56 protein-coding genes, 1 riboswitch and 3 other annotated features (2 of these 60 cut by a window edge) are annotated in these 57,671 nt (G+C 32.9%); of the genes, 17 read left to right on the top strand and 39 right to left on the bottom strand.

All coding sequences use genetic code 11. The features are described 5' to 3' along the window. Positions 1 to 652, bottom strand: partial view of a tyrosine--tRNA ligase gene (gene tyrS / locus AN960_RS16115; RefSeq protein WP_056473501.1) — the 5' portion only. The gene continues 605 nt to the left of window position 1, outside the view; only the first 652 of its 1,257 coding nucleotides appear in the window; the start codon lies at positions 650 to 652; its stop codon lies beyond the left edge, outside the window. Positions 653 to 718: 66 nt separating this feature from the next. Beyond that, positions 719 to 949: a binding site (T-box leader), on the bottom strand. A 187-nt stretch (positions 950 to 1,136) separates the two neighbouring features. On the opposite strand from tyrS, the gene AN960_RS16110 reads away from it, so the two are divergent. Next, positions 1,137 to 1,712, top strand: coding sequence for a LemA family protein (locus AN960_RS16110; protein ID WP_056473498.1), 576 nt, complete (start codon positions 1,137 to 1,139; stop codon positions 1,710 to 1,712). Beyond that, complete coding sequence (locus AN960_RS16105) at positions 1,709 to 2,386, top strand: TPM domain-containing protein (RefSeq protein ID WP_056473497.1); 678 nt, start codon at positions 1,709 to 1,711, stop codon at positions 2,384 to 2,386. The genes AN960_RS16110 and AN960_RS16105 overlap by 4 nt, the downstream gene beginning before the upstream one ends. 46 nt (positions 2,387 to 2,432) lie before the next feature. Here AN960_RS16105 and acsA read toward each other — a convergent pair whose 3' ends face one another. Continuing rightward, positions 2,433 to 4,151, bottom strand: coding sequence for an acetate--CoA ligase (gene acsA / locus AN960_RS16100; protein WP_056473495.1), 1,719 nt, complete (start codon positions 4,149 to 4,151; stop codon positions 2,433 to 2,435). Between the two features lie 180 nt (positions 4,152 to 4,331). Here acsA and AN960_RS16095 point away from each other — a divergent pair, with 180 nt between their 5' ends. From AN960_RS16095 to AN960_RS16085, 3 genes are read left to right on the top strand one after another with little or no spacing between them, the layout of a single operon-like run. Beyond that, complete coding sequence (locus AN960_RS16095; protein WP_056473493.1) at positions 4,332 to 4,964, top strand: GNAT family N-acetyltransferase; 633 nt, start codon at positions 4,332 to 4,334, stop codon at positions 4,962 to 4,964. Between the two features lie 34 nt (positions 4,965 to 4,998). Next, positions 4,999 to 5,640 carry an acetoin utilization AcuB family protein gene (locus tag AN960_RS16090; protein WP_056473491.1) on the top strand — a complete coding sequence of 214 codons (642 nt, stop codon included), beginning with the start codon at positions 4,999 to 5,001 and terminating at the stop codon, positions 5,638 to 5,640. Continuing rightward, positions 5,640 to 6,812 (top strand): acetoin utilization protein AcuC, encoded by a 1,173-nt coding sequence (locus AN960_RS16085; protein ID WP_056473489.1) that lies wholly within the window; start codon positions 5,640 to 5,642, stop codon positions 6,810 to 6,812. The genes AN960_RS16090 and AN960_RS16085 overlap by 1 nt, the downstream gene beginning before the upstream one ends. A 467-nt stretch (positions 6,813 to 7,279) precedes the next feature. Here AN960_RS16085 and ccpA read toward each other — a convergent pair whose 3' ends face one another. From ccpA to AN960_RS16065, 4 genes are all read right to left on the bottom strand, one after another. Beyond that, on the bottom strand, positions 7,280 to 8,278 hold the full coding sequence (ccpA, locus tag AN960_RS16080; protein WP_056473487.1) for a catabolite control protein A: 999 nt from the start codon (positions 8,276 to 8,278) through the stop codon (positions 7,280 to 7,282). A 258-nt stretch (positions 8,279 to 8,536) separates the two neighbouring features. Further along, on the bottom strand, positions 8,537 to 9,607 hold the full coding sequence (locus AN960_RS16075; RefSeq protein WP_056473486.1) for a bifunctional 3-deoxy-7-phosphoheptulonate synthase/chorismate mutase: 1,071 nt from the start codon (positions 9,605 to 9,607) through the stop codon (positions 8,537 to 8,539). A gap of 184 nt (positions 9,608 to 9,791) precedes the next feature. Next, a complete protein-coding gene (locus AN960_RS16070; RefSeq protein ID WP_056473484.1) occupies positions 9,792 to 10,625 on the bottom strand; it encodes an alpha/beta fold hydrolase in 834 nt (277 codons plus the stop codon). A 24-nt stretch (positions 10,626 to 10,649) separates the two neighbouring features. Then, positions 10,650 to 11,609: an acetamidase/formamidase family protein gene (locus AN960_RS16065; RefSeq protein WP_056473482.1), complete on the bottom strand. Its 960-nt coding sequence runs from the start codon at positions 11,607 to 11,609 to the stop codon at positions 10,650 to 10,652. 232 nt (positions 11,610 to 11,841) lie between these two features. Here AN960_RS16065 and AN960_RS16060 point away from each other — a divergent pair, with 232 nt between their 5' ends. Then, positions 11,842 to 12,231: a rhodanese-like domain-containing protein gene (locus tag AN960_RS16060; RefSeq protein ID WP_056473481.1), complete on the top strand. Its 390-nt coding sequence runs from the start codon at positions 11,842 to 11,844 to the stop codon at positions 12,229 to 12,231. 27 nt (positions 12,232 to 12,258) lie between these two features. Here AN960_RS16060 and ytxJ read toward each other — a convergent pair whose 3' ends face one another. Both ytxJ and AN960_RS16050 read right to left on the bottom strand, forming a co-directional pair. After that, complete coding sequence (gene ytxJ / locus AN960_RS16055) at positions 12,259 to 12,588, bottom strand: bacillithiol system redox-active protein YtxJ (RefSeq protein WP_056473479.1); 330 nt, start codon at positions 12,586 to 12,588, stop codon at positions 12,259 to 12,261. Further along, positions 12,554 to 13,051, bottom strand: coding sequence for a DUF948 domain-containing protein (locus AN960_RS16050; RefSeq protein WP_056473476.1), 498 nt, complete (start codon positions 13,049 to 13,051; stop codon positions 12,554 to 12,556). Before AN960_RS16050 ends, ytxJ begins: the two co-directional genes overlap by 35 nt. 199 nt (positions 13,052 to 13,250) lie before the next feature. Here AN960_RS16050 and AN960_RS16045 point away from each other — a divergent pair, with 199 nt between their 5' ends. Continuing rightward, complete coding sequence (locus tag AN960_RS16045; protein WP_056473474.1) at positions 13,251 to 14,366, top strand: aminopeptidase; 1,116 nt, start codon at positions 13,251 to 13,253, stop codon at positions 14,364 to 14,366. A gap of 204 nt (positions 14,367 to 14,570) precedes the next feature. Here the strand turns inward: AN960_RS16045 and AN960_RS16040 are convergent, their stop codons facing one another. Continuing rightward, positions 14,571 to 15,779, bottom strand: a complete 1,209-nt coding sequence (locus AN960_RS16040; RefSeq protein ID WP_056473472.1) for a dicarboxylate/amino acid:cation symporter — start codon at positions 15,777 to 15,779, stop codon at positions 14,571 to 14,573. 215 nt (positions 15,780 to 15,994) lie between these two features. Further along, positions 15,995 to 16,255 (bottom strand): DUF1292 domain-containing protein, encoded by a 261-nt coding sequence (locus AN960_RS16035; RefSeq protein WP_056473469.1) that lies wholly within the window; start codon positions 16,253 to 16,255, stop codon positions 15,995 to 15,997. A gap of 322 nt (positions 16,256 to 16,577) precedes the next feature. On the opposite strand from AN960_RS16035, the gene AN960_RS16030 reads away from it, so the two are divergent. After that, on the top strand, positions 16,578 to 16,877 hold the full coding sequence (locus AN960_RS16030) for a hypothetical protein (RefSeq protein WP_056473468.1): 300 nt from the start codon (positions 16,578 to 16,580) through the stop codon (positions 16,875 to 16,877). A gap of 64 nt (positions 16,878 to 16,941) precedes the next feature. Here the strand turns inward: AN960_RS16030 and AN960_RS16025 are convergent, their stop codons facing one another. The 6 genes from AN960_RS16025 to AN960_RS16005 form a co-directional block, all read right to left on the bottom strand. Then, positions 16,942 to 18,267 carry a Na+/H+ antiporter NhaC family protein gene (locus tag AN960_RS16025; RefSeq protein WP_082459539.1) on the bottom strand — a complete coding sequence of 442 codons (1,326 nt, stop codon included), beginning with the start codon at positions 18,265 to 18,267 and terminating at the stop codon, positions 16,942 to 16,944. Between the two features lie 180 nt (positions 18,268 to 18,447). Further along, the gene (locus AN960_RS25115) at positions 18,448 to 18,576 is read right to left on the bottom strand and encodes a hypothetical protein (protein WP_286131731.1); all 129 of its coding nucleotides are present in this window, start codon (positions 18,574 to 18,576) and stop codon (positions 18,448 to 18,450) included. Positions 18,577 to 18,666: 90 nt separating this feature from the next. Further along, a complete protein-coding gene (locus AN960_RS25110) occupies positions 18,667 to 18,870 on the bottom strand; it encodes a 2'-5' RNA ligase family protein (RefSeq protein ID WP_286131730.1) in 204 nt (67 codons plus the stop codon). A 174-nt stretch (positions 18,871 to 19,044) separates the two neighbouring features. Next, positions 19,045 to 19,719: a GNAT family N-acetyltransferase gene (locus tag AN960_RS16015; RefSeq protein WP_056473465.1), complete on the bottom strand. Its 675-nt coding sequence runs from the start codon at positions 19,717 to 19,719 to the stop codon at positions 19,045 to 19,047. 49 nt (positions 19,720 to 19,768) lie between these two features. After that, positions 19,769 to 20,743, bottom strand: coding sequence for an HD domain-containing protein (locus AN960_RS16010; RefSeq protein ID WP_056473464.1), 975 nt, complete (start codon positions 20,741 to 20,743; stop codon positions 19,769 to 19,771). 19 nt (positions 20,744 to 20,762) lie between these two features. After that, positions 20,763 to 21,653 (bottom strand): PhzF family phenazine biosynthesis protein, encoded by an 891-nt coding sequence (locus AN960_RS16005; protein ID WP_056473462.1) that lies wholly within the window; start codon positions 21,651 to 21,653, stop codon positions 20,763 to 20,765. A gap of 214 nt (positions 21,654 to 21,867) precedes the next feature. Between AN960_RS16005 and AN960_RS16000 the strand changes: the two genes are divergently transcribed. Both AN960_RS16000 and AN960_RS15995 read left to right on the top strand, forming a co-directional pair. Then, positions 21,868 to 22,341, top strand: coding sequence for a hypothetical protein (locus AN960_RS16000; RefSeq protein ID WP_056473460.1), 474 nt, complete (start codon positions 21,868 to 21,870; stop codon positions 22,339 to 22,341). Positions 22,342 to 22,530: 189 nt separating this feature from the next. After that, positions 22,531 to 23,004: a pentapeptide repeat-containing protein gene (locus tag AN960_RS15995; RefSeq protein WP_056473458.1), complete on the top strand. Its 474-nt coding sequence runs from the start codon at positions 22,531 to 22,533 to the stop codon at positions 23,002 to 23,004. 512 nt (positions 23,005 to 23,516) lie between these two features. Here the strand turns inward: AN960_RS15995 and AN960_RS15990 are convergent. The 8 genes from AN960_RS15990 to AN960_RS15950 form a co-directional block, all read right to left on the bottom strand. Next, complete coding sequence (locus tag AN960_RS15990) at positions 23,517 to 24,353, bottom strand: DUF2935 domain-containing protein (protein ID WP_056473456.1); 837 nt, start codon at positions 24,351 to 24,353, stop codon at positions 23,517 to 23,519. 154 nt (positions 24,354 to 24,507) lie between these two features. Then, the gene (locus tag AN960_RS15985; RefSeq protein ID WP_056473455.1) at positions 24,508 to 25,071 is read right to left on the bottom strand and encodes an FAD-dependent oxidoreductase; all 564 of its coding nucleotides are present in this window, start codon (positions 25,069 to 25,071) and stop codon (positions 24,508 to 24,510) included. Positions 25,072 to 25,168: 97 nt separating this feature from the next. Next, positions 25,169 to 25,543, bottom strand: a complete 375-nt coding sequence (locus tag AN960_RS15980) for a DoxX family protein (RefSeq protein WP_056473454.1) — start codon at positions 25,541 to 25,543, stop codon at positions 25,169 to 25,171. Between the two features lie 257 nt (positions 25,544 to 25,800). Beyond that, positions 25,801 to 26,238, bottom strand: a complete 438-nt coding sequence (locus AN960_RS15975; protein ID WP_056473451.1) for an RrF2 family transcriptional regulator — start codon at positions 26,236 to 26,238, stop codon at positions 25,801 to 25,803. Positions 26,239 to 26,410: 172 nt separating this feature from the next. Next, a complete protein-coding gene (locus AN960_RS15970; protein ID WP_056473450.1) occupies positions 26,411 to 27,187 on the bottom strand; it encodes an arylamine N-acetyltransferase family protein in 777 nt (258 codons plus the stop codon). Between the two features lie 114 nt (positions 27,188 to 27,301). Continuing rightward, positions 27,302 to 27,718 (bottom strand): GNAT family N-acetyltransferase, encoded by a 417-nt coding sequence (locus AN960_RS15965; protein ID WP_056473448.1) that lies wholly within the window; start codon positions 27,716 to 27,718, stop codon positions 27,302 to 27,304. A gap of 408 nt (positions 27,719 to 28,126) precedes the next feature. After that, positions 28,127 to 28,999 carry an AraC family transcriptional regulator gene (locus AN960_RS15955; protein WP_056473444.1) on the bottom strand — a complete coding sequence of 291 codons (873 nt, stop codon included), beginning with the start codon at positions 28,997 to 28,999 and terminating at the stop codon, positions 28,127 to 28,129. A 137-nt stretch (positions 29,000 to 29,136) separates the two neighbouring features. Then, positions 29,137 to 30,348 (bottom strand): multidrug efflux MFS transporter, encoded by a 1,212-nt coding sequence (locus AN960_RS15950; RefSeq protein WP_056473442.1) that lies wholly within the window; start codon positions 30,346 to 30,348, stop codon positions 29,137 to 29,139. Positions 30,349 to 30,670: 322 nt separating this feature from the next. On the opposite strand from AN960_RS15950, the gene AN960_RS15945 reads away from it, so the two are divergent. After that, positions 30,671 to 31,246 carry a TetR/AcrR family transcriptional regulator gene (locus AN960_RS15945; RefSeq protein WP_056473440.1) on the top strand — a complete coding sequence of 192 codons (576 nt, stop codon included), beginning with the start codon at positions 30,671 to 30,673 and terminating at the stop codon, positions 31,244 to 31,246. 117 nt (positions 31,247 to 31,363) lie between these two features. Further along, complete coding sequence (locus tag AN960_RS15940; RefSeq protein ID WP_056473438.1) at positions 31,364 to 32,104, top strand: MBL fold metallo-hydrolase; 741 nt, start codon at positions 31,364 to 31,366, stop codon at positions 32,102 to 32,104. Between the two features lie 49 nt (positions 32,105 to 32,153). Here AN960_RS15940 and AN960_RS15935 read toward each other — a convergent pair whose 3' ends face one another. Continuing rightward, entirely contained in the window at positions 32,154 to 33,482 is a 1,329-nt protein-coding gene (locus AN960_RS15935; protein ID WP_056473437.1) for an amino acid permease, read from the bottom strand. A 59-nt stretch (positions 33,483 to 33,541) separates the two neighbouring features. Then, positions 33,542 to 33,768 (bottom strand) — a binding site (T-box leader). 43 nt (positions 33,769 to 33,811) lie between these two features. Further along, positions 33,812 to 34,042, bottom strand: a binding site (T-box leader). Positions 34,043 to 34,231: 189 nt separating this feature from the next. On the opposite strand from AN960_RS15935, the gene AN960_RS15930 reads away from it, so the two are divergent. After that, positions 34,232 to 34,717, top strand: coding sequence for a GNAT family N-acetyltransferase (locus AN960_RS15930; RefSeq protein WP_056473433.1), 486 nt, complete (start codon positions 34,232 to 34,234; stop codon positions 34,715 to 34,717). Positions 34,718 to 34,767: 50 nt separating this feature from the next. On the opposite strand, the gene AN960_RS15925 is transcribed toward AN960_RS15930, so the two are convergent. After that, the gene (locus AN960_RS15925; RefSeq protein ID WP_056473432.1) at positions 34,768 to 35,718 is read right to left on the bottom strand and encodes a helix-turn-helix transcriptional regulator; all 951 of its coding nucleotides are present in this window, start codon (positions 35,716 to 35,718) and stop codon (positions 34,768 to 34,770) included. Between the two features lie 90 nt (positions 35,719 to 35,808). Between AN960_RS15925 and AN960_RS15920 the strand changes: the two genes are divergently transcribed. Continuing rightward, positions 35,809 to 36,210 carry an ester cyclase gene (locus tag AN960_RS15920; RefSeq protein WP_056473430.1) on the top strand — a complete coding sequence of 134 codons (402 nt, stop codon included), beginning with the start codon at positions 35,809 to 35,811 and terminating at the stop codon, positions 36,208 to 36,210. A 78-nt stretch (positions 36,211 to 36,288) separates the two neighbouring features. On the opposite strand, the gene AN960_RS15915 is transcribed toward AN960_RS15920, so the two are convergent. The 3 genes from AN960_RS15915 to AN960_RS15905 all read right to left on the bottom strand — a co-directional run bounded on the left by AN960_RS15915 (position 36,289) and on the right by AN960_RS15905 (position 39,168). Beyond that, a complete protein-coding gene (locus tag AN960_RS15915; protein ID WP_056473428.1) occupies positions 36,289 to 36,810 on the bottom strand; it encodes a GNAT family N-acetyltransferase in 522 nt (173 codons plus the stop codon). A 258-nt stretch (positions 36,811 to 37,068) separates the two neighbouring features. After that, positions 37,069 to 37,770, bottom strand: a complete 702-nt coding sequence (locus tag AN960_RS15910; protein WP_056473426.1) for a hypothetical protein — start codon at positions 37,768 to 37,770, stop codon at positions 37,069 to 37,071. Positions 37,771 to 37,890: 120 nt separating this feature from the next. Further along, positions 37,891 to 39,168 carry an MDR family MFS transporter gene (locus tag AN960_RS15905; RefSeq protein WP_056473424.1) on the bottom strand — a complete coding sequence of 426 codons (1,278 nt, stop codon included), beginning with the start codon at positions 39,166 to 39,168 and terminating at the stop codon, positions 37,891 to 37,893. A 492-nt stretch (positions 39,169 to 39,660) separates the two neighbouring features. On the opposite strand from AN960_RS15905, the gene AN960_RS15900 reads away from it, so the two are divergent. Continuing rightward, positions 39,661 to 40,239, top strand: coding sequence for a DUF2087 domain-containing protein (locus AN960_RS15900; protein ID WP_056473423.1), 579 nt, complete (start codon positions 39,661 to 39,663; stop codon positions 40,237 to 40,239). A 53-nt stretch (positions 40,240 to 40,292) separates the two neighbouring features. Here the strand turns inward: AN960_RS15900 and AN960_RS15895 are convergent, their stop codons facing one another. The 4 genes from AN960_RS15895 to AN960_RS15880 all read right to left on the bottom strand — a co-directional run bounded on the left by AN960_RS15895 (position 40,293) and on the right by AN960_RS15880 (position 44,628). Beyond that, on the bottom strand, positions 40,293 to 41,135 hold the full coding sequence (locus AN960_RS15895) for a 5'-methylthioadenosine/S-adenosylhomocysteine nucleosidase (protein WP_056473537.1): 843 nt from the start codon (positions 41,133 to 41,135) through the stop codon (positions 40,293 to 40,295). Positions 41,136 to 41,328: 193 nt separating this feature from the next. Further along, positions 41,329 to 41,432, bottom strand: a riboswitch (purine riboswitch). A gap of 178 nt (positions 41,433 to 41,610) precedes the next feature. Next, complete coding sequence (locus tag AN960_RS15890) at positions 41,611 to 42,573, bottom strand: NAD(P)H-dependent glycerol-3-phosphate dehydrogenase (RefSeq protein WP_056473421.1); 963 nt, start codon at positions 42,571 to 42,573, stop codon at positions 41,611 to 41,613. A 422-nt stretch (positions 42,574 to 42,995) separates the two neighbouring features. Further along, positions 42,996 to 43,979: a ketoacyl-ACP synthase III gene (locus tag AN960_RS15885; RefSeq protein WP_172795424.1), complete on the bottom strand. Its 984-nt coding sequence runs from the start codon at positions 43,977 to 43,979 to the stop codon at positions 42,996 to 42,998. Positions 43,980 to 44,172: 193 nt separating this feature from the next. Further along, a complete protein-coding gene (locus AN960_RS15880) occupies positions 44,173 to 44,628 on the bottom strand; it encodes a GNAT family N-acetyltransferase (RefSeq protein ID WP_056473420.1) in 456 nt (151 codons plus the stop codon). Between the two features lie 177 nt (positions 44,629 to 44,805). Between AN960_RS15880 and AN960_RS15875 the strand changes: the two genes are divergently transcribed. Continuing rightward, on the top strand, positions 44,806 to 45,924 hold the full coding sequence (locus AN960_RS15875) for a GerAB/ArcD/ProY family transporter (protein WP_056473418.1): 1,119 nt from the start codon (positions 44,806 to 44,808) through the stop codon (positions 45,922 to 45,924). Between the two features lie 79 nt (positions 45,925 to 46,003). Here AN960_RS15875 and AN960_RS15870 read toward each other — a convergent pair whose 3' ends face one another. From AN960_RS15870 to AN960_RS15845, 6 genes are all read right to left on the bottom strand, one after another. Then, the gene (locus AN960_RS15870; protein ID WP_056473416.1) at positions 46,004 to 49,546 is read right to left on the bottom strand and encodes a S8 family serine peptidase; all 3,543 of its coding nucleotides are present in this window, start codon (positions 49,544 to 49,546) and stop codon (positions 46,004 to 46,006) included. A gap of 552 nt (positions 49,547 to 50,098) precedes the next feature. Further along, positions 50,099 to 50,818, bottom strand: a complete 720-nt coding sequence (locus AN960_RS15865; protein WP_056473415.1) for a nucleotidyltransferase domain-containing protein — start codon at positions 50,816 to 50,818, stop codon at positions 50,099 to 50,101. Positions 50,819 to 50,898: 80 nt separating this feature from the next. Beyond that, positions 50,899 to 51,390, bottom strand: a complete 492-nt coding sequence (locus AN960_RS15860) for a quercetin 2,3-dioxygenase (protein WP_056473414.1) — start codon at positions 51,388 to 51,390, stop codon at positions 50,899 to 50,901. Between the two features lie 224 nt (positions 51,391 to 51,614). Continuing rightward, complete coding sequence (gene clpP / locus AN960_RS15855; protein WP_056473411.1) at positions 51,615 to 52,199, bottom strand: ATP-dependent Clp endopeptidase proteolytic subunit ClpP; 585 nt, start codon at positions 52,197 to 52,199, stop codon at positions 51,615 to 51,617. Between the two features lie 31 nt (positions 52,200 to 52,230). Then, positions 52,231 to 52,950 (bottom strand): sigma-70 family RNA polymerase sigma factor, encoded by a 720-nt coding sequence (locus AN960_RS15850; RefSeq protein ID WP_056473409.1) that lies wholly within the window; start codon positions 52,948 to 52,950, stop codon positions 52,231 to 52,233. Between the two features lie 293 nt (positions 52,951 to 53,243). After that, positions 53,244 to 53,849: a DUF6944 family repetitive protein gene (locus AN960_RS15845; protein ID WP_056473407.1), complete on the bottom strand. Its 606-nt coding sequence runs from the start codon at positions 53,847 to 53,849 to the stop codon at positions 53,244 to 53,246. A gap of 550 nt (positions 53,850 to 54,399) precedes the next feature. Between AN960_RS15845 and AN960_RS15835 the strand changes: the two genes are divergently transcribed. Beyond that, positions 54,400 to 57,671, top strand: the 5' portion of a protein-coding gene (locus AN960_RS15835) for a S8 family serine peptidase (protein ID WP_056473404.1). The gene runs 238 nt beyond the window's last position; only the first 3,272 of its 3,510 coding nucleotides appear in the window; the start codon lies at positions 54,400 to 54,402; its stop codon lies beyond the right edge, outside the window.

Genomic DNA, 57,671 nt, shown 5'->3' with positions numbered 1-57,671 from the left:
GTCCAAAAGCTTTTGAATCTTCTTCTGTCTTACGGATTAATTCCATACCAGCTGTAATATTACCCCATTGGTCACTACCACCAATTTGTAATTTACAGTTATGGTCTTGGTATAATTTTAAGAAATCATATGATTGTAAAATCATATAACTAAATTCAGTAAATGAAATACCTGCTTCTAATCGAGATGCAACTGAATCTTTAGCAAGCATGTAGTTTAATCCGAAGTTTTTACCGATGTCACGTAAGAATGTAATAACATCTAATTCGCCTGTCCAATCAAAGTTATTAACTACTTTAGCAGCATTTTCACCTTCGAAGTTTAAAAATGGTAATAATTGTGTACGAATTCGTTCACTGAACATTTTTACTGTTTCTGTAGTATTTAACGTACGTTCTGCCTTCTTACCACTTGGATCACCGATCATTCCAGTTGCTCCACCTACTAAACCAATTGGTTTATGTCCTGCAACTTGAAATCTCTTTAACATTAACACTGGTAATAAGTGACCAATGTGTAAGCTATCACCAGTTGGGTCAAAACCACAATATAATGAAACAGATTCTTCGCTTAATAATTTTTGTAGACCTTCTTCATCTGTCATTTGATTAATTAATCCACGAAATTCTAAATCTTGTAAGATGTTTTCCATTTTTAGCCCACCCCTTTTATGTTCTATACGTCGTTTAAACAAAATAAAAAGTCCCTACTGATAAACAGTAGGGACGAATAATTATAATCGCGGTACCACCCTAGTTGTAGCTAATAAAACAGCTACCTCTCATACAATTAACGGTTGTTAACCGTTCTAATCCTAATTTGCATTAAACAAATTTCGAAAAAGAATGCTCCAGGGTGTAATTCATGTCAATGTCTGTGCTAATTCTCACCAACCATTAGCTCTCTGATCCAATACCATTCACACTACTAAGCCTTTCAACGCTCACTATTAAAATGTTATGAAACATTTATATCACAAATAAAACGTTTAAGTCAAATAGATAATTAAATTTTTATTAATTTTATTTAAATTGTCATTCAATATTTGAATAAAAATGCTTTCTATCAAATAATATAGTTAAATATTAATACTAACATCTTTAAAAATACATATTTTGGAAATAAAGTGTTTTTTCTTGAAGAATAAAGGAATATGGATTGCTTTAATTATTGTAGTCGTTCTAATCTTTATGGGTGTCGGAAGCTATAATAGCTTTGTGACTCAGGAAGAAAATGTAACAAATAAAATGTCACAAGTTGATTACCAACTAAAACGTCGTTCAGATTTGATACCAAACTTAGTAAATACAGTAAAAGGATATGCTACACAAGAGAAAGATGTGATTGCTTCAGTAACAGATGCACGCGCAAAATTAGCTGGTGCTCAAACGACTGCTGATAAAAGTAAAGCTGATGCAGAATTGTCTGGAGCATTAAGTCGTCTATTAGTAGTAGTAGAAAACTATCCTGATTTAAAATCAAATCAAAATTTCCAAGCATTAATGGATAGCCTAGAAGGAACTGAAAATCGACTAGCTATTGCTCGTAAAGATTACAATGATGCAGTAACTGTTTACAACCAAAAAATCAAAAAATTCCCTGGTGTACTAGTAGCTGGACCTTTTGGATTCGAGAAGAAGGATTACTTTGAGGTATCTGAAAAAGATAAAGCCACACCTGAGGTTGACTTTAGTGGCGCAGGTAATAAATGAGAAAATTTCTCTCATCAATATTCCTAATAGGATTTCTTTTTTCATTTGCTACAGGAGCAAATGCTGAAATTAAAGTACCTTCTCAAGTAGGAGACATTTATGTACAAGATTATGCAAATGTTCTTAACAGAGAAGATACGCAAACTCTAATTCAATTAGGGAAAAAATTGGAAGACACTACCTCTGCTCAACTTGCGGTATTAACAATCCCAAGTCTCGAAGGAAATGATATTAAAGAATATGCTAATACAGCATTTCGAAAATATGGTTTAGGTAATAAAGAGAAAAATAATGGTGTTCTTTTGTTATATGCTAAAAAAGACAGACAAATAAGAATCGAAGTAGGATATGGTTTAGAAGGAGTTGTAACAGATATTAGATCTGGTAAAATTCTAGACCAGAGTGCTATACCCTATTTGAAAAAAGGTGAAGAATCCCTTGCATTAACAAACACATATAAATCACTATATAATGTTATTTTAAATGGATCTGAACAAACTGGTCATTCTAAAACAAGTCATTTATGGGACACTTTAAAAGTATTCATCATCATTGATATGATGTTCTTTAATGGTGTACTTACTTATTTCATTTTGAATTTATTACCTGCATTATTAAACTCTTCGGGCGGCGGGGGAAGCTCCGACGGTGGTGGCTCCGATCGTAAATTTTAAAACAGCAAAAAACCATTGGATATTTTTCCAATGGTTTTCTTTTTTATTAATCTTCCATCGTTGATAAATCACCAGTTGGAAGGTCTAACTCCCATGCTTTTAATACTCTTCGCATAATTTTTCCGCTTCGAGTTTTTGGTAATTTATCACGGAATTCGATTTGTCTAGGTGCTGCATGAGCTGCTAGTCCTAGTTTTACAAAGTTACGGATTTCTTCCTTCAATTCATCTGAAGCAACATACCCATCTCTTAGCGCAACAAACGCTTTAATAATCTCACCTCTTACAGGATCTGGTATTCCAATTACACCAGCTTCTGCAATCGCAGGATGCTCGACAAGTTTACTCTCTACTTCAAATGGACCTACTCTCTCGCCTGAAGTCATAATTACATCATCTACTCGACCTTGGAACCAGAAATATCCATCCTCATCCATATATGCTGAATCACCTGAAACATACCACTCATCATTTAAGAAATATGATTGGAATTTTGCTTCATTATTCCAAATTGTGTTCATCATCGATGGCCAACCCTTTTTAATCGCTAGATTTCCCATCGTATATGGAGCAACTTCATTTCCGTTATTATCAACAATAGCTGCCTCGATTCCTGGGAATGGTTTACCCATTGAACCAGGGCGAATTGGCATACATGGATAGTTACAAATTAATGAAGCTCCAGTTTCGGTCATCCACCAATTATCATGGATTCGTAAATTAAATACTTTTGCTCCCCAACGAACTACCTCTGGATTTAAAGGCTCACCAACACTTAAAATATGTCGAAGTGAACTTAAATCATACTTCTTAATAACGTCTTCCCCTGAACCCATAAGCATACGGAATGCTGTTGGAGCACTATACCAAACCGTTACTCCGAATTCTTGAATTGTTTCGTACCAAGCATCTGGACTGAAACGACCTCCTAATATTACGTTAGAAGCACCATTTAACCAAGGTCCAAAAATACCGTAAGAAGTTCCAGTTACCCAACCTGGATCCGCTGTGCACCAGTAAACATCATCTTGTTGAAGATCTGTCACCCATTTACCAGTTTGATAGTGTTGGATCATCGCTTGTTGAACGTGAAGAACACCTTTTGGTTTTCCAGTTGACCCTGAAGTATAATGTAAAATTAAACCATCGTGGCGATTTAACCATGTAATCTCAAAATCTGATTTCGCCTCTTTATAACGAGCTTTAAAATCAACAAATTTACCGCCTTCCTCAACGTCATCGCCTAAAAGGAAGATTGTTTTTAACGCAGGTAGATCATTAACTGGGACACGTGATAATAATTCTGGCGTTGTTACTAATACCTTTGCCTCACTATCCTCTAAACGATCCTTAACAGCACCTTCCATAAATGCCTCGAATAAAGGTCCAACAATAGCACCTAATTTTAAAGCTCCTAAAAGCGCAAAATACAATTCTGGTTGACGAGGCATGAAAATAAATACTCGATCACCTTTTTCAACGTCACCGAATTGTTTTAAAACATTTGCAGCCTTATTTGAATTAATTTTCATTTCTTCATACGTATATTTTTCATTTCGCTTATCATCTTTGTAATACAACGCAACTTTATCTTTTCGATCAGAATTTGCATGACGATCGATAGCTTCAAATGCTACATTATACTTTTGTGTTGTATACCAAGAAAACTCTTTCTCTACATCTTCCCACTTAAAATTTTTATAAGTTTCCTCGTAGTTTTTTAAATTAAATTGTCCGTTTTTTACAGGAAGCGCTTCCACCTTCATCTAAATCCCTCCTTAATATTCTCTACTATCATTATACAATGATAAGATTTAATTTTCAGTATTTTTAATAAATTAACCATTTATATGTATTAGACACCTACTGTTTTTTTTCCTGTATGTCTTTCCTGCATTTTTTAGTATGATTATTAAAAAGGTGTTTTCTAAAGGGAGTGAGTAATATTGGATCACCCAAAAAAATATTTTTCAAAAACAATCCAAACTGTACATGGTGAATTAATTATAGAGGGACCAGTCGAATCTGCCTTACTTGAAACATATCAATTTCATGAAAATTTAACATCTTTTAGACAACCAGTACAACAACATAAAGCAATTGTTGAAATTGCTAGTCTACCTGAAGCTAGAATTATTATTGCTAGACTTGAACAAACAATCGTAGGTTATGTAACTTATTTATATCCAGACCCACTTGAAAGATGGTCAAAAACAACTTTAGAAAATTTAATCGAGCTTGGAGCAATTGAAGTAATACCTGAATTTCGAGGTTTTTCAGTTGCTAAAAACATGTTAATTCTATCAATGCTAGATGATGCAATGGAAGACTATATCATTATCACAACAGAGTATTATTGGCATTGGGATTTAAAAGGTACTGGTTTAAATGTATGGGAATACCGAAAAATGATGGAAAAAATGATGAATGCCGGTGGACTCATCCAATTTGCAACTGATGATCCTGAAATCTGTTCGCATCCAGCAAACTGTTTAATGGTAAGAATGGGAAAACGAGTTACAACTGAAGAAATTCAAGCATTTGACGCACTACGCTTTTTACAAAGATATATGTACTAATTGAACTTTATTCTCGAAAGGTAGGATTCAAATAATGCTTATTCAAGATATTATGCGCAGTTCAAACATTACTTTAAAAAAAGAAAATACAATTGGCGATGCAGTAACAATTTTTCGAACAGGTGATGTTCGTCATATTCCAATCATTAATGAAGATGACCAAGTGGTTGGAATCATTTCTGATCGAGATGTACGCGATGCCCTACCTTCAACATTATTTCCACAAGCATTTTCATCTGTACTTGAGGTTCCTGTTGAAAAAATTATGACGACTAATGTCATAACTTGCAGTCCAATTGACTTTGTTGAAGAAGTAGCAACTTATTTCTATCAATATAAAATAGGCTGTTTACCAGTCGTATCTAGCGGAAAATTAATCGGACTTGTAACCGAAATTGATGTATTACACACTCTAGTAACTTTAACAGGAGCATATCAACCTAGCTCCCAAATAGAAATCTTAGTCCATGATCATCCAGGCATTTTAAGTGACGTTGTTAACGTTTTTTCTAAAGAAAACATAAATATTGTAAGTGTCCTTGTTTACCCTGCAAAAGAAGTGGATCATAAGGTTCTCGTATTTAGAATTCAAACGATGAATCCACTTACGATCATTCAAACATTAAAAACTGAAGGATATAAAATTCTTTGGCCAAATGAAGCGAGTGAATCATGATGAAAAAGGATGCATACTTAGTTTATAGTGAAGAATACCATGCCTATCAATTCAACGAAAAACATCCATTTAATCCGATTCGCTCTCAATTAGTTTATGAACTATTAAAATCTAGTAATCTATTAAATAATGATGATACTATTCCACCAAGATTAGCAACAGATGACGAGCTGCTCCTTTTTCATGATTTACAATTTATCAACCAAGTTAAAAAAGCAAGTCTCGAACCAGTTAGTGCAAATATTGCTGAACAATTCGGGCTTGGAACTGAAGATACACCCATTTTTAAAAATATGCACGAGGCCAGTTCTTTAATTGTTGGTGGCACATTAACAGCAGTAGATGCCGTTCTAGAGGGAAAATCCAATCATGCTTTTAATTTAGGTGGTGGACTACATCATGGTTTTAAACGAAAAGCCTCTGGTTTTTGTGTTTATAATGACTGTGCAATCGCCATAAAATATATTCAACAGAAATACGGTTTAAAGGTGTTATATGTAGATACGGACGCACACCATGGAGACGGAGTTCAGTGGGCATTTTATGATGACCCGACTGTTTGCACACTTTCAATACATGAAACTGGTAGATATCTATTTCCCGGTACAGGTGCGGTAACCGAAAGAGGACAAGGAAAAGGTTTCGGATACTCTTTTAACATTCCAATTGATGCATTCACCGAAGACGAATCATTTCTATTAAGCTATAAAAAAGCAATAAACGAAATAGCTGACTACTTCAAACCAGATGTAATTCTCACCCAAAATGGCTCTGATTCGCATTGTTACGATCCATTAACTCATCTTTGTACGACAATGAAAACATTCGAGGAAATCCCCAAAATCGCACATGAAATCGCTCATAAATATTGCGATGGCAAATGGATTGCTGTTGCTGGCGGGGGATACGATTACTGGAGAGTAGTACCAAGAGCTTGGTCACAAGTATGGATAGCTATGACAAATCAACAACCAACTTCAAACCTAATACCGGATAACTGGCTAGAGAAATGGCAGAAAATTGCTAATGTTGAGTTACCTATAACCTGGACAGACAATCCATCAATCGTAAAGCCTATTCCAAGGAAAAAGGAAATAGAGGAATACAATGAACAAGTCTTATACCGTGCACTTGAACCATTGCACGTTCAGCAAAAGAAGCCTTTTATTTAAATACTACGCGCCGCTTGAGAGGGTATCTCGACGGCGTTTTTTTATTTCGGATAGATTTTTGAGCATGAATGAGTAGAATTCAATTCAAATATGGTTCTTTTAAAGATAGAATCAGAACAAATTTGCTAGCTTATTACTAAAAAGGATCTAATATCTGTTAATAAAGTTGTGAAATACGATTGCCGGTATATGTATACTATTGCTTTATTTGCGATTTACAAAGTTTTAATTGCTGTTTTACTATATTTAATTGCAGTTCTTCGATTTTAATTGCAGTTTTGCTATTTTTAATTGCGGTTCTTGGATTTTATTTGCAGTTCTACTTTTATTTGCACTTATTTAAACTTTATTTGCGGGCCACTTAGATTTATTTGCAGGTCAACGTTACTCCATCTTTCCTTCCCCCATAAGTTCCTCCTAAAACAAAAAAGCCTAGAATCACTAAAATTCTAAGCTACTTTCATCATTTACTTTGTTGATTGTCTAATTTGAAGATGATGCGGAAGAATGACTGTATGATCTTCCACTGTCTCTTTATTCATATACTTCGTTAATAATCTCATTGCAACTGCACCAATATCATACATTGGTTGAGCAACAGATGATAATTTTGGACGCACCATTAATGCCAGCCTTGTATTATCAAATCCAAAAACTTCAAGGTTATTCGGTACTAATATTCCATGATCTTGGGCACTGTGGATTACACCAATCGCCATTTCATCAGATGCTACGAAAATTGCACTTGGGATAATATTACGCTCATGGAAAGCTTCAAAGGCTTCACTGCCTGATTCATACGTATTATCACCATAAGTTACTAAATCTTCATCAAATTCGATTCCATTTTCTTGTAAAGCACGCTTATATCCTTCTAACTTACTTAATCCGATAATATTCGTTTCAGTAGGACCGTTTACGAATGCTACTTTTTGGTGACCTTTTTTAATTAAATAATCTACTGCATCAAATGCCGCCTGAGTATAATCGATATTTACTGAAGGGATCTTATTAGCTTGATCATATGTAGTCGCTAATACGATTGGAACTCCAGCCTTTTCGTACTCTTCTTGATGAATATCGGTAATTGTTCCACCAATAAATAAAATTCCGTCAACTTGTTTTGCTAACATATTATTTATTAAAGTAATTTCTTTCTCAACATTCTCATCCGAGTTACTTAAGATAATATTGTATTTATACATTGTTGCAATATCTTCAATACCACGTGCTAGTTCTGCATAAAAAGTATTTGAAATGTCTGGAATAATTACACCAACTGTAGTTGTTTTTTTACTTGCTAGTCCTCTTGCTACTGCATTTGGTCTATATCCTAAACGGCTGATTGCTTCGTTTACTTTTTTTCGTGTAGTAGGTTTAACATTTGGATTACCATTAACTACTCGTGAAACTGTAGCCATAGAAACGTTTGCCTCGCGTGCTACATCATAAATCGTAACCGTCATTTTCATCACTCCTCTATTTTATTCTATCTATTATGTAGTTTGTTTTTTATTTAGGTAAAATAGTCATAAAACGCAATATTCCACAAAAAAGTGCTTCATTCTATCTTATAGTGAAACCAATATTCGTTCAATAGACCTATTAGAAAAAATTGTAAATTATTTGTAGTTTATCACTATATATTGCTAATTTAAAACAAACGTTCACAAATTATTCAAAAAGCGCCGACTGATTTTGTTCAGCCAGCGCTTTTATGTTGATTATCGATTTATGAAAGAATTAACTTCAGACATAAATTGATCAAATTGATCAAAATTCATTTGCTGAGATGAGTCACTTAAAGCAGTAGCAGGATCAGGATGAACCTCTGCCATGATACCATCAGCTCCAATTGCTAGGCCCGCTTTTGCTGCAGGAATTAGCAAGTCTCTTCTACCAGTCGAATGTGTAACATCAACTAATACTGGTAAATGTGTTTCTTGTTTTAAAATTGGAACAGCTGTTATATCTAAAGTATTTCTCGTAGCTTTTTCATAAGTTCTTATGCCACGTTCACATAAAATGATTTCTTGATTGCCTTCTGACATAATGTATTCAGCTGCATAAATGAATTCTTCGATTGTCGCTGATAAACCTCTTTTTAATAAGATTGGTTTATTTACAGAACCTGCTGCTTTTAGTAGTTCAAAATTCTGCATATTTCTTGCGCCGATTTGAATGATATCAACATAATCTAATGCCATTTCAATATGTTCTGGGCTTACTATTTCACTAATAATTGCCAGCCCATGATTTTGGCCAACCTCTTTTAAAATCTTTAAGCCCTCTTCACCTAGTCCTTGGAAGTCATAAGGCGAAGTACGTGGTTTAAATGCACCGCCACGCATAATTTTAATTCCTTGTTCCTTTAACACTTTCGCTACAGAATCAACTTGTTCATAGCTCTCTACTGCACATGGGCCTGCAATAATAATTGGGCTTCCATCACCAATATTAACACCATTTACATTTACGATCGTGTTTTCTGATTTTCTTTTTCTTGAAACAAGTAGAACTTTTTTATCGTCTTCTTCTTGAAGTTCTAAGCTACTTTTAAAAATTTCTTTAAAAATATGTTGGAGGGTAGCCGTACTAAAGGGACCTTCATTAATTTCGGCAATATGATCTAGCATCTTACGTTCCCTAACTGGGTCATAACGTTTAACGCCTTGATCAATTTTTGCTATCCCAATTTTTTTAGCGATTTCGCCTCTTTTATTTAATAACTCAAATATTTGATGATTAATCTCGTCTATTTCAATTCTAAGTTGCTCTAAATCATTTTTAGTCAATTTAAATCCTCCTTGCAAATACCAATATCTCATTTGTTATTATGACACTTTATTGAAAGCTAATCAAAACTTGAGCATTATTTTAAAAAAATGTTTTTTTAGTGAATATTTTGTATTCTCTATGGGAAAAGTTGCTGGACCAAATAAAAAAGAAGAGTTATTAAAATAACTCTTCTTTCTTATCTTAATTAATAGTAAGTCCTTCTTCTACTTCCACCACTCTGTCTAACCATTCAGTGATCAGCGAGTTAAATAGATCCTCTTGTTCTATTTGAAGATTATGGCCAGCTTTATCTAAAATTGCAAATGTTGCTCTTGGAAATTTTTCAAGAATAGCAAATGCGTCTTTAAATCCTACGACCGAGTCTTGTAATCCTAATAAAAATAAACTTGGTTCATTAAACTTAATTTTATCTATTTCAAATGAAAATCCGTAATTATTCCTTATTTTAGATAAAAAATCCTGATCGGCGATTGAACATCCGCTAACAATTTCATCTTTATAACGGACCCAAGTTTTCTTATCTAAAACAACATTGTTTGAACGAAAATCAGCTTCTTCAAGTTCATTTAATTGATTCAAAAAAGTTTTATCTTCTACTATTATCGTATGGCTTGGTAGCGACCTTTTTTCAAAATCGGGAATAATCAGCGGACAAATAAAAGCAACACCTTTTACTTTTTCAGGTCTATTAGCAATAATTCCTCGTGCTAAATATCCCCCATAAGATTCTCCGGCTAATAAAAATGATTGACCTGGTATGATCGTATCAATAAACTTTAAGACTATGTTCAGCATATCATCTGTCGTATTAATGTTAGTATCGCCCTTTGTTTTACCCATACCTGGAAGATCAAAGTAAATTCTTTTATAACCGTTTCGCATCGCAAAAATAGGTTCCATGCAAACTTGCATTAACCTAGAATCTGGGGTAAACCCATGAATCATAACAATTGGTTTTCCTTCACCCATTATTTCATAGTTTATATCAACATTATTTATAGAACAAAACGGCATTTAATTAACCTCCAATTTTCAAATCTATTTATTTTTATAAATTGAAGTGATATTCATATTATGGGGCAAAACAGCATGGACACCTTTAACATGGTTAACAATTTGAGTTATTCTCAAATCAACACAAACACTAGCTAAAGCAACTGCTTCTGTTTTTTCAAGATCGTATAGCTCTTGAATTAACTCGACCATGCCATTTAATGCAGTTTTAGTTGCTAGATTTAAGTCTTCATCAAAACCAAAAGTAAGCCACCCTACTGGTGTGTTAGCTCGTGGCATATTAATCTGCATATCCTCTCTTACTGTAAGAGTAAGATTCACTTTATCAAAAGGAGCTTCAATCGCTTGACCAGATACTTCCCCATCTCCTTGTGCAGCGTGTCCATCACCTGCAGAAAAAAGTGCTCCTTCAACGGCTATAGGTAAATACAAAGTACTACCTTCTACCAACTCTTTACAGTCAATATTTCCACCACAATATCTTGGCGGTATAGTTGAATGAACACCTGATTCATAAGGCGCTGTAGCTAGGACTCCTAAAAATGGGATTACTGGTACTGTAACATCCCTATCTCTAATTTTAGTCATCGCTGTATTATTTTTTTCATTGATTAGCCAGTTTAAAGTTACTTCTGGTTCTTCAGAAATACCTAATGCGTCATTTTGCCAATTCTTATTACCACCTGCACAATTCCAGCCGTACCAGCCAGCTTTTAATTCGTTTATTTTAATTTCAAGTGTCATCCCCGGTTTAGCACCTTCTACATAAATTGGACCAATCATAGGATGGCCCCATTCTTCTTCCTTTTCCCTTGACTGGAATCTAACTCTTTCTCCATTTTGATGCGAATAACCCCACCCGATATCAATCGTATCAAATTCAATTAAATCACCAGAACGAATCTTTTGAATAGGTTTATATTCGTTACTAAAAGATGCATGCAAATGCTGATTAGATGTTTTAAATTTATATGTCTCTTGCATATTTACTCCTTCTTTCACCGCTCAATTTTAATATGTAAAAATAATTTAACTATAATTAATTTCTGCACATAACTTGATTTCCCTTGTTTTAACCTTTAATTTTTATTACTTTTTTCCTATAAACACTAAGATCAGTTCCATCAATTTGAATTACATAAGACTTTCGGTGTATTGTATAGATGAGATTTCCAATTTAAGGAATTTCTAACTTTATTATATTGGAGGAGTAAAAATGGCAATTACATTTAAACAAATGGTTGCAGAAGCACGCGAAAATGTAGAAGGAATAAGTTCAGCAGATGCTCGTGAAAAAATTAATGCTAATCCTGAAACATTAGTAATTGATGTACAAGACGCAGCTGATGCAGGTGCATGTGGATTAATACCAAGCAGTCTGAATATCTCACTTGGAATGCTACCAATTCGTGCTGATTTAGAATTACCAGAACATTTACGCGAGCCTAAATTAGCAGATCGAAATCGCCCAGTTCTTGTAACATGTGGTGCAGGTGGCCAAGCATCTTTAGGAGCATATTTACTTAAAAAAATGGGATTCACTGATGTTTCATATATCGATGGTGGTACTGCTGCATGGAAAGCCGCTGGATTTGACGTAGAATAAAAAAACTGCACCTTAGGTGCAGTTTTTTTATTTTTTTAGTAAAGCATTTTCAATTGAATCTTTCTTAATTGAAAAATGAGAAGTATTATAAACTGCTTCTCCATTTTCAAAAATAAATAATTGAGGAGATTCGTGTTTTATTGCCACTTTTTCAGCAATATAGTTAGATAATTCTCTGTCATCTTGAACTTGTAAAAAATACAATGGTACATTTTCATATGCAGATGCAAATGCTAAAAATTCAGTATAAGCTGCATGACTAATTGGGCATGTTGTACTATGCTTTAAAAACACAAATTTCTCTTCGTTGTTAATTAGTTCATCAAACTGTTGAATCGTTGATATTCGATTTACCATTTCTCTTTTTTCCCTCACGCTTCGTTTTGTACTTTTCCCATAAATCCATTGCTGTATTTCCCCAATTTACGAATTGGGACATTTTTTCAGTACTAACTTTTACAGTATTCGATACATTATTAGCAGTATCTCGTACTTTTTCATTCATTTCTGAGATTGTAACCCCGACTTCTTCGACTGATTTAGCTAATACATCAAGGGATTTTGCTCGTTCACGCATATCTTTCGTAAGTTCATTCGAATTATTCACAAAAATTTTAGCCTCATTTGCTAAATGATTCGAAGTATGTACTAATTGAACGGCTTCAACACAAACATTATGTAAATCCTTTTGTGTTTCAGCAATAGTAGACTCTACACCTCTAAATACCCTTTCTAGTCGGAATAAAGTACGACTAATAAATACAACTAAGATCACAAATGCAACAGCTGCGATTAATGCACTAATAGAAATTAAATCCATTCGAAAAAACCCCTTTCCTTCATAGCTTTCCACAAATTTAATCACTTATTTCGTATTATACTACAAATTTTACCAAACACTAAACTAGTCGTAAAACAAGTTTTCAAATTCTTTAGTAAAAAAAGATTACTTTAGTAAACAAAACCGACTAAATAGTTTACAATAGGTATATAGTTATAATTATTGGAGGGAATTTTCAATGAAAGATCCACGTATTTCAAAATTAGCTAAAAACTTAATCAATTACTCTGTAAAATTACAACCAGGAGAAAAAATCTTAATTGAAAACTTTAAGCTAGAAACAGAATTAGTTACAGCTTTAGTTAAAGAAGCATATGCTGCTGGTGGTTTTCCTTTCGTATCAATCAAAGATCATAAAGTAGATCGCGCATTATTAATGGGTGCTACTGAAGAACACTTTAATAAAGTAGCAGAATACGAAGCAAATGTTATGAAAGATATGGACGCATACATCGGTTTACGTTCAGGTGTTAATATTAATGAACTTTCTGATGTACCTAACGAAAAAACTAAAATCCATGGTAAAACTGTAGGTCAAAAAGTACATAGAGCAATTCGTGTTCCAAAAACGAAATGGGTAGTATTACGTTATCCAACTGATTCAATGGCTCAATCAGCAAAAATGAGTACAGAAGCATTTGAAGATTTCTATTTCAACGTATGTAATTTAGATTACGGTAAAATGGACAATGCAATGGATGCTCTAGTTGATTTAATGAACCGTACTGATAAAGTACAAATTAAAGGTCCTGGAACTGACCTAACATTCTCAATTAAAGATATCCCAGCTATTAAATGTGCTGGTGAAATGAATATTCCTGATGGTGAAGTATTTACAGCACCAGTTCGTGATTCAGTAAATGGTACACTTTCTTATAACACACCATCTCCTAACAATGGTTTTACATTTGAAAATGTTCAACTTAAATTCAAAGATGGTAAAATTGTTGAAGCAACTGCTAACGATACTGAACGTATCAACAAAATCTTTGATACAGATGAAGGTGCACGCTTTATCGGTGAATTCGCAATTGGTGTAAATCCATACATCTTACACCCAATGGGAGACATCTTATTCGATGAAAAAATCGATGGAAGTTTCCACTTTACACCAGGTCAAGCTTATGATGAAGCTTACAACGGTAACAACTCAAATATCCACTGGGATATGGTTTGTATCCAACGTCCTGAATACGGTGGAGGAGAAATCTATTTCGATGACGTTTTAATCCGTAAAGATGGTCTTTTCGTAATCGAAGAATTAAAAGGATTAAACCCTGAAAACTTAAAATAATTTTTTAAAAAGAGAACACATATTTAGCTATGTGTTCTTTTTTGTATTGTTTGATATGATGCTGACAATATTTTACCAATGTTTTACTTAACGAAAACCGCTATACCATATTGAATGGCAGTATTATGACTGAAACTTAAAAAATGAGAAGGAATAATACTATTAAAAAAAATAAAAGACTGGGAGATTCCCAGTCTTCATAATTTATGCGGCTTTTTTACCGTTAGTCAGTCTCTCAACTAACATACTCACAGACAAATCACCTGTTGCATTTAACATTGTTGCAGGTGGATCAATTAGCGCACTAATTGCCGCAAGAATTGGTAAAGATTCTACCGGTAAACCAAACAGAGAAAGAATTAACATCTCCCCGATCATTCCACCATTCGGAATTGCTCCCATTACCATACCAACTAGTAATGCAATACCGATTGTTACAAGATAGATATTCATGCCTGAGAAATTCATTCCAAATACACCAAAGGCAAAAGCAATTTTTACTACGCCACCCATAACAGAGCCATCTTTGTGTAGTGCGCTAGCTATAGGAATGACACCTTCTCTTACATTTTTAGATACACCCATTTTTTCAGCATATTCAAAATTTGTTGGAATCGTTGCAGCACTACTACAAGTTCCTAGAGACGTAAATGTTGATGGCCATACATTTTTCCAATAAATTTTAAATCCATATCTACCACCGGCCATATAAGCAACAATACTATAAAAAATAAAATAGAATAGAATAGCAGTTACATAATATAAAATAAAAACTCTCTTATATGAACCTAGTAATTGTTCGCCATATGTTGGTACAAGATATGCAAAATAAGCTCCAAGTCCTAGAGGTGCAAGATACATAATATAGTTAACCATATTCATGATTACTACATTTCCACTAGATAATAATTTCTTTACGATGTCTGCTTTATCACCAGCTTTATTCGTTGCTAATCCAACTAATACAGCAAAAACGATGATTGCCAACATATTGCTTCTTGTAAACAAGCCAGAGAAGTCATTAACTGTAAATGTGTTTACAATTTGCTCCGCTACTGAAACTTTATCAGTTGCATCCGGTTTAACGATTGGGATATGAACACCATGTGCAGGTGGATAAACTTTCATAACAACAAGCATTATGATGGCTGCAATAATACCTGTAAATAAAAATACCCCTGACATATTTCGCATAATCTTACCGAATTTTTCTCCTCCACCATTTGCAAAGCTTGAGGCTACAGAGAAAAATACTAGCGGTACAACTACTGCGAATAATAAATTTAAAAATAAATCCCCTATTGGTTTAAGGGCAACTCCAACGCTTTCAAAGTTATAACCGATGACTGAACCAATGATGATACAACAAAGTAAAATCAAAGGGAAAGCGTAATTTCTAAATGAAAATTGCATAAGCTTCCTCCTAATATAATTGCTATTTGTAGTATACCGAAAATTTAATAGTTTGTACCCCAAATTTTTAATAAAACCTACATATTTCTACATAAACATACAAAAAAGAACACTTTGTATCATCTACAAGTGTTCTCTTTTCATTAAAATTAAGAAATACTTCCTATACCCTTGCTGGTATTCCTATCCTTTAATCCTACTTTTATATGATCTTTTTATCTTAAAACTTCATCAAAAGCAGCTGAAACTTTTTCAAACTCTTCTTCTGTTTCAATATCGTAAAACTCGCCGTCTTCTGCGACTCTTAAGAAGAAAACATCAATATCCTCTTCACTTTCTTTTTCTACTTCTTCTAGTAAACCTACAGCTATGTATTCATGACCTTCAATCGTAATTGAGCCTAGTACTTCGTAATCTTGCTCGTCTCCTTCATCATAGCTAAGTGTAAGAATTTCGCCTACTTCAATCTTTTCCATAAATCTTGACCTCACTTATTTCAAATTCATTTTGCACAAAGGAAAACCTTTATGTTCCTTTAGTGTAACAGAATGATGCAAAACGTTAAATTGTAAATACACTTAAAGCTTTTCTAAATCGTTCTACTTTTAAACCATCTTTTTCTGGAGAATCAATTTTAGTAAAAAAAATTGATTTTAAAAAATTTACATGAATATTCTTACTAACGCTGTAATAAGATTTAGAACAACCAATTCTTAAGTTTCTTTCAAGTTTATTAAGTTGGACAAGCTCAATGTCTTCAAATAGTAGATATTTTCTATATTTAGGGAGGATTACTGAATGTCAAAATTAATAACGGCTCAAGAACAAAAAATAACTAGAAGAAAAACTGTCAATTTTAAATCTTTCTTTCAACGTTTTACTAAAAACCAATTAATTGATGAAACGCCATCACAAATTTTACATAATGAGTTAAGAAGCTTACAAAAACTTTTAGAGTTAAAAGAAATTAATTTTATTTATGCCGATCCTGAATACATTGATGTGGCAATTATGGAATTAGAAGCTATCCGTACAAAGTATAGTATTACTGTTAGACAATTGAAGGAAATACAATCTACTAGTACTAGTGTTGTATGAAAAAAAGAGATAAATAGCTTATTAGCTATTTATCTCTTTTTCTATGTTTTCACCCTTAAACTGATTAAGAACTGACCTCATACTTAGTTTCGTATGTCTTAACTTTTTTAAACACATTGATGAAAATCGTTAAGCATGGAAGAAGCCATAAGAATATTGCATAAGGTAAATACTCATGTAATTTCATATTAATGACTGTACTACTCATGATCGCAAGTACATTCCATGGTATCATCGCTGGAAATAATAAAGTTGTATCCGCCATTAACCGAGCCAATTCCTCTTTGTTATATTTATTTGACCAATGTGCTAAAAAAGAGCGTCCTGTTAAAATAATAGGCATCGTTTGGTTACCTGCTATTACGCATATAACTGCTGTAGCACCAATTGTTTTCAAAGAATCGGATAGCATTGAAGTTGAGGTTTGAAGCCATTTATCTAGCATAGGTTGAATGATATTAAGCTCCTCCAATAACGCATTATAAATTCCTGCTACAGCAATAAACAATAACAAGCTATACATATGACTTAGCCCTCCACCAAGTCCATTAATTCCGTGCCAAAAAGAATTCACAATTTTACTAAAAGAAATTCCATTAAATAAAGCTATTAAACTACCAGACAAAATACTAATGACATACGAATAAATAATATTGATTCTAAATAAAACAAGTACAACTAATAAGATCGGTGGAATAAATTGAATGAACGTAATGTCATTATTACTCACGATTTCATGATGTGTCTGAGTAATTCCTTGCGCAAATTGTAAATCCATTACGCTAAAAAATAAGATTGTTATGATTACAGCAGTAATTGATGTTAAGAGCATCGCTTTACCTTGTTTTTTGACAGTTGTTTCAAGAATGTTAGCTAAAAGTTGATGTGCGCTTGAAAAAGGTGACGTGCGATCACCGACAAATGCGCCAGAAATAACAGCTCCAGCCGATATTTCCACTGGTATATGCAGTAATATAGCACTACTAATAAGAGGAACTCCTAAAGCACTTAATGTTCCAATCGACGAGCCCAAAATCATTGAAAAAATCATCGTCGTTAAAAAACAAAAGACAAAAAAGTGATGTGGATTGATCGCCTGTAAAGTAATCGAAACCATCGATGTGATCGTTCCTGATAGATACCAAGATGGAAGTAAAAAGCTAATTAAAAATAAGATAAAGAGTACAATTTTAACTTTTCCCATTCCTTGGTAGCTTAACTTCATAATATTTCTAACTTCATATCCTCTTTTTAAACTTAATACGATTAAAAAAATTAATCCTGGTAAAATTCCAAATACGAGAGAGATATGTAATATGACGGAACTAATAATTCCAGTCAAAGTTACTAATATTAGGAAACTTGCCTGTTTAACTGAATATTGATCCATCAAATGCCCTTCTTTCAAGCAGATTTATTACACTCAAATTGATTAAATGTCATTCATAATTATATAAGGTTTCAAGTAATAATACACATATATTTAAATTAAAAAGCACTACTTCAATTTAAGAAGTAATGCTACTTATTGTTCTTAAATAATTGATAGCCACTTCTTTAGTCATTTTAATTACATTTCCTTTAGTGGAATATCTATTAATTTTAAGTAATTACCCGTTTCTGTCGATTTAAAAATTCTAATGAATTCTACATTAATTGTTTCAGTAGGAGTTAGTTCTTGTTTAGCTTTTATTGCCATATCGTTTAACTCTAAATTTGTTAAGCCAAAATGCGTTTGACCAAGAGTTAAATGTGGGATATATTCATCAAGTTCGAAATAAGCTCTAATTTATTCCTTTGAAGGTGAAATGGTTTCAACTAATATTTCATGCAATTTAATTATATCATCTGACTCAACGCTTAAATATAAAATATCTTCACCAAAAAATTTTGGATTCCTAATATTAACTTCAAAAGATAAAAAGCTTTCACATATCTTTTTTACCTTTTCTAACCATTCCATATCAGGGGTAAGCCCCCCTTGAGCTTTCACAGTAATATGTGGTTCGACGCATTCAACTAGTCTATTATTCTCCCATTGGTGTTGGAATTTTACTATTTTTTCTTTAAATCATCTGGTGGTACTATCCCGATAAAGTATTGCATTTAAATCCTCCTTTAAGAAAATTATTTCTTAAAATAGGTCAATACAACTTATACATATCCTTTAACTAAAATGTAAATCCGTTCCATATTGTACTAATTGTAGTTTTCGCGCGACGGCTTGTGATGCATAATTATCCCAAGAAGTACTATACAAAGCAGTTCGTCCTTGGCCTTGAATGTCCGCGGCCCATGCATTTGAAACGATTAAACCATACTCTTTTCCACGAAAATCCTCGAGTGTATATACGCTCGCTTCAGCAGCTTCGACTGATTGTCTGGCACTACAGCAGATCGACACAGCTATGTCATTTTCAATAATTGCATAACATGGATTTTTCCATTCTAGCTCCTCATATGTATAAGGAAAGTTTGGTAATAAATATTGTTTATTTGCCTGGGTAATTCTGATTGCTTTCGATGATGTTTTGCCAACTGTTTGAAATACATATGCCGGACCCATCCATAAACTGTCTATCTGATGATTTTTACTCAAAATCTGCATGATATTTACTAACGGTATACTAGAGTTTGTATCTAAGGCTTTCTCTAATTCAATTAGTTCCTCTTTTTTAAGACAATCTAAAAACCTTTTTACATATCCAATTTTGGTGCTTCCTATATAAAACCTTGGTGCTTTTGTATATGGTGGTTCATTTATTTGTGTTATTTTTCCAACTTCATTGTGTTTAAATAATACGTTAATATGCATTTCCATAAGTTCTAGCTCTGATTTCAAAAGACTTCCCCCCTAACATAAAAACTAGTTATTTTTCAAACTTTTTACTCTATCTTTTAATTTTTACAAATGTTCCTTTTTCGGACTTTTCAATTGCGGCCTTATTCATTTTAGTAATATTATCTGATAAAAGTGATGATTGTTGGACAGTTTTACCGTCTAATGATACAGAAACATCGATAATCCTTCTTTTAGCTTTTCTATGAATATCATAATCCTGATCATTTTCTTCGAGCTCAACTTTTGCATATAAACTGTTTATTAATTCTAGTATTTCTTTATCATTGCTTTCTTGAATTAATTTCATTAACTGCATATCATCCAGTAATAAATCGTTTAACTTAATAATTTCTTTTTGTAATGCAAGATTAATAATCTTTGCAAGTGAATCGTAAGAATAGATGCTGATTGGACCTAAAAAATAATCAATAGCAAGTTTATAATAAATAACTGTAAACCACTCCGCCATTTCAATAGAGTTTACACAGATTTCTCCATCTACAATAACTAATGAATTTAAAAACGCTTCAATTTCTTTTTTAGGTGTTCCAAAATATGTATGCATATCTCTTAATGTATAATCTATTCGGTCTGCACATAGCTTCGGAAGCTCTTTTTCAAGTATTTCCCATTTATCTATATCAAAAATTTCTTTAATATCAATATGATATTTTTCAAGTATTGAAGGGATCTCCGAATCTATAATTACTTTTTCAAAGATTGTTTCATGATAATTTTCTTCGCTATTATCAAAAACATAATCAATAACATGAGAAAATGCTGTGTGAGAAACATCATGTAATAAACCCGCTATTTGTTCCTCAAGAGAGCCCCCTAACTTTTTTATTAACAACATAACACCAATAGAATGGTCATATCGAGTTCCATTAAAGTGGTGATCCACTAAAAAGGTAGCACCAGCTTGATGAATTTTTTTTAACCGTTGAATTGGTTTTGTATCGATTAATTCAACAAGAACTTGATCAATATTGTATTGTCCATATAGTCTATCGCTCAAAATCATACTGTACTCCTTTTAAATATTAAATTTGAAATTCCATCTCCTTAACATAAACAGCGTTCCCAGTAATTTCTATGTCATAAGTCGAAATTACTTTTTTTACATTTACTTTTACACGTCCGTCTTTTTGAATTTCAGTACCTTGCTCAACAACTAATTCAATTGCATCATTAACATCTTTATTAATATATTTAGCATAATAAGCTCCCATTATCCCAGAGGCAGTACCTGTAACCGGATCTTCAATCGTTCCCGAAAACGCAGAAGAAAAATGACGTGCATGAAAATCAGCATTTGAATCATATGTTTCTAAGCAAAACGGATGAACCGACGCTTTTGGAATTTCATTCAAAATACTAGGAAAAAGTAGATTATTAGGTTTCATCTTTTCAAATGAAGATAATTTTTTTATTGGTAAAAGTAAATTCCAAGCACCTGTACTCCCATAAAGAGTTGGTAGACTTATATCGATTTCTTCTACAGTAAGACCAATTGAGGACGCTACATCATCAATTGAACCTTTAAACTCTACAAATTCTGGTTGTTTTTGTTTCATCGTTATATAGATCTCATTATTCGAATTATGAATCTTGATTGGCAAAATACCAGCCTTTGTTTCAATTGTTAACTCACTTTTAAACTCAATTACCCCTCTAGTAACCAAAGCATATATTACTGCCATTGTCCCGTGACCACATAAATCCATTTCATGCCCCGGTGTAAAATAACGAATTTTATAATCAGCAACCTTCGAATTTAATAGAAATGAAGTTTCATTAAATCCCACTTGTTTCGCAATATCCTGCATTTCATAATCAGTCAAAGAATCACAATCTAAAACGACACCAGCTGGATTTCCTTTATTGGGCACTTTACTAAAAGCATCGTAATGGTATACAGTAATACTTTTCATTTTCCCACCTCATTTAGTTTTTAGGTAAATCTATTCTCTAATATTAATTTAAAAATAATATTAATTTTATGAGATTGCTAGAGTAGTGCTTATATTCAATTATTTTATAATATACATTATTAAATTGATAAATTAAACCGTTTACATTTTTCTAATATTTTTATTTTGAAAGTTTGATAAAATAGTAATAATCATTAAAATTTTGGAGGAAAATATGTCATTATTCATAACAGCTTTCGGAGTAAAACTTATACTATGCTTAGCATTTACCTTAATCTGCTTCTTAATTGCATGGCCAATTGGATTATATTTTCGATACAAGGATGCGCAGAAAATGAAAGAAGTATTGCGTGACCAACCAATTAATCGCCGCAATTACTGGCTTAAACAATTCTTAAAATTAAGTATATCAATTATAGTTTTATATTTTATATCTTTTTTAATTGCACTTTATTTTGATATGCGATTTTCATCTACTGCACCGTTTGTCGGTCTATTTGCTCTATTACTCATGCTTTATATTAAATTTGCCCCACGTACAACTGGTGAAGCAACACCTGATATTGATGGATGGCATACAACATCTGTAATCATCGATCCTGATGAATATTTCACTTCAACAGGAGCAACTATTATTTTTGGATCTTTTATCTTTACAGCCTTTGAATTTATAAGCGTTCTATATTAATTTCCTTAGCAATTATTTTATATTTTTCCTTAATAAAGCATTAATGATCAAACTGATTATTAATGCTTTATTTTATTATTTTTTTCATTTACATGGTTAGTTGTCGAAAATAAAAATGATTAAGAGTGAAGGGATTCTCAGGAAGAAAGTTAAATATATTCAATTATCAAAGCTTTAGGAGGAGACCAAATGTCAAATTGGAAGACTGCATTATTTGAGTTACAAAAAACGGATATGTCTTTTTCAACATTTAATGAAGTAAGAGCTGAGAACTTAGACTTTAATAATGTAAGCTTGGCGAACTCGAAATTTAAAAATGCAAACATGAGAAATCTCGAATTGAATGATGTGAATTTATTTGGAGCCCGAATTTCAGATGTTAATTTATCTAATACTAAAATAACAAATGGTAATTTAAGAGACTTAGTAATTGATCATGTTCATTTAACTGGTACATGCTTCCGCAATATTGTCATTCCGGAGGATCTAAATCAAAACGATCACTCTAATTCTATTAAATTTGAGAAATGCAATTTAACAACTAGTCAGTTCACAGACTGTGATTTAAGTCATGTCGAAATTAATAATTGCAATTTATCAGGATTGAAAATTAATGGCATTTTAGTTGAGGATTTGTTAAAGAGTTATAGAGAGAGAAAGTAATTTCTACATAAAAAGATCCAAAACGTGTTATGAGTAAGGTAGTTTCGTCTTTTTGTATTTTTGCTTACCCATGAACCACTCATGAGTAACCTTTTTTCTTCTTTTTGCTGTTTTACTTACTCATGAACTACTCATGAGTAACCTTTTTTCTTCTTTTTGCTGTTTTACTTACTCATGAACCACTCATGAGTAACCTTTTTAATTCTTTTTGCTGTTTTACTTACTCATGGACCACTCATGAGTAACCTTTTTAATTCTTTTTGCTGTTTTACTTACTCATGAACCACTTATGAGTAACCTTTTTAATTCTTTTTGCTGTTTTACTTACTCATGAACCACTCATGAGTAACCTATATTCTTGTGCTTACTTTTATACTTACCCATGAGCCTTTTATGAGTAAGGATTTTAATATTTTTGCTTTTTTCACCGATGTGATCTTTCAACCCGCAATAAAAAAAGAATCTTTAATCAGATTCTTTTTTCGTGTCTATTTTGTTAGCTCGCGTTGTTCTTAATGGTCGTCCAGTACAATATTTCTGTTTCCATTCCCTGTTAACTGTGCTTCGAACGCGTCAATTATATGCAAAAATCGATCTGCTTCTCTAAATACATGGTCTGCTAGCAGTGGGTGAATGATACTTTTAATTCTACAAGCTTCTATTAGGTCGCGTGCTGTTTTCTTAAAATCTCTAAGTGATTTTACCGATACACGGTTTTCATCAAGGAATTGGTCAAGTATAGGAACTGTTTCCGATTGTGGTCTCATTGATTCTAAATCTACGGCTTGGTATAAAAGCTGATCAAAATCATGACTAAATTCCCTAGCTTGATCTACTAATTTTCTTTCCGACGGATCTAATAGATGTCCAATAAATTTTGCATGGTCTGCCATAATTCTTAAAAAGAAAACATTTTCTTGGATAATTGCAGCAGGTAGCGGTTGAAGTTGACCATTATTTAGTTCAGTCAAGCGATTTGCAAAATAAGCAGCTTCCCTACTTGTATGGTCAACTAATAAAGGAAAGTTATTGCCCGTTATTTTACAAGTTAGGAGTAAATTAAGAATTTTACGCTTATAAGCCCAAATCATAGAAGCTGCTTGATGAACCTCATTATTAAACTGTTTAATTTGCTGAGGATCCGTTTGAAGCGAAAATGATTGGGCCTTATTTCCAATTCCTTCAAAGAGCTGATAAAAGTGATCTGCTTCTTGAATTAATTCAGTATCATCACAATTAAATCCTAATTTAAGAAATAGAGAATGCTCTTTCATAATCCTAGACCAAAAAAGAATTTCATCTAAAGAACGTGCTATAAATGCATCCGACAATCGGACCCCTCCTAACATAATTCATTTCACTTCCTAATATATTGATGAAAAAATGAATTATTACAGATACATCTTTATTAAGTAGATTAGCGATTAGACTACTAAAATTTTAGTTTATAAAAAAAGCATTACTTCAATAGAAGTAATGCTAGAGTATTTATTTAATCATAGATTATGATTTCAAAACATCATGATCAACATATCGTTTACCATCTAATTGACTAATCAAATTAATCGCAACTTTTGCTCCATCGCCTGCTGTAATAATCGTATGAACACTTGTTCCTGCAACAGTTCCCGCTGCCCATACTCCTTCAATATTTGTTTTACCAGTCGAATCTACATCAAGTACGGTCTTTATGCGAGGTTCTGTTCCAGCTTTAGTGTTTAGTCCTACTTTTTCAGCTAATTCCACACTTAAGCCTGTAGCTAAAATCACTTGATTTGCTTCATAAGTTGCTGTTTCAGTTTCAATATTGAAGCCATTTTCTGAACTCACAATATTACCTACAGTACCTTGAATAATTTCAGCTCCAAATTTTCTAACTTGATTTTTTCCTGTTTCTATTAAATCTGGACCTGTAATTTCTGAAACCCCATAATGATTTTCAATCCATGCTTTTTTCGTTATACTCTTGTCGTTGTCTAATACTAAAGTTTTTTTACCAGCTTTTGCTGCAAATAAAGCAGCACTTGCTCCCGCTGGTCCGGCGCCGATAATTACGATATCATACATTATTAAAATCGCTCCTTTTTACATATAAGATTGATTTAAGTACTGTAATTATTATTCTGTCGTCGCCTTAATAATCCCTGCATGAATTGATCGTAAATTAATTAAATCCCGGGAAACTTGAGAGATCAGAATAATTAATCCATAAAAGTACAAACGCAATAATACCTAATAATAATATTGTAAAAGTTTGTTTAAACGAGTCCTTAACACGGATATGTGCTATTATTCCACCGATAGCTACAACTCCTAATAATAAACCACCCGCTGGAACCCAACTTTCTTCCCAAAATCCAATAATCAATGAAACTGCCCCAACCAATTCTACTAATCCGGTAATTACTCTGAACCATTGTGCTAATTTCAAGTGATTAAAACTTTCAACACTCGTTTTTGAACCAAAAACTTTCCCTAACCCAGCAATTAAAAACATAAGAGCTAATAAAATTTGCAAGATAATTGATAAAATATCCATTTTTTATCACCCCTTTACTAATATATATGCAATTGAAAAAAGCACATATTACTCCAAAAGTAACTATTCAATGTAAAATTTTGATTAGAATGGTTACTACAATCAGTAAAAATAGTTAGAGGTTTTTTAATTAGTTCATTATTCATCTTTTTTATTAGTAATCAATTAAAAAAATAATTTAGACAAAATAAAAAAGCAGTGTTACCTGCTATATTATTTAGTGCTTTTAATTCCTTATTAAGCTATTAATCTACATTTTAATCCTTAAAAAAGTCAATTCGATTCATAACATCTTCAATTGTAAATAGCTTTAAATAATCTAAAGCCTGGCGTTCGGCTTCAAATAATATTCTTTCTATTTCTAAATCTAACTGTTCTCCGGCTTCACCACAGTCAACTGACATTTCTTGTTCTATGGGAACCTTATTAACAGCAGTATAGATTTCACCTAAGGTAATTAAATCAACCGCCTTTTTTAAAATATAACCGCCTTCACGGCCACCTTTGGATTCTACAATACCTGCTGAGGATAAAGATTGCATTACTCTTCGCATGAATGTCGCATGAGAATCAACTTGCTCTGCGATCATTGCACTTGATAACATACCACCACTATTTGCCAACCAAACTATTGCATGAACTGCTATTTTAAAACGAGGTGGGCCAATATTGACACCTCTGTTTGCACTACTCATTGCTTTTCACTCCTATAATTACTTGGTTGAATACTTATTAAGCAAATGATAGAACAATAAATTTTCATAGGCAATAGAATGGTTAGAAGAATGTTATTAACAATTTTTACCATTAATTACTCAACAATTTGTTCAAAGAAGCCGTTTACTAAAAATCGAAAATCTATTAATTTTAAAGCCCAAAATGTTGCTTTGCTAATTCTTTATATCTCATTTCATCAATATCCTCTTTCGTTACCACTCCGTTAATCCATTGTGTAAAAGAAGTATTCGTTAAAGTATTATTTCCCTCATTTGTCAATTGAGTTATTAAAGGATTTTTATTAAATGGTGATTCCTCGTGCTCAGCAATAATTGTTTGAATCTCATTAAATTCGGACACACCAGAAATCACATCGCGTGAATCAAATGCATATCCAATTCTCCAATTAGGATCTTTATGTTTTAGTTTTAACATCAAAACATAATCCCCGAATTTTGTATCTTCTTTTTTAATTCGAAACTCACCATTACTAGAAGTTATCTTCTCACCAGTAAAAGGAACTGCTTTTAAAGGAAGATTCGCTCCAAATCCTGTATCAATTAAGTATGTATCTTCATTTTGTGTTAATAGGATCGTGACATGTGTTCTTCCAAAAGTAGGATATTTTTGAGCAATATTATCATAAACAACCCCTCTAGCTAATCTCACGTTAAACCCATTTTCAAGAAGAAATAAATAAAGTAATGAATTCAATTCATAGCAGAGACCACCTTCACTTTTTACTAATAATTTACTAATTAAATTTTCTCGGGTGATCTCATTCGTATTATTTTCTATAATACAAAGATTTTCAAAAGGTATATTTTTTGCTGTTTTTTCAAGAATGTCATTTAAATTATTAAAGTTAATCACTTCATTATCTCGTAATCCGATTCTTTTTCGAAACAATAAATTAAGCTCGCTCATTTACTATTCCTCCTGTCTCATCAAACTTTTAATTAATCATACCATTTTAGTTTAAAAGCTAAAAAAAATAAGCTGCAAAAGCAACTTCATGCCATCAAAAATTTAGATTGTCTCTTATAATCTTTTTTCAAAATAATATTGATTATACCCTTTTGGATGATTCTCAATTACGCCAAATACTTTAAAACCATGCTTCTTATAAAATTTTGGAGCTTGAAAACTAAAAGTATCTACTTTAATAAGGCGACATCCATTTTCGATTGCAAATTCTTCCATTTGATTGATTAGCTGACTACCAAAGCCTTCATGTCTATACTCCTCAGACACCCATAAGAAGTCTATAGATAAATGGTGCCAATACATCCTTCCTGTAATTCCACCTACTATTTCCTCTTGATCATTTCTAACGACAAAGCTTATTTCTTCAGATGGTGCACTCTTCTCATCTGGAAGGTTTTTAGCATTATATTCAATTACTTTTTTTCTAATAAAATCACTATCTTCTTGTACCCATTGTTTCACTATTTTCATTTTTTTCTCCCATTATTATATTCGACTTATAGCAACTAAATTTACTTATTTAATAGTACATTCTCTAAATAACGTTATTTTCCTTTTAAAACCATTCTTAGCCAAGAACCTTACTGAATAAGATCGAAACAAAAAAACCTTCAAAAATTAGAAGGTTTTAATCTAAATATTATGGTATAATCTTCCAAAAGGAGTGGGATTTATATGGATAACGTGTTTTTTCCTCTATTTTCAATCATACCGATTTTGTTTTACATAGCACCTTTTGTTTTTATGATTTGGTTCCTTTTAAAATTCCTAAAAATTCAACAAGAAAAAAATCAAATTCTCAAAAGTATTTCAGATAAACTAGATCACTTAAATAACAATCAATCAGAAACTTGAAAGAGCGTATGTCTCTTTCTTTTTTTATTTTTTAGAGATTGGTATCCATATTTCGCTCTTAAAATTTGGTGATGTGATGTCTTTCTGTTCATTCCATAAAATTTCGGGACCTTCTACTTGATGGTAATCAGAGGATGGAAACCATTCAGAATAAATTCGTCCCCACACTTCTTGTAATGCATCTGGAAATTTTCCAATTGCTTCGAATACTGCCCATGTAGATGCAGGAACTTCAAGTTGAATTAACTCTTTTGGACAGTCATTTGTAGTGGCAACACCAATATAATGATCAAGCTCTCCTTTTTCTTCCATTCTACCTTCTGAAAAATTTGTTGATGCATTAATTATACCAATCGGTTCAACATTGGAGAGTTCTTTTAGTTTCGTTATTTTTTCCATCGTTAAAGTTTTCCACATGGATGCAATTTCGGGATTAACTCCATTAAAAATAATCGGAACTCTCTTTTTTATCCCTACGATTCGAAATGCTTCTTTTTCTTCAATACGATAGTTCATTTCATTTCCCCCTTTAATTGATAATTGGAAGGTCATTCGTGGATATGCTTTGAGCGAATTGCCGTTATTTCTAGCTTCTGACGGAGTAATTCCATGTAAGTTTTGAAAGGCCCTCGAAAAGGAATCCGGAGAATTGTATCCGTATTTTAAAGCAATATCAATTATTTTCTTGTTATGATCTTTAAGTTCAAACGCAGAGGCGGTAAGGCGGCGACGACGTATATACTCTGAAAGAGAAATTCCAGCAAGAAACGAAAACATTCTTTTAAAGTGATACTCAGAACAATAAGCCCGTCTAGAAAGCTCTTTATAGTCAATCTCACTCGTCAAATTTTCTTCAATATATACTAAAGCATCATTCATATTCTTTAACAAATCCATTTTATAACCTCCTTCTTCAATAGAATAACAGGAACGAAATTAATCAATCCGACTTTTCATGCTAAGTTATGTAGGGTGTTCTCATTTACTATTTTTAAAGGGAGCCACATTAAGTAGCTCCCAAAATTTAAAACTTTTTACATCGATAATTTAAAATCTTCTTTTACATTCAATTTCTTATTAACTTTAACATAAACCAAAATTGCATTAAGTAGCAATAATGCACTTGTAACAAAAAATACATATTTCACACCTAAATATGCTCCAATTTGCCCACCTAAAACGGAACCGACAAACACACCTAAATATCCAGCTGACATGTTAAATCCAAATACTCGACCGGTAATGGCATCCGGTGTAATTCGTTTAACTAATGTATTAACAGCTGGAGTTAATCCTGCCGTTGCCAAACCTAAAATAAATCGTAGTCCCATCAATTCCCAAGCGTTTTTTACAAATGCTTGTGGAATAACCATTAAACCTGAAACGATCAGTGCAACGAATATAACTTTATGAGGACCAATTCGATCTGAAATCTTACCTAATCTCGGAGCAGCAATAATGCTTGCCAATCCTGATGCTGAAAATGCCATACCCGCTAACAATGCAACATGTGTAGAATGAGCAGATAGCTGAGAAATGTAGACAGTAATAACTGGTTCAATCGAATAAAGAGCTATTGTTAAAACAAAAAAAGTAATGAACATTGTGATCATTAAGCTTTTATCCGGAATAAGACACCAAATTTCCTTAAACTTAAGCACTTTTTTATTTTGGTGAGTAAATGATTCTTTTACAAATAATGCTGTTGTAATAAACGCCACCATCATGAGTCCGCCTGTTACAAAAAACACATTTTGTAAGCCCACAGTCTCACCGATATAGCCTCCAATCATAGGACCAAGTAATGAACCTGCTATACTTGCAGTTGAAAGTGTACCTAATGCCGAACCCGCATGCTCTTTATCTGTTTGCGTTGCGATTAAAGTTGTACAAGCTGTACCATAACCGGTAATGACGCCTTGTAAAAGTCTTAAACCAATTAAAACATAGACATTATGTGCGAAACCCATACAAAAAATAATAATTGACATACCAAGACTTGCTCTTAAAAGCATTGGTTTTCGTCCAAACTTATCCGCTGCCAAACCCCAAATAGGAGAAAAAATTGCTGAAATAATAAAAGTTACCCCAAAAGCAATCCCAGAAAATTGACTAATTAATGCAGAATTATGAACACCAAGTTTATCAATATATAGGGGTAATACCGGACCAAGTTGGCTCATCCCGATACTCGTTACAAACATGCCAAACCAGCAGACAATCAAATTTCTTTTCCACAATAACATCATATCCCCCTCCTTTTTGATAAAAATAAAATCAATATTAAAAAGTCTCGAGAATGAGACAAATAAAAAAATAACAATGAGTTTTCATATACACATAAGACTAAACTATATTTTATAGTTTGTAAATTATATTATATAGTTTACTAATTATCATTAGAAGTGTTAAACTATTTTCTGTAAATATAGTCTCTCTTTAAAAATACTTTGTATTTAGGTATTGTATCTTTAAGGGCATAAGTTGATTGGCAGTGGAAATCAACCTAATTAATCTTAAAAAAACAATCTATCGTAAAAAACCTAAACATGAGACGGGAGCAAAAAAATGGTTCAAAAAAGAAATTTAACAAAAGAAAAAATAATTGAAGTGGCTTTTTCATTGGCTAATGAAATCGGACTTAATCAAGTTACTTTTCCAAAAATTGCAGAGAAGCTAGATATTAAATATCCATCTTTATATAACCATTTTGCGAATATGGATGATTTAAAATTGAAAATGACGATTTCTCTTTTAAATAAATTAAATTCGACTTTAATGCAAAGATTGGTCGGTAAAAGTGGTGAACAAGCGATTAGAGAAATTGCTTATGTATACCGTGATTTTGCATTTGATAATAGAACTGGTTATGGACTTTTTATGAATATCCCGAGTACAGAAAATGATGATGTTAAACGACTTGCTAGGGAAACGACTGGAATTATTCATCAAATTCTAAAGTTTTATATTACGGACCCTACTTTATTGATACATCAAGGCCGAGCACTGAGAAGCATTTTACATGGATTTGTCTCGATGAATTTCCTTGGATATTTCCAACATCCAGTAAATGTAGATGATAGCTTTGATGTTATGATTGATGATTTTATTTCTTCTGTTTCAAAAACGCAGGAAGTAGAATAAGTTTTTAGCAACAAAAAATGTGAACACTAAACTAGGCAACTTTCTTTAGATGTCTAGTTTAGTGCTCACATAAAACAAAGGGAGGTGTGGTAAAAGCTTAGTGCTTTTACTTTCTAAATGAAAATAGATAAAGGTATTGAAACAATTGAATTAGTAATGAACTTTATGGGACAAGAAAGAATTATTCATCCAACTTTACTATGGGATGATCATGAAGTAATCTTAGTAGATACGGGAATGCCAGGACAAACTGGAGAAATTCGTGAAGCGATTGAGAGAGCCGGTCTAGAATTTAATCAACTGTCTAAAATCATCCTTACACATCAAGACATCGATCATATCGGAAGCCTTACTGAAATCTTAAAAACTGCTGATCAAAAAATTGAAGTACTAGCCCATAATGAAGACAAACCTTATATTGAAGGTGACAAAACCTTTATTAAAATGAATCCTGAACGAATCGCAAAAATGATCGAATCTCTTCCTGAAGAACAAAGTCAAAAAATAAAAGCGATGTTCAATATACCACTTAATGCTAAGGTCAATACTACAGTAATTGATGAAGAAGTATTACCATATACTGGAGGAATTACTGTCATCTTTACTCCTGGACATACTCCTGGTCACATTAGTTTATATCATCATCAAAGTAAAACTCTTATTGCAGGAGATGCTCTAACTTCGGAGAATGGTGTAATCATGGGGCCAAATCCAAATAATACACCTGATATGGATACTGCTCTTACGTCCATTAAGAAATTCACAAAATATGATATCGAAACAGTCATTTGTTACCATGGCGGAGTAGTTAATGAAAATGTAAATGAACAGCTTTTAACATTAGCTAACAATAATTAATATACTGTAATTAATTTGGGCACCCAATAAGGTGCCCTTTTTTATGTGTTTATTGAGCTCGTTTTTTACCATTTATAAATGAACATAAAATTAATACAATTAACATTCCTAAGCATACAAAAATACTTAACCTGTTCTGTTCACTGAATGCAAATGCTACGCAACTTACACCTAAAGCAATGACTGTAAATGATGTTATATATGGAAATCCCCATACTTTAAAGTGTGGCATTTTAGTATAAGTTTTACGAAGCTTTAATTGTGCTAAACAAATGCTGATCCATACTAATGATACTGTAAATCCAGGAATCGCCATTAAATATCCGAATACGCGATCTGGAGAAAAATAAGCTACAAAAGTGCCCCCAATTAAAATAATTGCACTTACAATAACCGTATAAACTGGTACACCATTTTTAGAAATTTTTGCAAAAGCTTTTGGAGCTTCACCTTCAGTTGCTAATGAATACATCATTCGTGTACAACCATAAATCCCTGAATTTGCAGCAGATAAAACGGCTGTAATTAGAACAAAGTTCATAATATGAGCTGAACCTTGGAAACCTACTGTTGATAAAACTTGAACAAATGGACTTTCTTGATTACCAATTTCATTCCATGGAATTAATCCGCAAATAATCAGAATTGGAAGCGTGTAGAATAAAACAATTCTCCAAATAACCCCTTTTATAACTTTTGGTATTACTTTCTCTGCATCTTTTGTTTCTGTTAAAGTCAATCCAATTAATTCTGAACCACCGTAAGAAAAAATGACTATTAATAAAGCAGACAATACTCCTGACCAGCCTTGTGGGAAAAATCCCTTATGCTGAACATAATTTTGTACATATCCACTATGATCACTTGGAATAATTCCAAATAAAATTCCAGCGCCTAACGCAATAAATAAAACAATCATTGTAATTTTAATTCCTGCAAACCAGAATTCTATTTCACCATATCGTTTAACATTCATAAAATTAACTGCCACAATAAAAATTGCACTAATAAAACTTAAAGACCATAAAGACATTGAAGGAAACCAATATTGTAGAAAGCTACCTGCTGCAATTACTTCAATCACACAAACAACTAACCACATAAAACAGTACAACCAACCAATTACGAAAGAAACTCTTGTACCAAACGCTTTACGAATAAATCCTTTCATATTCAAACCTGGGAACGCAATTGCCATTTCCGCAATCGCACTCATCACAACAAGAAGTAATAATCCAGCAAACAAATATGAAAAAATAACTGCTGGTCCTGCAATCGATACAGTTTCTGATGTTCCTTTAAAAATACCCGTGCCAATTGCTCCACCGAGTGCCATGAAACGGATATGTCTTGGTAGTAAATTTTTTTGTAATTCCATTTTCTATCTCCTCTTTCTAGCTTATAATTTTATAAAAAAAAATCGCCCCTGCCTCTAACGACAGGGACGATTTTCACCGTGGTACCACCCTAATTGCAGAATTATATCTGCCACTTGTTTTATTTAACGATCGATGACCGTCTTTTTCAAAGTAAATGTCGACCTTTACTTCGAAAAAGATGCTCCAGAATTGTAATTCATGCTTGTTTTTGTACTGATTCACACCATCCACCAGCTCTCTTAAACAGTGAAACAAACATTACTGTATTCCCTTCATTGCATTTTCTATATTAAGTTAAAATAATAAAAAAGTCCCTACTGATTGTATCAGTAGGGACGAATTATTCGCGGTACCACCCTAGTTGCAGAAATATTCTGCCTCTTAAAATTTGATAACGATCAAATTTGACCGTTTTTCCCTCAGTAAAGATTAAACTTTACTTCGAAAAAAATAGCTCCAGGACCGAAATTCATGCTTATCTTTGTACTGATTTCCACCAACCATCAGCTCTCTATTACATTGAGATAAGTACTACTTAAATTCCCTTCATTGCTTAAAACTATATTAATCTAAAATTAGTAACTTGTTTCTTTTTTTAATATGTTTTGTATTATAGGGGTTATTTCATAATTCTGTCAACATCTTTTTATTTCATTTTGTTCAACTACTATACAAAATGCTAGTTTAAATAGTTTGTGAACTATGAAAATAATATAATATAATTAAGAAAAATGGAGGGAAGAAAACCATGCTAAACATACGAAATGTAAGATTAGAAGATTTAACTGAACTTGTAGAAATTGAGCATCTTTGTTTTTCAAAAGAAGAGGCAGCTACAAAACAGGCATTCGAAAAACGCATTAAATTAATTCCCGATAGTTTTTTTGTAGCTGAGGAGAATGGTAAATTAGTTGGTTTAGTAAACGGCCCTGTTATAAATGAGACTTTCATTACTGATGATTTATTTAGCGAAATTAAAAAAAATCCATCTACTGGTGGTCATCAAAGTATCTTAGGCATAGCAGTTTCTCCACAAAACCAAAATAAAGGGATTGCATCAAAATTGCTTTCTCATATCGAAAAAGTTTCAAAAGAACATAAGCGTGATTCAATAACTCTTACGTGTAAAGAAAACTTAATTCATTTTTACGAAAACCATGGCTTCATCAATAACGGTAGTTCTAGCTCAACACATGGTGGAGTAAAATGGTATAACATGAGTAAAAAACTGTAATAAGGCTATAGCTTTATTACAGTTTTTTCTTTGGAAATTTATTTAAGACTTTATTCTATTTTATACCACTCCATCACTTCAGAAAGCTTCTTCCTTATACTTTGGATTAACTCGGTTGGTTCCTTCACAGATGCATCTTTTCCAATTGCAATGAATATTTGGGCTAAAAAAGGCATTTCATTCGGTCTAATCCAATCTTCAATCCACCCAGTTCCGTTCTCCCGCGTTTGTACCTTAAACCTTGGATCAATTACCGTTTCACATCTTTGGACCCCTTCTCTACTAAGCTCCACGTAAAACTTAATTAATTTCTCTTCTTTCATACTTTTTAATTTCTTTCCAAGCGGAATTAGCGGCAAATCGAGCGGCTCATTATCCACTTCATGACTGATCGAAACAATTTTATCGCATCTAAATAACCGATAATCAAGACTATTAAAACAATATGCAGGACAATACCATAGTCCACTAGATGCATATATTCCGAGTGGTTGAATTTCTCGATTCGACTTTCCTTTATACGACTCGTAGTCAATACTAATTACATTTTGGCGAATAGCGGTTTCTAATAGTGTTGAGAGAAATGGGGATTTTGCTTGTTTTGTTGGTACGAAAAAATCAAACCGATTTTTCATTTCATCAATCTGATCTTTTACATCAGTAGGTAAATAAGCATAAAATTTCTTCAAAGCGGATTTAGATTGCGCTTCAAATGGAAGAGTGGAAAAGTGCCGTAATGCATGACTAGCAAAAAATATTGAAACTGCTTCTTCTTCTGTGAAAGTAATCGGAGGTAAAACTCTTTCGTTTAGTACTTGATATCCACCATGAGGACCAACCTCAGAATATAAAGGCACACCTAATTCACTTAACTCCATTAAATCTCTTAAGATTGTTCTAGTAGAAACGTTAAATTCATAAGCTAATTCCTTAACTGTAAACTTACGCTTCCGATTGACGAGCATCATTAATTCAATTAATCGTTTTGACTTCGCAGACATATTTTCACCTTATTTTATAACTATGACAGTTTTTGTCACTATTATAATTTAACATATGTATTAAGCCAAACAAATAAGGAGAATCATGTTATGAAATCAATCGAACAAAATAATAAAGAATTAGTAAAAGAATTTATTGAAGTTTTCTGGAATCAGAATAAACTAGACAGCACTAACCATTTTTTATCACCTGATTACAAAGATTACTCTTATGGTTCAACAGAAGGATTAAAACAATTCGCTAACGTAATTTTCACAGGTTTCCCAGATAGCCATTACACGATTGAAGAAATTGTCTCCCAAGGAGAAACTGTTATCACAAGACTTGAATTCACAGGAACAAACACTGGATTTTTTAGAGGTAACGCCCCAACCGAAAATTCGGTAAAAGTATCTTTATTTAGGGAATTCAAAGTTGAAAATGGAAAAATTTTAACTCATCGTGGGTTATTTGATACACCAACTCTTATAAGTCAATTAGGGCCAAAATAATATAAAAAACTACCAACTATTCTTATAGAATAATTGGTAGTTTTATCATGCTTTGATAAATAATAAAATACGATTTTATTACAATTTAGCTAATACTTCATTTACATCTCCCCATTCATAAATTAGTAAATTCAATTCAGATCCTGAAAATGTAATCTTATCTGATTTCAATAAATCAGCACCATAATATTCATAGAAATAGCGTGTTTTATTGTCTTCTAAAACCTCGACGAATACCCGATTATAACCCCATTTTTGAAACTGTAGAAACAGCTGTTTCATTAGCTGTTTTCCGATTCCTTTACCTTGATATTCCTCAAGTAGATAAATAGATGTTAAGTCACCAGAGTGATCGACTTGATTCCTCTCTCTTTTTCCACAATCTGCAAAACCGATAATTTCCCCATTATCATTTTCCGCAACAACCACATAATCCTCTACTTTTGAAAGATTAAGCTCCCACAATTTCTCTCTTTGTACATAAGATAACTTCTCTAAAAACTCGTTAGGAATTATATTTCGGTAAGTAGTTTTCCAACTATCAACATGAACTTTAGCGATGCCTTTTGCATCTGACATTGTAGCTTTCCTTATAATCAACCCTTCCACCTCACACCACTCTTTTAAGAAATATATACCTTCAAAGTGACGATAAGTCCTTTAATTTTTCATGAATTTTCATTGTAGTGACGTAAAAAGTAGTAATTTCCTAATTAAAGCAGCTACTCTTTTTTAATTGGGATTCTCTCTTTTTATTTGCGATTACTCTTTTTTTATTGTGATTCCCCTGCTTTAACTGTGACTCACTTATTTGAGATTTTCAATTCCTACAACAAAAAAAGCAACTCCACAGGTGCTCTACCTTTTGCGATTATATTTCTCAAATGAAATTGACTGAACCTCATATTTCTTTCCATTCCAATCATATAAAAGCTTCAAATTTCCGATCGCTCCTCCGCCGTCTGTTGATATCATTACGACAGCATCTGCAACTAGTTTTTTCTTATCAACAATATAGTCCACTGGCACGTGGGTATATACACTATCGTCAGAAGAGGTATCTTTAAATCCTAACGATTTTAAATTAACTTTATACGTTTTTTGTTTAGTTGATATAGTTACAATATCCCCTTTTTTCTCCATTTCCACAAGGCGTTTAACTGCTTCAGACACCGATTCAATTGGAACTTCCTTATATTCTTCGCTTTGGTCATCATTCTTACTAATTTGCAATAAATGAATCGGATCATTGAAATTATCCAATACGATAATGACTTCATTTTGTTTATCTTTATTTAAATCTTCACTAAACATTTTGGTCCCATACTTCCCACTTTTCCATGTTGGGAAGTGATATAGCAATCCTTCATTACCAATTTGAACGTCAAAATTCCGATATTCTTTCCAATCAATTCGGTCAGCGATTAGATAGATATTTTCCTGCCACACATCGCTTGGGATTCCATTCATAACCACTCGTTCAGCTTGCCGCGCACTTACAGATGAAGAAGAAAAAAATGTAAAAGTACTAATTAACACAGCGATTAAACGTCGGTTCATCGAAACACCACCTTTACCATTAAGGTGTCCTAATATGGAAAATATAACCTCAATCTAAAGGATTCGCCTACTCACCTTATCCACAAAAAAAGAGAGCTGCAAAAAGCAACTCCCTGTAAATTAAGAATTTATTCCAGCTGACTGTCCCTGCTCCTGCAATATTTCTCCCTTAATTCTTCTCTCCAATGCAGGAGTAATTCGAACAAAGATAAGAATACCGATTACACCTAAACTCGTTAAAAAGAAAGATGTCGCGAAATTAGATAAATATGCACTTAGTGAAACAGTTATTGAGCAGATAAACATCGCTAAATTAAATGTTAAACCTGCAACCGCCATATAGGAACTCCTTGTTTCGTCAGCTGGTAAGTTAGCCATATAGTTTTGTTGAACAGGTACTCTTAATACTTCCGCAACTGTTGCGATGAACATTGCTATAAATAATAGCCAAATAGAGTTACTATATGAAATCACTGCATATCCACCAACAAATGCAATACAACTCCAAATTAACGTTTTTCGATCATCCAATTTCCCTACAATTTTAGAAGCAAAAAGGGCCATTACGACTACAAGTATCGTGTTTTCTGTTCGCAGAAAACCATTCATCTCGATTCCGCCAAATGTCCAGTTCAATAAATGTTGTGTGTGGAAATCATTCGCTAATCGAATACTTATATAATTTGTTAACTGAAATTCCATTGAAAGTACTAACAAACCCGCCAGTACATAAAGAATAAATAGTCTATCTTGAAAAACGTCACGGTAATTTGAAATCATCTTTTGAGCATGATGAGCAATCGTCTTCGTTTCTTCCTTTTCAGTAACTAAGCTTTCTTCGACAAAGAACGTAATTAAGACCCATGTAACAAGTGAAGCAACTGATAGTGCTAATAATAATTCAAATAAATATGATTTAAATAAAAATCCTCCAAGCATACCACCAATCGCAATTGATAAATTGTTCGACCAGTACATGATTGAGTACATAAGCTTCCGTTCTTCTGGCTTACTCACATCTATTAACATGGCCTGATTAGCTGGCCCTGCTAGTCCCCAACAAATACTATTTAAAGTCATCATAAAGAATGTAATAAGAGGTGATGAAAACCAAGGTGAATTACAAAACATCATTGTAATAAACGCGAGTAACCGAATTGTTTCGGCAAACACAATCGTCTTTTTCCGGCCAAACTGATCCGAAAAATAGCCTCCAAAAAAGTTCATAATAATTCCTATAAATACATTTACAAGCAAAAGTAATCCTGCTTGTTTTACCCCAAAATGTTTAGATAAATAAATCGCCATAAAAGGAAAAATCATACTTCCAATTGACGAACTTAAGAATGATTCGAGTATTCGAATTTTGATATTTTTGTGAAACTTAAGTATCCCCATGTTGTTTCAACCTTTCTTTATCTATTGAATCCCCTTCGTTTTAAACTAGTACCGAATAAACCCATTATTTGCATGAAAATTCCCCCTTTTTAAATTTTTCACTCAATTAGCATAGCAGTTATTTTTGATTATGCCAATATGCAATCCCCATACTTTTATCCTATATAAATGAGAAAAACTGGAATATCTAAAGCAAACCAATTTGAATTGTTTAAAAAACTGTATGCGTATTAACTCCATTTCCAGAATGATAGACAAAATCGTCTGTTATAAGCTCATCTAATACCTTAAGATTTCCAGATGTAAAGTATTCCTTAAACCATCTAGTTGCAACATTCGATACAAGCTTATCGTTATCCTATCTAAGTCATTAAATATAAATATTTAGTAAAAAATAACTAAATTTTGCGTTCAGTTAAAGCTACTTATTGAAATGAAACACTAATTAGATTATCATCTAATTAGATAAGTATAAAAGTAGGTGTATATTAAGTGCAATTAAATAAAATTGTCGATTTCCATAAAGCTTTAGGTGATCTTACTCGAGTACGCATTATTGCTTTACTTCAGCAAGGTCATTTAAGTGGGCAAGAAATTGCCAGTAAATTAGGTCTAAAACCTCCAACAATTACCCATCATATGTCAAAGCTTAGAGAAGTTGGTCTGGTTAAAGAGCGCCGAGATAAAAATACAATCTATTTCTCTCTAAATACTAAAATTTTAGAAATGAGTGCGAAAGCAATTTTCACAGTAGGAACAGGAGGAGATTCCAATATGGAAATGTCAGTTACTGAAAGTGAACGTTCAAGTATTATCAATAATTTCTTTACTAAGGAAGGCAAACTTAAAATTTATCCTGCTCAGCGAAAGAAAAAGCTTGTCGTTTTAGTACATATGATTAAAGGCTTAGAATTTGGTAGAGTTTATCAAGAAAAGGAAATCAATGAATATTTGAAGGAATTTCATGAAGATTACGCCACTCTAAGACGAGAGCTCATTATGTGTCAATTTATGTATCGCGAAAACAATCAGTATGAATTAAATCCAGTTGAATTATGGTGGATGAAGTAAATAGAAAGAAAAACAGAAAAAGAGATACTTTAAAATATCTCTTTTTCAATTTATTATTTACTTGGATTTGTAGAAATATATTTCTTAACTACTTCCATTACATACTCCTGACAAGCATCAGCTGTAGTTGGATCATATTTACCGCCATTTGTTTTGTTGTTTGATAATACGCGAATTCCTAAGAAAGCTACATTATATGCTTGAGAGATTTGAGCTGCAGCAGCGCCTTCCATTTCTTCTACTGAAGTTCCATATTTAGTATGGAACCATTTAATGCGATCAACTTCATTGTTCCAAACGTCTGCAGATCCGATTGTACCTTCTACAACCTTACCTTTAGTGTATTTGTTTTTCACTGCATTTGCAGCTGCTAATAAATCTTTATTACCTTCGTAAAAACGTGGTTTTTCAGCATTTGGATCTTCACCTGCACTACCTTCAGAAGCCATTAAGTCCATTGGTTTCCATTGAGTAGCATCAATTCCTTGGTTTTCGTCCTTCGTTTCTGTTTTTAAAGAACCAATATTCGTTGTATTTTTACCTAATACGATATCAAAAACATTTAAATTTGGGTCATGACCACCAGAAGTTCCTTGGTTAATAATTGCGATTGGTTTATATTTTTCAATTGCAATCGCTGTAGCTGCAGCAGTATTTTCCATACCTTTACCTGTTTTTGCTACGATAACTGGGTAATGATTTAAAGTACCTTTGTAAAATACGAAGCTACCTGATTTTTCAATTTTTACATGTTCTAATTTACTTGCAAACTTTTCAGCCTCAATTGGCATTGGTCCCTCAATAATAATTGGTCTAAGATGTTTAGTTTTTGCTTCTGCAGTATTCGATTTAAAGTTATAACCTACAGATACAGAGATTAATAGTGCAGAAATGATTCCTAATAAACAGTATTTTTTTAACAATGTCTTTTCCCCCTTGATGATGATCACACTCGATGTTTTAGTCAAAAAAAATGGTCTAGAAAAAGTAGAACAATCTCTACCTTCTAGACCTACGAAAGTTAAAGTATAGATTAGCAATAAATAAAATTTAATGCTAAACCCTCATTATTGGTTACAAAAAAATGAAACCAAGTATACTTTAACCCGTAGTCTAGTTCTTTCAATGGGAACCAGGTAGAAACGCTCAGACCATATTACTGAGCATATACGAGTAATGTTTATGAATGATTACACTGCTAATATATCAAACTCGAAATATATTTTCAATATAAAATATGAACTTTTTTTATAATACAAACAATAATGTTCGTATTTTAAGGAAAACAAAAGGTTTAATCTGTATAATAAGCTAAGAAAACAATGAATTTATTATCTTTTTCTAAATCAACCGAAATAAAATTTCATTTTTTCAGAATTCAAATTTTAGTGGTCTTAAAAATAATTCCTCTAAAGTTTCTTTCGCATTTTTATGTTCATAAATTATTTCAAACAATGCGTTACAAATCGGTAGTTCAACATCATACTGATCAGAAAGTTCCTTTAAAGCCTTAATTGTAGAAACCCCTTCCGCTAATTTATCAAATGGTTTTCCTTCAACAAATGCCTGCCCAAACTTTCGATTATGACTATGCATAGAAAAGAGTGTTGCCTCATAGTCTCCTAAGTGACTTAAACCGTAAATTGTTAAATCATTTCCACCCATTGCCCTTATTAAACGAGAAATTTCTCTCGTTCCTCTAGCCATCAATGATCCTTTTAAACTACTATAGTTAAATCCATCAAGCATTCCTGCAGCTATTCCCATGACATTTTTTGTTGCAGCTCCAATTTCATTACCAATTAAGTCTTGCCCATAATAAAAACGTATTAACTCACTGTTAAATGCTTTAGCAATCTGTTTTGTTACTTCAATATTCTCCGAACCGATAACCATGCAATTTGGTATATTTCTTACAAAGTCTTGTACATGACCAGGCCCTACCCAAACCGCTACATTGCTATTTTTCCCAACTTCTTCACGAAAGACTTGTGTGAGTCTTTTTCCTGTTGAAGATTCTATGCCTTTCATACAGAGGATAAAAGTTTTACCTTGTATTTCATTATATTGACTTAAGCGATTTGCAAATGTTCTTAGCTCTTGTGCACTAATTGAAATAATAATGACTTCTGCAAAAGATAATGCACCTTCTAAAGAGCTCGTTAACTCAATTCCATCTGGTAGGCTTAAATAGTCATTTTTTCTTGTCTGATTTAAGCCAATAAAATTTCTAGAGTTTTCTCTTCCCCATAAAACTACATTATGGCTAACTCGATTAGCGTACCAAGCTAAAAAAGTTCCCCATCTACCGCAGCCTAGGACAGATACATTCATACACTACTCTTCCTTCCAAAATTTATAATCGAGTAACTGGACTAACCAAAAAACTCAAAAAAGAAGTCTAATTTAATAACCTATTAGACTTCTTCAGACTGTTGAAGAATGAGTTTTCACAAGTAAAGTTGAGTATGGCTAAAGCCTGTATTGAGTAAGTTTTTTTCATCTTACTGTTTTACTAACTCATGAACTTTTTATGAGTAACCTTTTTTCTTCTTTTTACTTTTTTACTTACTCATGAACCTCTCATGAGTAACCTTTTTTCTTCTTTTTGCTTTCTTACTTACTCATGACACTCTCATGAGTAACTTTTTTTCTTCTTCTTGCTATCTAACTTACTCATGACCCTCTCATGAGTAACCTTTTTTTTCTTTTTGCATTTTTACTTACTCATGCCCCACTCGAGTAACCTAGTCCTATTACAAAGTCCAATTAATAAGTAATCCTGCGTGAGTTAATCCACCACCAAAGCCATACAATAAAACCTTATCTCCATATTTAAGTTTCCCTTCCTTCACGCCCTTAACTAAAGATAATGGGATCGTGGCTGATGATGTATTTCCGCAATCTACTAAGCTATTTAACGTTTTATCGATTGGATATTCACTTCTTTCGCAGATTGATTCAATCATTCTTAAATTTGCACTATGAGGAACAAACCAATCAACTTCATTTAATAAAGTTGATCCATTATTTAGTACAGCTTGCATTCCTTTTGGTACTGTCGTAACTGCCCATTTATATACCTCGCGTCCATTTTGAACGATATTATTGTTATTAATTATCTCTTCTCCAAACATTTGATTTGATAAATTTGAGCAATATAAATGTTTCCCTTTTTCGCCTTCTGATCCTAAGTAGGAGGAAATGAAGCTAGGTTGTTCTTCATCATACTCTACTAAGGCTGCGCCAGCGCCATCACCAAATAGAATACAAGTAGTGCGATCTTCGTAATCGGTTATTTTTGATAAAGTTTCTGCTCCAACTACCAAAATTTTACGGTTTAATCCTGATGTAATTAATCCATTTGCCATATACAAACCGTAAGTAAAACCTGCGCAAGCAGCATTTAAATCGATTGCTCCAGCATTTTTTATTCCAAGCTTTGCTTGAATAATTGAAGCAACACTTGGCGTTTTGAAATCTGGCGTTAAAGTACAAACAATAATCATATCAACATCTTCAACAGACTTATTGTATTTTTCCATCAAGTCCTTTATTGCCTTAAAGCTTAAGTCGCTTGTATTTTCATTTTCATTTGCAATTCTTCTCTCTTTTATGCCAGTTCGCTTTACAATCCATTCATCATTTGTTTCAACGATTTTTTCTAAATCCTTATTGGTTAATACTTTTTCTGGTACATATGAACCTATTGCAGTGATACGTGCTTTCGAATTGTGCATTATGGTCACCTCAGTCATATTTATTAATCTCTTTCCAATATTATATCACCAGATATTAATACTAGGTACTAATTTTATTATAAAATTTTTTCTAGCTTTTAATTTACCGAAAGTGATTCATTAGTCAGGCGTGTAAATAAAAGGTATTAAACTAAAAAAAGTTGCTACAACAGCAACTTTACTTTCAAAAATTTTACAACTCTAGTGTCATAAAAACACTATTAGGGTCATCTTTATAATCAGCAAAAGGCTTACAATACTTAAAACCAAAAAGTTCATATAGTTTTTTTGCTGGATCAAATGCTTCCATTGAACCGGTTTCTAAACTAATTCTCTTGTATCCTCTATTTTTCGCCTCTTTGATAATGTGTTGGAGCATGCACCTTGCCACACCTTTTCTTAAATGAGCCGAAGAAGTTCTCATAGATTTAACTTCTCCATTTAAAGAGTCAAGTTCTTTTAGGGCCCCACATCCAACTAATTCACTTTGTTCCCATACACTCCAAAACGTAATTTCTGGTTTCTTTAATCCTTCAAGATTTAATGCATGTATGCTTTCAAGTGGAGAATGCTGTGTCATACCTTGTAAATGCTCACTAATTAGCTTAACAACTTCAGTTCCAGTCAAATCATCAACCTTAATTTTCACGTAATAATCACCTCATTCTTCTTTTTTATGATTGCTATTATTATACTAAATTTTGATAAACTTCTAATTGGTTTTTTAGTCACAAAAAATAACTTCATTAACTCTTAAATAAAATAGAATTTTATGGAAAAAATAATAATCTAGAAGAAAAATTAGAAGTCAAAAGAAGGAATTCAAATGAATCGTAAATTAAATATAAGTGGTTTTCAATTCTTCTCTATGATTTTTATGTTTGGGGTCGGTGCTTCTCCACCAGTTGAAATATTTGCTAGCGCTAAACAAGATGGATGGATTAGTTTATTAATAGGACTCACTGCAGCTTGTTTAATTTTTGCAGTGTATATTAAGTTATATTCATTATTTCCTGATCTCCCCTTAACAAAATATATTCAAATTATTTTAGGAAAATATATCGGAAAAATATTTGCATTAGTATATATCTTATATTTTCTTTATATCGCTGCACGTGCTTTACGTGATTTTGAGGATTTATTAACAATCACTCTATATAATGCTTCTTCTCTAATTTCAATCGGTTTAATCATGATGTTATTAATCATGTATGCAATGTCTAAAGGTCTCGAAACTTTCGCTCGTTCATGTGAATTTATTTTTATCATGATCATTTTTCTTGTTTTTATATTTATAGGATTTGAAATCATTTCAAAATTAATAAAAATGGATAATTTAAGACCCGTTTTAGAACACGGATGGAAACCAGTATTTAAGGCTTTCCCAATTTCTTTAACCATTCCTTTTGGAGAAGTCCTTACATTTACAATGATTATGCCACATTTAACTAAACAAGATTTAGCAATAAAAGTAGGAATACCAGCTTTATTATTTTCGGGACTTATATTAACCTTATTTGCTGTTTTAAATACTGCAATATTAGGCCCATCCGTTATTGAAAGAACAACCTATCCACTTCTAACATCTGTTAGTTATATTAATATTGCCGATTTCATCCAAAGATTGGATACTTTCATTGTTGTAATTGCAGTATGTAACGCCTTTGTAAAAATCACAATTTACTTTTTTTGTGCGGTATCTGGGGCTGCAGATTTATTTAATGTTAAGAAAAGCAATCAGCTAGTCTACCCTATTGGTATTATTACAGTTCTTACTTCACTCTGGTTGGCTTCTAGTTTTCTTGAACACCATATTGAGGGGATCCATTTAGTACCGTATTTGCTACACATTCCACTACAAATGATTATTCCAGTTTGTTTATTACTAGTTCTCTTAGTCCAAGGGAAGCTAAAAAGTAATAATGACGACCTAAATTACAATTAACAATTAAAAAGACATAACAAAAAGGCTTCAGTTTTCACTAAAGCCTTTTGTTTATTATATTATACTTTTAAAATTTATATTATTGAGTAACCGTAATAGTTTTAGGCGTTGTTGTTACTTTAAAACCATCTTTCGTAACAACATCTACTGTAACCGTATATGTGCCACTTGGAAGATCTTTTTCTGGCGCCCATTGTGTACTAAAAGTATGCTCATTTTCGAATGTAGACGAATCTACAAGATTTCCTTTAGCATCTTTAATATTAATCGTCCAGTCTACTCTGCTATAACCATATAGTGAAATTCTTGCAGGCTTAGATGCGCTTACACCAGTAGATGGAGAAATACCCCAAGTTACCATCGCCATACTTTGTTTATTATAGCTTTGGTCTCCCCATGTTGTCCAAGCATTGTTTCCTGCATAATCATTATATCTGATTACCATACCTTTTGGTTCTGTATTAACCGTTAGTTTCGTTACGCCTGGTCTTAGTTCATAAAATGTTCCATTTACATAAACATCAGCATAGTTAAAGTCAGTTGCATTATCAGTCGCATTAAATGTAATATCATATTTACCGTTGTTTGGTGTTACTTTAATATCAGAAATCTTTGGTGCAACTGAATCCACGATCATTGGCATTTTAACTGTTTGTGGTCTAGCGTTTGGATATGCTAACGTTGTTTTAATTACATAATAGTAGGTACCATCAGGAACAAAATTTCCTGATGTGTCTTTCATATCCCATTGATATAAACTGTATCCATAATCTTGATTAAACATCATGTTTTTATTAAATTTCCAAGGTTTACCAGTACCTGTATATTCACTATAGTCACCTAGATATCTAATTTGTTTTCCAGCAGAATCTTCAATAGAGATTTCGGCTTTTTCTAAGTTACGTAAAACCGACATTCCTCCAAAGATACCTTTATCAATAAAGTTTGGAGAGAATGCAATATGGTTTAAGTCAAAGCCCGCTCCATTATATCCTAATGGTGCTCCTCCCTCTGTACTATCATTCCATAGTGCTGTATGACCTGCAAAAGAATCTTTTTCCCAAGCTGGAGCATCGATGTTACGTGGCTCATCCCATTTTCCATAGAAGCCCATATAAGGCATAGTTAACGGTACAGCTTTATCTTGGTCTTTTGCTACTGGTACAAGACGAACATATCCTTCAACAAAACTGTTTTTCGTTAATGAAGCTGGTAAAGATATATTAACTGTTAACATTTTTGATTGACCTGGTTTGATTTTCAATGTAGACCCAATTTTATCTGTTACGATATTATCATTTACAGTGACTTTTGCTCCCTTAATTTGATCACTTGATAATGTTAAATAATCTTTAGAATCTAATTGGCCATCATGATCAAAATCAAATTGCTTTGTTTCTGTCTTATCTTTTAATAAATCAACATATACATTGTATTCAATATCAGCACTATTATTTTTACCTTTAGGTGCGTCAAAAGCATCTACGTTTAATTTAAAGCTTGTATTTTGTCCGATTTCCTTTAATGCTACCGAGCCAGCCTGTTCTAAAGGAGCGTTTCGATTTGTTACAACAACTGGTGTATTAATAGCATTTTGAATTTGCATTAAACCAGACCCTTGAATACGTGGTGAATATGGAACTTCACTATTTGTTCTTGGATCCATAATGACTTTAGATGTATTCATTAATGCAACTTTCGCTTTTAAAACAGTATCTTCTGAGTGTTTTAATCCTTTTTCATAAAGTGACTGTAATACTAATGCTGAACCACCTGCAACATGTGGTGTCGCCATTGATGTACCACTCATTACTTGATACTTATTTCCAGGAATAGTTGAATAAATATTTCCACCCGGAGCCGACATTTCTGGTTTAAAGTCTAATGTTGGAGTTGTACCCATTGATGAGAAATAAGACATTGTGTCTTTATCTGGATTATCTACCCAATAATCGCCGATATTTTTCATACTTAAATATTGACCAGTAGGCATTTTACTCATTTTATCTAATAATGCTTGACCGATTGATTTACTTGTTGAAGCAGTTGGTGTTGCAGATGGTGTTACAGGTAGTGTTACATAATCAGGCCAGTTTGAAGGTGGGATCATAATAATAGCCTTCGCTCCTGCAGCTTTTGCAGTAAATTGAATAGATGAAACAGTACTATATGAATTTAATAGTTTAACTACTGCAATGTAATTCGTTTTTCCTTTTGGATAATCAGCCGCCGTTTTTCCTTCATTTACATATACCAAATCATAGTTTGTATTTGGTAATAGATTATTAGATACATTGAAAGCTTGTCCATATTGAGAATGGTCTTTGAATGGTACTGCTAAGCTTCCATCTGAAATTGCGTTCATATGAATTTTAGAATTTTCATAGGAAGCAACTGATATTGCATATGGACTAACACCAGGTGAGCCAACCGTTCCAATATCAGGATTTTCCGCAAATGGTCTTATTGTTGCAGGTGTTAGCAAGGCTTCCGAACTGAATGCTGAATTTCCAGCTGCTACTACAACTAATGTACCTTTTTCAGTCGCATTTCTGATTGCTTTTTGGATTGGATCATAATTTTCGTCTACATAACCTGCATCGCTACCTAAGCTCATGTTAATTACATCTGCGCCCATCGTAACCGCATGCTCGATTCCCGCGATAATATCATCTTCATAAGCCCCGCCACCATTATCAGAAAATACCTTTTCTGCTAATAGTTGAACTCCAGGTGCAATACCAGCTACTCCGCCCTTAGAATCATCACCATTTGCTCCAATCGTTCCAGATACGTGCGTACCATGCGAACTACCTTTTGGTCCAGGAATAACATTTGTATCGTTGTCTGCCCAGTCATATCCAGATGGTACTTTATCTGAATACCATTGTTCGTTTACATCTGTTGTTGTTGCGAATTGGTCAAATTTATCCTTTGTCCATTTTTCTTTCGCCTTAGCTGTATCTGATAGAGTCATATCTTTATGAGTCCAATCAATACCAGAATCGACAACTCCTACTACTAAACCTTCCCCTTTATAGCCATATTGCTCCCATACCTTTTGAGCTTGTACTAATTCTTTACTTGCTGCCATCGTTTCGTGGAATGTTCTAGCAACTTGAACATGCTTAACGCCAGGGATCGACTGGATATCTTTTAAATTTTTATATTCTGTTTCAATACTGAATCCATTAAAACCTTCAAAGTAACGGTGCTTCACTTTAAAAGCTGCATTTGATTTAGAATTTTTTCCTTTTGAGATTTCACCAATTACATTGTCTTGCTTTTCTTTAAACATTGCTTTTTTATGTTCAGGTGTAGCTTGCTCGCTATCCGTAGGTTGTTCCACTTCAACGATTAAATGAACTTCTTCATCTGGTTTATACGTTTTTGTAACATCTTGTTTTGTAGCTTCTTGATTGTTGCTTTCTTTATACAATGAGTTTTCTTGAGATAAATCTAAATTATTCTTAGTAAATGTTCCTTGTTCAACCATTCCTTCAGTTGAATCAGTTTGAGGTGTAACGTTATCGTTGTCTGCAAAAGCTAATGATGTAAAAAGTAATGATACTAAGGCAGTTGTAGACATAACTTTAAACGCTTTAAATTTTCCGTTTTTCATAACAACACTCCTACACATTTATTCTGTATTTACTTAAATCCACCTTGGATCTATAGAGTAATAGTTAAATATAATGACAAACTTAAGTTTTCCTATTCACCTGATTTTCGCGGCTGTTAATTAAATACATTTAAATTGTACATCTGTCATATATGAACGTATATTGGGGGAATCTACTTAGTTTTTCCGCAAAATTTTTCATCATATTTATACATAGAAATGTCAGACATATGCAAAAATATGTTAATCCATGGAAAAAAAGATATTTTTTTGTCGGATTTTTTATTTTTTGACCGAAATGATAAAACTGAAAATTGGGGAAAATAAAACAAAACAAATATTTTTTTAGCAAGAATTCGATAACCTTGGCGAAAAAACAGGAAAAATTACCTAATATATTGCAAGAGAAACATCGAAAAACTATGAATTTTATTATTTTATTAGGTAAGTTTAATAGTTTAATGTAAGTATTAGCTTTTAAATCTTTCCAAAATAAAAAGAGTCATAAATATGACCCCTATTACTTAACATGCATACGATTGAATTACAAATCTACATTTTGCCTAAAGAAAACCCTTCAAATAATTGTCCTCCAAATGGTTGCAAAACTTCATTCACTAATTTGAAAATTTGATTCTTTTCACCAGTCCTATAAAACAAATCAAAAGCATCTACAAAACAGTTAGCAAATTCTTCGTTATAAGTTCTTAATGAACGCACGACCCATTTTGATGAACCAATCCATTTACAATTTGTTCTTAAAACGAATTCGCTTACTAGTTCAGCTAAAGTATTTGCTATAAATAATTCCTCCGCTCTACTAGTGGAACCTTTAAAATCATTCAGTGCATCTGTGATAAAATATCTCTTTATTTTTATTGTTTCTTCTGACCATTTTTTTGGTCCCCTATCTAATAAATCTTTTGCTTCTTTTTTAATATCCTCCATTATTCCAGTATCCTTTAAGATAATCCCCTCAGAAACCATCCTTGGAAGTGAAGGTCTAGCTCTCTCATAATCGCTTTTAAAAAATTGTTTATAGGATGATAAATTATGTACAAAAACTTCTATCTCCCAACCAAACTCATTTAATGACTCTCTATATGAAGAGCTAAGGCTTTTATCAAAAATAACGATATCAAGATCAGATGTTTCTGTTGCCTCCCCGCGTACTACGCTACCCGCTAATAATGCTCCCTGACAGTTTGGACAATGCTTATTTAAAAAGTGTTGTGCTGCTTCAATTGGATTTAGCTTATTAAAATAATTCATATCGTATCCTCTTTTCCTAAGAAAACCATTTAATTAAAGAATACATAAGATTCCAAGGAGAACATAGTCTTCTATTAAATTTATAAACTTGGATAAGAAATTTTATATTTTTTTGACACCTCGATTAACTTATGAAGTTTTTCAGCTGATGGAGGACCTTCAGGCTTTTTGAATCCTTTATAAAATGGTACAGATAGTTCTTTTACAAATTGATCAAAACCTGATGGATAAGCAGTAACAATGAACTTAGTTTCTTCAGAGCGTACATTAAATGTATGGGGAATTCTTCGAGGAGCAAATACATAATCTCCAGCCTTTGCCAAAATTGTATGATTACCAATAAAAAAAGTAATTTCTCCTTCTAATACATAAAACGTTTCATCCTCCTCTTCATGTACATGAAGAGGAGGTCCACCATCTTTTTTACCGTTGCAGTGCAAGACGCAAAATGCTCCGTTTGTATCTTCCCCACTTACTAAGATGGAAGCAAAATCATTTAAAAAGAAGTAAGTATTCTTTTCTGTAATACCTCGGTGCATAAAGCCTGCTATACTCTTTTGTTCGAAAGTCATTTGTATCCCTTCTCTTCTAATTTATTGTATTTAATTAGAACAACTTTTAACGTACTAATTAATGCTATTCATAGAAAATTAGCTTATTCATTACAATTACAATCTCCCGTTATAATAATCTCGGTATTATTTTTACATTTTTAAACAAGTAAAAACAATTCTTGTCTCCGTGCACGAAAAAAAGGCTAGCATCGCTAACCTTTTTACTTTAGTTAATTATAAAGTTAATTATTTGGATATAGAATCTCATCAATTATTCCATATTCTTTCGCTTCTTCTGCACTCATAAAATAATCACGATCTGTATCCTTTGCCACCTTCTCAACTGACTGCCCTGTTCGGTCGGCAATTATTTGATTAATATGTTCTCGTAATTTTAAAATGCGGCGTGCTGATATTTCAATTTCTGTTGCCTGGCCTTTTGCCCCACCTAATGGTTGATGAATCATGATTTCGCTGTTTGGAAGCGCAAAACGTTTCCCCTTTGTTCCTGCCAGCAAAAGCATTGCACCAAATGATGCTGCCATTCCCGTACAAATGGTTCTAACATCGGGCTTTATATATTGCATCGTATCATAAATCGCAAATCCTGCTGAAGTTGACCCACCAGGGCTATTTATATAAAGTGAAATTTCTTTATCAGGTGCATCTGCAGCTAAAAATAATAATTGTGCAACTACACTATTTGCTACATGATCGTTTATTTCATCACCGATAATAATAATTCGATCCTTTAACAAACGGGAATAAATATCATATGAACGTTCACCACGATTAGATTGTTCAATAACATAAGGAACTGTCGTCATTTAAAAAATCCTCCTTTAAAGCGTTAATTGGCTATGCAGCCATGCAGAGAGTGCTTGAAGGAGTTTGAGTTCGAGCTGATTGGAAATTACCGAATAGCATTTTAGGACTTTCAATAATTCGATCAAAGGAAGGGATCGCTTGAATTAAGACGGTAGGATCTTGGACTTCTAAAGCTGAATGAAAAATTTCTTCAAGCTTCATGCGTTCTTCCTCATTCCAAAAATAGTCAACAGAAAGGGATTGTTCCTCTTTGTTCGTTTTATCTAGACGCTTTTTCGCTCGATGCAGACTAGATTTTATGGCTATTTCTGTTGTTCCTAAGATGTCTGCTATTTCCTTGGATTTATATTGAAATGCTTCTTTTAGAAAAAAGATAACCGCTTGTTTTGGAGTAAAATGTTTAAGTAAGAGCTCCACACTATTCATTTTATGATCAATCGGATGACTAGCTGCATATTTAGAAAGTTCAAAATCAGGAGTTATCGTTTCTTCTTTTCTTTTTCGTAAAGTATCAATCCAATGATTGTAAGCTATTTTATTTAATATAGCCGAATTCATTTTTTCCTTACTATAGTATTTTATTGCTTTAAAATAAGCTTCTTGCGCAATATCGTCACCATCCCATTCATTTTGGGCTAGAAATCGACAATAGCGTTGCAATTTTGGATAGTAATTCTTCCAATAGAATTCATCTGTTGCTTCATCCTGTTTTTCCTTTTCTATGCTGTGAAGACTAAACTTACTAGACATTTATGTTCACTCCTTTATTAACACTCTCTAACCTATAAACGGAATAGAAGTACAAAAAGATACGGGGGTAAAAAGTTTTTTTATTTAATTTATGTAACTTTACTAAAAAACTCTTCTATAATTTTCGTTTACTTTCTACTGTTAATGCATTTTAACATAGTTAAGCTAAAACCGATCAATACAAATAAAGCGTGAACAATTGATCCCCGCTTCTGTCTATATTTTATACTAATGTACGTATAACTTATTAAACTCAAATTCCGCAAAGTTTCGTAGCATTTACCTTTTTTCGGTTAATTTGCGCCACTTACTTCTTTTACTACCCCAATTACTGAAATAACAGTGCCAATTGCTTGAATCCAACTTCCTATCGCAACCAATGTTTCAGATTCGGTAGCCGTTACTTTTTTTAGATATTCCTCATAATAATTAAGCTTCGTTTCATCCTCTTTAAGATCATATAGTGCTTCTGACCATCCAATTGCCTGTAAAGAGTTTCCAACAAATGATGTCAGACTCCCTACAATATTTTCGGCCTGGCCTGGGAAAGGAGTAAGGTCAACTACATCTCCAATATTAACGCCTTGCCCTAAAGCTTGTAACAAGTTTCCTGCAATGAATAATTTATAGGATGCTTCTTTTTGAATGTCGAAAACCAGTCCTGAAAGAACAGTAATATTTCCGCTTGCTCCTATTAATTTTCCAGGTGCTCTGAGTACAGTACCCTCAACATCAGCATCAATTCCATTTCCTGTAGCCTGCAAAACATTTCCGATTATAGATAAGTCATCACGAACACTACTTTTTATATAGTTAGATGGCGTGGAGCCAATTGCAGCTGTAATTGTTCCAATCGATACAATCACAGATCCCACTAATGCTTTAGACTCGTCTCCCATTTCAACCACCATCCTGCTAAAAGTAACCTTTATCGTAGTATTATGAATGAGGGTCCGATTATGTGCCTATTTTAATGTAACAGTTTCTTCTAATAACCTCCCTTTAAAAATGTGATTTAAAAATAATCGTGCGATTTCCCAAACCTCAGCCTACACTTATTAAAAAACTTTAACTTTTTTTAATCGAATCATTAAAAAATAATTGATTTTGACAAAATTTCCCCAAATCAATAGTCCGGCAAATAATGATTTTTCACCAAATTCTAACAGATTCCCTAAAAATAATTGTCTTGGAATAATTAACCAAGTTCGGAAATTGTCTATTCTTGTCATTGTAATCAGAAAATTCACACATTAAAAGTGTGGAATTTCCCCAATTTACTTAAAATTTAGTGGGATATATATTAATTATTGTATTTATTTAGTCACTCAATATAAGAGTTAGTTTAACATTTCCAAACACTCATCTTTAAAAACCTACTATCCTCTTAAAAGCGTGTTTAAGAAATACAATTATTGATAAATTTTCATATTGAAAAGGAGAGTTTTAATGAAAATCAGTAAAATGAATGCATTTAAAGTAATGACTACCGCAGCTTTATCATCTTTAATTTTTTCATCTTATACTGCACTCGCATCTGCAAAACAATCAACACCACTTTCTAAACCACTTAACTTTCAAGAACCGCATAAACTAGATCAAAAAGGGAAAGAAAACCTATATAAAGATGGTCAAAAAGCAGAAAAGAATTATAAACCAACTGATAAAGTTCGTTTTATCGTTGAAGTTGCACAGCCTTCAACTACTAATCTTACATCTGCTAACAAAAGATCATTATTCAAAGAAAAGCAAGACAAAGTAATGGACGGAATCAAAAAGAATAATAGGGCTAAATCGCATTCTCCAAAGCTAAAACAACGCTTTTATGAAGGATTTAATGGATTGAGTGTTGAGACAGAGTATCAAAACTTGAACGAGATTAAGAAAACTCCTGGTGTAACTAGCGTACATATTGCAAGAACATTCCACGAAACGATGGCAGCAAGCAAAGAATTAGTACAAGCTCAAAAGGTTTGGAGTCAATATGGTTACCAAGGTGAGGGATTACTTGTAGCAATTATTGATTCAGGTATTGATTACACACATAAAGATATGTCGATCACGGAAAAGGGAAAACAAAAAGAAAAATTAACTAAAAGTGGAATACAAAGTAAATTAGATGCTACAGCAGTATGGGATATTTGGTACACAGATAAAGTACCAACTGGTTATGACTGGGCTGATCATGACACCGATGTTATCCCACGAGGTGATGGTAGTCCACATGGTACACATGTTTCAGGAATCGTCGGTGCAAATGGTGATGACTCAACTGGTGGGGTTCAAGGTATAGCTCCAGGTACACAATTATTGGCTGAGAAAGTATTCTCGGATAATGATGCAGCTGCTTACGAGGACGATATTATTGCTGGTATTGAACATGCTGTAACAATGGGCGCAGATGTAATCAATATGAGTTTAGGTGTAGATGCAGGATATGTTAGTGAAGATGACGACCCTATTCAAAAAGCAATTCGAGTTGCAACAGAACATGGTAGCCTCGTAGTAGTAGCGGCGGGTAATTCGGCATACAGTACTGATTATCCATTACCTTTTCCTTCTGCCCAACAACCTTATGCAGAAGATCCTGATATTGGGACAGTCGGTGCACCAGGAGTCAGCCCATATGCTTTATCGGTTGCATCCTATGAAAATACTAAAATGCATTTAAACACGTTAGGTGATGCAAGTGGTTTTAAACTTCCTTTCCAAGATCAAACAATGTTTGCCCCAAGTGTTAATTTTAAGCTTTCTAAAAACTTGACACTTGGTCAGGAATATGAACTAGTATATGTCGGCGAAGGAGCATCTAATGCTGATTTTACTAATAAAAATGTAGAAGGAAAAATTGTAGTAGCAAAATTCAAAAATCAATATACTTACTACTCCTTCTTACAATTTAATGCTGCACGAGCTAAAGCTAAAGCAGTAATTGCAATTCCACCTGATGATTTACCTGATTATCCTTACTTGGGTTGGAGCGAGTACTCCATCCCGGCTGCTACAACTGGTAAAGCAGTAGGGCAAGAGTTAATAAATAAACTAACAAGTGGACAAATTGTAAAAATGAAATTAGCGGGCGATACTTGGGTCGATAATGTTAACAAAAACAAAATGTCTAGTTTTTCATCGTATGGTACGCCATCAACATTAGATTTTAAACCTGAAATTTCTGCTCCTGGTGGAAATATTTATTCAACTGTACCTGGAAATGATTATGAAGTGATGAGTGGAACATCTATGGCAACCCCTCATGTTGCGGGTGGTTCAGCTTTAGTGTTACAGTCACTTTATGAAAAAGGGCTACAACATTCTGAAGATACCGCTTTAAAAGCAAAAATTGCATTAATGAACACATCAAGTATTGTAATGGATCCAAAAACTAATGGAGAGGTTCCTTATTCTCCTCGCTTACAAGGCGCTGGTTTAATGCAAATTCAAAATGCAATCAACACTCCGATTATTGTTACAAGTAGAAACACACCTTTAGAACAAGCTGGCGCTGTAGCATTAAAAGAAATCGGCAAAAATACAAGTTTTAAATTAAACGTAGATGCTTTTGATGCACCTAAAGGTAAAAATAATAGTGCTGATATTGAATACAATGTTTATGTTGACTTGCTTAAGGATAAAACTGAAACGAAGCAATTTGACTTAGATAACGATGGAACGATGGATTCAAAAGATTATCTAACTTTAACTAGTGAACGAATTCAAGGTGCATCGATCACAGTAAATGATAATAAAGTAACAGATAAAACTGGAGCATTACTAAAAATTAAACCTGGCCAATCAAAAATGTTAACTGTGAATGTTTCTTTACCTGATTCAATAAAGAATAATAGTTTCGTAGAAGGATTTGTACGTCTAGTTCCTGTTGACAAGAGTAAAGCAGTTACTATATCAGTTCCATATATGGGCTTTTACGGAAAATGGGATGAACCACGTAATATAGATGCTCCAGCATGGGATAAAGATGCATTTTTAGGCTATACGGCACTATGGGATGAATATTCTGGAAGTGCACCAAAGGGGTATGATGGTAAAACTGGAACTTTCAATTTAAATAAAATTGCCATCTCTCCGAACTATCATTTACAAGGTATATATGCTGGATTTACAGCATTACGAAATTTACAAAAAACTGAAATGTATATTAAAGACCAATCAGGAAAAATCGTTAATTACTTAGGAGACTTTAGTGAATTTACAGGAACACCTTGGAAATTTAGAAAAAATATTATGTCATACGGTGATTATTCTTATGCTGACAGTTACTATTGGAATATGACTGATCAGTTAGGCAATCTTGTACCTGATGGAACTTATCAATATGTAATCAGAACAACTCTAGACTATCCAGGTGCTAGACCACAAGAAGTAAAAATGCCAGTAAAAGTAGATTCTACTCTACCAAAGGTTACAGATATAAAAGTAACACCAACTAATGGTAAATATGAAATTTCATGGAAAGGTACAGATAACGAAAACGGCAGTGGTTATGTTGCTTCATCTGTTTGGGTTGACGGTAATAACTATATGCCAGGCTCAGCACAAACATTAGTAGTAAATACAGAACCGAAAAGTATTGTCGTTATTGGAGCTGACAATGCATTTAATCACTCATACACAGTCTGGGGAGATCAGAGTCCAAAATATATGAGTGATTGGATGGTTCTTTCAAATGCTAGTGTATATCCTACAACTAAAATAAATAAAGA

Source organism: Bacillus sp. FJAT-25509, assembly GCF_001420605.1.
GTDB lineage: Bacteria > Bacillota > Bacilli > Bacillales > Bacillaceae_G > Gottfriedia.
This window is presented reverse-complemented; position numbering and strand designations above follow the sequence as displayed.

Excerpts from the sequence above, each read along its gene's own strand:
- AN960_RS16105 (WP_056473497.1), top strand. The coding sequence starts at position 1,709 with ATGAGAAAATTTCTCTCATCAATATTCCTAATAGGATTTCTTTTTTCA.
- acsA (WP_056473495.1), bottom strand. The coding sequence starts at position 4,151 with ATGAAGGTGGAAGCGCTTCCTGTAAAAAACGGACAATTTAATTTAAAA.
- AN960_RS16090 (WP_056473491.1), top strand. The coding sequence starts at position 4,999 with ATGCTTATTCAAGATATTATGCGCAGTTCAAACATTACTTTAAAAAAA.
- AN960_RS16085 (WP_056473489.1), top strand. The coding sequence starts at position 5,640 with ATGAAAAAGGATGCATACTTAGTTTATAGTGAAGAATACCATGCCTAT.
- ccpA (WP_056473487.1), bottom strand. The coding sequence starts at position 8,278 with ATGACGGTTACGATTTATGATGTAGCACGCGAGGCAAACGTTTCTATG.
- AN960_RS16070 (WP_056473484.1), bottom strand. The coding sequence starts at position 10,625 with ATGCCGTTTTGTTCTATAAATAATGTTGATATAAACTATGAAATAATG.
- AN960_RS16065 (WP_056473482.1), bottom strand. The coding sequence starts at position 11,609 with ATGCAAGAGACATATAAATTTAAAACATCTAATCAGCATTTGCATGCA.
- AN960_RS16060 (WP_056473481.1), top strand. The coding sequence starts at position 11,842 with ATGGCAATTACATTTAAACAAATGGTTGCAGAAGCACGCGAAAATGTA.
- ytxJ (WP_056473479.1), bottom strand. The coding sequence starts at position 12,588 with ATGGTAAATCGAATATCAACGATTCAACAGTTTGATGAACTAATTAAC.
- AN960_RS16050 (WP_056473476.1), bottom strand. The coding sequence starts at position 13,051 with ATGGATTTAATTTCTATTAGTGCATTAATCGCAGCTGTTGCATTTGTG.
- AN960_RS16045 (WP_056473474.1), top strand. The coding sequence starts at position 13,251 with ATGAAAGATCCACGTATTTCAAAATTAGCTAAAAACTTAATCAATTAC.
- AN960_RS16040 (WP_056473472.1), bottom strand. The coding sequence starts at position 15,779 with ATGCAATTTTCATTTAGAAATTACGCTTTCCCTTTGATTTTACTTTGT.
- AN960_RS16035 (WP_056473469.1), bottom strand. The coding sequence starts at position 16,255 with ATGGAAAAGATTGAAGTAGGCGAAATTCTTACACTTAGCTATGATGAA.
- AN960_RS16030 (WP_056473468.1), top strand. The coding sequence starts at position 16,578 with ATGTCAAAATTAATAACGGCTCAAGAACAAAAAATAACTAGAAGAAAA.
- AN960_RS16025 (WP_082459539.1), bottom strand. The coding sequence starts at position 18,267 with ATGGATCAATATTCAGTTAAACAGGCAAGTTTCCTAATATTAGTAACT.
- AN960_RS25115 (WP_286131731.1), bottom strand. The coding sequence starts at position 18,576 with ATGGCAATAAAAGCTAAACAAGAACTAACTCCTACTGAAACAATTAAT.
- AN960_RS16010 (WP_056473464.1), bottom strand. The coding sequence starts at position 20,743 with ATGATTTTGAGCGATAGACTATATGGACAATACAATATTGATCAAGTT.
- AN960_RS16005 (WP_056473462.1), bottom strand. The coding sequence starts at position 21,653 with ATGAAAAGTATTACTGTATACCATTACGATGCTTTTAGTAAAGTGCCC.
- AN960_RS16000 (WP_056473460.1), top strand. The coding sequence starts at position 21,868 with ATGTCATTATTCATAACAGCTTTCGGAGTAAAACTTATACTATGCTTA.
- AN960_RS15995 (WP_056473458.1), top strand. The coding sequence starts at position 22,531 with ATGTCAAATTGGAAGACTGCATTATTTGAGTTACAAAAAACGGATATG.
- AN960_RS15990 (WP_056473456.1), bottom strand. The coding sequence starts at position 24,353 with ATGTTAGGAGGGGTCCGATTGTCGGATGCATTTATAGCACGTTCTTTA.
- AN960_RS15985 (WP_056473455.1), bottom strand. The coding sequence starts at position 25,071 with ATGTATGATATCGTAATTATCGGCGCCGGACCAGCGGGAGCAAGTGCT.
- AN960_RS15980 (WP_056473454.1), bottom strand. The coding sequence starts at position 25,543 with ATGGATATTTTATCAATTATCTTGCAAATTTTATTAGCTCTTATGTTT.
- AN960_RS15975 (WP_056473451.1), bottom strand. The coding sequence starts at position 26,238 with ATGAGTAGTGCAAACAGAGGTGTCAATATTGGCCCACCTCGTTTTAAA.
- AN960_RS15970 (WP_056473450.1), bottom strand. The coding sequence starts at position 27,187 with ATGAGCGAGCTTAATTTATTGTTTCGAAAAAGAATCGGATTACGAGAT.
- AN960_RS15965 (WP_056473448.1), bottom strand. The coding sequence starts at position 27,718 with ATGAAAATAGTGAAACAATGGGTACAAGAAGATAGTGATTTTATTAGA.
- AN960_RS15955 (WP_056473444.1), bottom strand. The coding sequence starts at position 28,999 with ATGGATTTGTTAAAGAATATGAATGATGCTTTAGTATATATTGAAGAA.
- AN960_RS15950 (WP_056473442.1), bottom strand. The coding sequence starts at position 30,348 with ATGTTATTGTGGAAAAGAAATTTGATTGTCTGCTGGTTTGGCATGTTT.
- AN960_RS15945 (WP_056473440.1), top strand. The coding sequence starts at position 30,671 with ATGGTTCAAAAAAGAAATTTAACAAAAGAAAAAATAATTGAAGTGGCT.
- AN960_RS15940 (WP_056473438.1), top strand. The coding sequence starts at position 31,364 with ATGAAAATAGATAAAGGTATTGAAACAATTGAATTAGTAATGAACTTT.
- AN960_RS15935 (WP_056473437.1), bottom strand. The coding sequence starts at position 33,482 with ATGGAATTACAAAAAAATTTACTACCAAGACATATCCGTTTCATGGCA.
- AN960_RS15930 (WP_056473433.1), top strand. The coding sequence starts at position 34,232 with ATGCTAAACATACGAAATGTAAGATTAGAAGATTTAACTGAACTTGTA.
- AN960_RS15925 (WP_056473432.1), bottom strand. The coding sequence starts at position 35,718 with ATGTCTGCGAAGTCAAAACGATTAATTGAATTAATGATGCTCGTCAAT.
- AN960_RS15920 (WP_056473430.1), top strand. The coding sequence starts at position 35,809 with ATGAAATCAATCGAACAAAATAATAAAGAATTAGTAAAAGAATTTATT.
- AN960_RS15910 (WP_056473426.1), bottom strand. The coding sequence starts at position 37,770 with ATGAACCGACGTTTAATCGCTGTGTTAATTAGTACTTTTACATTTTTT.
- AN960_RS15905 (WP_056473424.1), bottom strand. The coding sequence starts at position 39,168 with ATGGGGATACTTAAGTTTCACAAAAATATCAAAATTCGAATACTCGAA.
- AN960_RS15890 (WP_056473421.1), bottom strand. The coding sequence starts at position 42,573 with ATGAATGTATCTGTCCTAGGCTGCGGTAGATGGGGAACTTTTTTAGCT.
- AN960_RS15885 (WP_172795424.1), bottom strand. The coding sequence starts at position 43,979 with ATGCACAATTCGAAAGCACGTATCACTGCAATAGGTTCATATGTACCA.
- AN960_RS15875 (WP_056473418.1), top strand. The coding sequence starts at position 44,806 with ATGAATCGTAAATTAAATATAAGTGGTTTTCAATTCTTCTCTATGATT.
- AN960_RS15870 (WP_056473416.1), bottom strand. The coding sequence starts at position 49,546 with ATGAAAAACGGAAAATTTAAAGCGTTTAAAGTTATGTCTACAACTGCC.
- AN960_RS15865 (WP_056473415.1), bottom strand. The coding sequence starts at position 50,818 with ATGAATTATTTTAATAAGCTAAATCCAATTGAAGCAGCACAACACTTT.
- AN960_RS15860 (WP_056473414.1), bottom strand. The coding sequence starts at position 51,390 with ATGACTTTCGAACAAAAGAGTATAGCAGGCTTTATGCACCGAGGTATT.
- clpP (WP_056473411.1), bottom strand. The coding sequence starts at position 52,199 with ATGACGACAGTTCCTTATGTTATTGAACAATCTAATCGTGGTGAACGT.
- AN960_RS15850 (WP_056473409.1), bottom strand. The coding sequence starts at position 52,950 with ATGTCTAGTAAGTTTAGTCTTCACAGCATAGAAAAGGAAAAACAGGAT.
- AN960_RS15845 (WP_056473407.1), bottom strand. The coding sequence starts at position 53,849 with ATGGGAGACGAGTCTAAAGCATTAGTGGGATCTGTGATTGTATCGATT.